Raw genomic sequence first — 57,671 nt, forward strand, 5'->3', positions numbered from 1 at the left:
TTCGTGCGGCGGGTGAACGAGGCCGGTGTGCCGTGCCCGGTGCGGGACACGCGTGGTAAGGAGATCGCTGCCGCCTGCGGGCAGCTCGCCGCTGAGGGATAGCCCGCGCCATTCCGGCTACTGGAGCCCTCGACGTACGACGTTGATCACGCGGTCCAGGTCGTCTCCTTCGTAGGCAAGGCATCCGGCCATGAGCGCCTTGAGGTCGGCGTAGGTGATCTCGGGTCGGATGGCTCCGGCTTGTTGGGCGTTGGTCAGCATGTCGCGCAACCGGCCTGACACGTCGCATCCGGCAGCCGCCGCTGCGGCCTCGATGTCGAATCCGGCTCCTGTCAGGGCCTCGGCCAGCCCACGGTGGGCGGCGCCCTCATGGACGAGCTTCGTGAACAGTCCGAGAAAGGCGTTGCCTGGTTCCTGCTCCGCGGTCAGCGCATCCGCGTAGTCGGCGAGGGTGCGCATCCGATCCAGTAGGACGGCGGCGAACAGGTCCTCTTTGGTGGGGAAATGCCGGCTCACCGTGCCGGTTCCGACCTCTGCCCGCCGGGCGATCTCGTGCACTGGCACCGAAAGGCCTTCGGTGGCAAAGACCTCCGCCGCGGTCCGCAGGACCCGTGCGCGATTCCGCCTGGCGTCGGCGCGCAGCGGCCGCTCCGCGTGGTCCGTCATGTCCCCGTCTCCTCCCATTGACAAGCGGGATGGGCATCCCGGATAGTGAAGCGGGACGACCATCCCGATTGTAGTCGAGGGGGGACGATGACCAAGCAGACCGCCACTGACGTGGGCGATCAACGTGGCCGGACCGTTGTCATCACGGGTGCCAACACCGGCATTGGGTTCGAGGTGGCGAAAGCCATGGCGTCTCGCGGTGCGACCGTGGTGCTTGCCTGCCGTGACGTCGAGAAGGCCGAACGGGTGGCGACTGCGATGGATGGGTCGATCCTTGTCTGCCGATTGGATCTCGCGTCCATGACGTCCGTCCGGCAGGCCGTGGAATGGATTCGGGGCACGCTCCCTCGCCTGGATCTGTTGGTCAACAACGCGGGGGTGATGATGACCCCGTTTGGCGCGACCGAGGACGGCTTCGAGCTTCAGTTCGGCATCAACCACCTGGGGCATTTCGCCTTCACCGGGCTGCTACTCGACCGTTTGTCCGAGAGTCCCGATTCGAGGATCGTCACGGTCACCAGCTCGGCGAACCGCAACGGCGCAGTCGATCTCGACGATCCCCATTTCCGGCGGCGCAGGTACCGCCCGATCGACGCCTACGCCCAATCGAAGCTGGCCAACGTGATGTTCAGCCAGGAGCTGCATCGTCGCCTTGCGGCAGCCGGCTCGCGAACGATCGCGGTGGCGGTGGAACCCGGCATGACCCCAACCGAGCTGACTCGGCATCTCACCGGGCCGATCCGGCTGGCAACAACCATGATCACAAGGCTGTTCGGTCAGCCGGACGCCATTGCGGGCGCTCGGATCGTGCTGCGTGCGGCCACCGACCCCGACGCCCGAGGTGGGGACTACTACGCGCCAAACGGACGGCCACCAATGCGCTTTTCCGGGCTGCCCACTCGTATCGAACCGCTCACGACCGATGCCCAGGCACGGCAACGACTGTGGGCGGAGTCCGAGCGGATGACCGGGGTCACCTACTCGGCTCTGAAGGGGAGTGCCCGATGAGGGGGCGGCTGATACTACAGCTGGTCGCGATGATCTTGGTGCCGGTGAACGCGCCGCCTGAGCGACCGGGTGGAGACAGTACTGTGCGGCCGTGCCGCCGTCGTGGGGGCGGGACGCGGCCGCACAGGGATGTTCAGCGGCGCCAGGACGTCCGGCGCTTGACCTGGTCGCGCAGCAGCGCGAGGACGATCACCGAGCCGATGAAGATCAGCCAGATGTCCTCGACGTGACCGTGGTGGTTGCCGATCAGCATCACGAAGCAGATCGCGGCGCTCAGCCAGCCGGCGATCCGGGTGCCGCGCGGGAAGGAGCCGTGCCAGCCCCAGTCCACCGACGGCTCCTCGTGCGGGTCGACCGTCTGGCCGGACCGCTTGTCCACGCTGGAAGAAGACCCCGAAGACACAGCCTCCACGACCCCTTCTGGTTGATCCTGATGTCGCGCTCATCGTCGCACACGGGACGCGGGTCGCCGACCCGAGGTGGTCCGGCGGCGCGTCCGGCGCCCTCGGCCGGCTCGACGGGCCGGCCGCCGCCGCGCCGGAGATCACCGCGGTTCGGTGGCGGTTCGGCTACCCAGCGTGGCGCGGCAGGCCGCTGACCAGCCGATGTAACCCGTTCGTGGGGGTGCGGACGGCCAGGCTTCACACGGAGGTCGGCGGGCGGACCGCTGCCGGACCTAGCGTTTGGTTTCGCGTGCCCAGGCGGTTGGACAACGTTGTCACCGCTTGCTCGGCGCGCGGCGGCGAACGTGAAAGGACATCGGGTGAGCACCGACGAATCGAGCGACCGGATCCTGCCGTACTGGGCGGACCCCGAGGTGCCCGAGCAGAGCCTGGACGCCCAGGGCGTGTCCCGGCGCGGCCTGCTGCGCGGGGCAGGGCTGTTCGGCGCGGGCTTCCTGGCCACCAGCGCCCTCGGCGCCGGCACGGCCTCGGCGGCGGAGGACGACTCGGACGGAGTGGACACGCTCTCCGCCGAGGAACGGCACCGGCCATCGCCCCCGGACAACGGCAGGTCCGGCCGGTACGCCTACCTCGTCGGCGACCACCACATCCACAGCATCTACAGCCACGACGCCAAGTACCGGCTGCTCCAGCAGACCAACCACGCCGCCCAGTACGGCCTCGACTGGATGGTGGCGACCGAGCACTCGAACTTCGGGCACGCCAACGCGGCGGGGGCGAGCAGGGAGAACCAGGAGATCAAGGCCGTGCGCGCGGCCAACCCGAGGCTGCTCGTGTTCCAGGGCCTCGAGTGGTACATCCCCTCGGCCGAGCACGCCACGGTGTTCACCGCGCCAGGACCGCACGAGGTCGACCTGCTCACCCGGTTCGAACTCGCGCACGACTCCAAACTCAACAAGCTCGACGACCCCACCGCGGCCAACGAGCAGCGGGCGATCGCGGCGATCAAGTGGCTCGCCGAGCAGCGCCGCAACGGCACCGCGCCCGACGTGCTCGCCCTGGCCAACCACCCGTCGCGGCTCGGCATCGACTCGCCGCACGAGATCCGCGCCTGGCGCGACGCCGCGCCCGAGATCTTCATCGGCATGGAGGGCGCGCCCGGCTCGCAGGGCGCCGCGATCCCCGGCTGGGGCGGCCCGAACGGCATCAGGGGCGAGTACCAGAACTCGCCGTCCGACCGGTCCTGGCCCGGCTTCCCGCTCGAGGCGTACCGGACCTACGGCGGCTTCGACTGGATGACCGCCACAGTCGGCGGCCTGTGGGACTCGATGCTCGCCGAGGGCAAGCCGTTCTGGGTCACCTCCAACTCCGACAACCACCGCACGGTGTTCGACACCTGGCACGACGGCGACTACCCGCCCGGCACCGACTTCGACTCGCTCGGCCGCAAGCCCGACCCGTACGACAGCGGCACGCCTCAGCCGGGCAGCGACTTCTGGCCCGGCCAGTTCAGCCGCACGCACGTCGGCGTCACCCGATTCGGTTACCGCGAGGTGATGGCCGGGCTGCGGGCCGGCCGCGTGTGGGTCGACCACGGCCAGCTCATCGACGGCATCGAGGTCCGGCTGCGCCGCGACGACTTCGACCCGTGCGGTGTCACGCTCGGCGAGCGGCTGCGGGTGCGCCGAGGCCACCGGGTCACCCTCGAGGTGCGGATCACGCCGTCCACCCGGCGCAACGCGCACGGGATGCTGCCCAAGCTCGCCACCCTGGACGTCATCAAGGGCGCGGTGACCGGGCCGGTGGCCGACCGCGACACCTGGCGCGCCCCGGACACCAAGGTCGTGCAGCACTTCGACGTCTCCGACCGGCGCGGCACGTTCACCCTGCGGATCCCGCTCGGCCGCGTGGACCGGTCCTTCTACGTGCGGCTGCGCGGCAGTGACGGCAACCACAACGGCCCCGGCCTGCTCGGTGCGGCCGTCGACCCGCACGGGCCGCAGACGCACACCCCCGGCAGCGGCGACCCGTGGATCGACCTGTGGGCCTACACGAACCCGATCTTCGTGGACGCCGTCTGAGGACCTCCCGGGGCCGCGCGGCGGCGCGGCCCCGGGACGCCCGGTCGACTTTCGTCGCGGTGGGTCACGACCAAGGGGCCACGACAGCCGGGGCGTCCGGTTCGTACAGTTCTCGAAGTGAACCAGTTGGTGTCCCGGATCAGCGCTGCCCTCGGCCGGGTGTGGCCCGCCGTGCTGGCCTTCCTGCGCGAGACGGTCGAGCAGGTCAGGGCGACGACCGGCCTCCGGGTCCTGCGTGAGCTGCTGGCCATCGTGATCGTCCTGGGCCTCGACGTGTTTCCCGGCTGGATGAGCGAGCACCCGCCGCGAGGCTGGGCCGCGATCGGCAGCTGCGCGGTGCTGGCGGTGCTCGTGCTGGCGCGGTTGCGGCTGCCGGCGCTCGCGCTGTTGGCCCTGATGCTGGTCGCCATCGGCGGCGCGGCCGTGCTGATCCTGCTGAGTTTCGGCGCCGGCTACCGGATCGCGTCCTGGCGGCGGTCGCTGATCACCGTGGTGCTCGCGCTGCCGCTGTTCCTGTGGGGAGCGCTGCGCCAGCCCGACATCGGCGTCGGCGGGCCGCTGATCTGGTACATGGTGCTCGCGATCTTCGGTCTCGCCGTCGTGCTGCCGTTCCTGATCGGCCGGTATGTCGCGCAGCGGGCCGCGCTGGTCGCCGCGCTGCGGGAGCGCGAGCAGCGGCTGCGCCGGGAGCACGTGATGATCTCCCGGCAGGTCCGGCTGCGGGAGCGCAACCGCATCGCCCAGGACATGCACGACAGCCTCGGGCACCGGCTCAGCCTCATCTCGGTGCACGCGGGCGCGCTGGAACTCGATCCTGGGCTGGGTCCGCAGCAGCGGGAGTCCGTGCGGGTGCTGCGCAGCGCCGCGCTCGGCGCGATGGAGGAGCTGCGCAGCGTCATCGGGGTGCTCCGCACCAGCGGCGACGAGGGCGAGGACCCCGGCGGCCGGACCGTGGACTCGGTCGAGGAGCTGATCGGGGGCTCGCGGCGGGCCGGCACCGCGGTCAGCCTCACCACCGGCGGCCAGCAGCACGAGCTGCCGGTGCCGGTCAGCCACGCCGCCTACCGGGTGATCCAGGAGGGCCTGACCAACGCGCACAAGCACGCGCCGGGCGCCGCGGTGGCCGTTGCGGTGCGCTACGAGCCGGACGCCCTGGTCGTGGAGGTCCGCAACGGCCCGAGCACGGACCAGAAGCAGCAGGACGGGCGCGGCGCTGGTGTCGGGCTGATCGGGCTGCGCGAGCGCATTCGGCTGGTCGGCGGGTTGACCCACGTCGGCCAGCTGCCCGACGGCGGCTTCCGCATCGCGGCCGTGCTGCCCTACGAGGAGCCGTCCGGTGCCGACCGGGACAGCGACGCGGACGAGGACCTGCGGCCGCTCGGCGAGCCGCACGGGGACGTCTCGGCGGACGAGCCCCGGCCGGGCAACCGGGTGCGCAGCTGGGCCGGCACCGGGTCGATCGTGACGGCCGGCGTGGTGCTGCTCGTGGTGCTGGTCGGGTTCGCCTGGGTGATCGCCGAGTACGGCGGCGCCGCGGTGTCGCGGGAGACCTACGACAACGTGCAGGTCGGTCAGCCGGAGGTGCAGGTCAGGACGCAGCTGCCGGCCAGGCACAGCCCGGACGAGCCGACGCTGCACCGGGGCGCGGAACCAGAGCCGTCCGGCGCGACGTGCGCCTACTACCAGGGCGCCGAGCAGGAGCCCGGCGCGAAGACCAACCGCGTGCTGCGGTTCTGTTTCGCCGACGGCAAGCTCGTCGAGAAGAACACCTACATCCAGGAGTGGTAGGCCGTAACTGTGGATCGCCTTTCCTCACCCGCGACGGGGGCCCGCGTCATCCGGGTCATCGTGGCCGACGACGAGCCGCTGATGCGGGCCGGCATCAAGGCCCTGCTGAGCAGCGTCGACGACATCGAGGTGGTTGCCGAGGCCGGTGACGGCCGCGAGGCGGTCGCTGCCGCCGTCGACCATCAGGTGGACGTCGCGCTGCTGGACATCAGGATGCCGAGGATGGACGGGCTCGCCGCGGCCAAGGAGCTGCGGCGACTGGCGCCCTCGGTGCGGATCGTCATGCTCACCACCTTCGGCGAGGACGACAACATCGTGCGCGCGCTCAGCGGCGGCGCCGCAGGCTTCCTGTTGAAGGACACCGCGCCGGAGGAGCTGACCCGCGCGGTGCGGGCGGTGTTCGCTGGCGAGGCGTACCTGTCGCCGACGGTGACCAGCCGGGTCGTCGGCATGGTCGCCGACGGCAGCCAGCCGCGCAAACAGGAGGCGCAGCGGAAGATCGCCGGCCTCACCGAGCGGGAGCTGGAGGTGCTTGGCCTGCTGGGTTTCGGCATGTCCAACGCCGACGTTGGCCAGCGGCTGCACATGAGCGAGGCGACGGTGAAGACCTACGTGAGCAGGTTGCTGGTCAAGCTCGACGTGACCAACCGCGTCCAGGCCGCGCTCCTGGCCAGGGACGCCGGCCTGGCCGACTAGGAGCGTGCTGCCATGCAGGATCCCGTCAAGACGCTGGACGTCTTGACGGGACCCTGCATGACAGCGACGGTGCTGGTCGGGAGGTCAGGAGGTGATCTTCTTGCCGGTGGCCAGTCGGTAGATCCCGAGCACGATGAGCGCGCCGAGGATGGCCAGCACCCAGGTTCGGATGTTGAAGAACCCGCCGAGTTCGGTCTTGAAGACGAGCTTGCCGACGAAACCGCCGACGACCGCGCCGACGATGCCGAGCAGCATGGTGATGATGAAGCCGCCGCCGTCCTTGCCGGGCATGATGGCCTTCGCCAGCGCGCCGACGATGAGGCCGAGCACGATCCAACCGATGAAGCCCATCCGCGCTCTCCTTCCCGATGGCCGCGCCACCCGGGTGCGACGCGATCCTGTCTTTCTAAGAGGTTCCCACCAAAGCGATCGGCACGCAGGCTTTACCGTTTCGTTATCGCGGTGGTCCATGCCCGGACCACACCCGCCTTCGGGAACAATGGACGGTGATGGAGCCCACCAGCACAGCAGCAGCCGCGACGTCAGCGCCTTCGCCGACGCCGCAGAGCGCTCAACGCACAGTCCTCGTCCTCGGCTCGACCGGGTCCGTCGGCACCCAGGCCCTTGACGTCATCGCCGCCAGCCCGGAGCGGTTCAGGGTCGTCGGCATCGCGGCTGGTGGCGCCGACCCTGCCCTGATCGCCGGCCAGGCCGTCGAGTTCGGCGTGCAGGCCGTCGCGGTGGCTAGGGCGACCGCCGTCGAGGACGTGCAGCTGGCCCTGTACGCCGAGGCCCAGCGGCGCGGCTACGCCAAGGGCGAGTTCCGGCTGCCGAGGATCCTGGCCGGCCCGACCGCCGTCCTCGACCTGATCGACTCCACCCCGGCCGACGTCGTGCTCAACGGCATCACCGGCTCACGCGGCCTCGAACCGACCCTGCGCGCCCTGGCCACCGGGTCCACCCTCGCGCTGGCCAACAAGGAGTCGCTGATCGCGGGCGGCCCGCTGGTGCTGCGCGCCGCGAAGCCCGGCCAGCTCGTGCCGGTCGACTCGGAGCACTCCGCGCTGGCCCAGTGCCTGCGTGGTGGGCGCGCCGACGAGGTCGCCAAGCTGGTGCTCACCGCGTCCGGCGGGCCGTTCCGGGGCCGACAGCGCGCCGACCTCGCCGGGGTCACCGCCGAGCAGGCCATGGCCCACCCGACCTGGTCGATGGGCCCGGTGATCACCATCAACTCGGCGACCCTGGTGAACAAGGGCCTCGAACTGATCGAGGCGCAGCTGCTGTTCGGGGTGCCCTACGACCGGATCGACGTCGTCGTGCACCCGCAGTCGATCGTGCACTCCATGGTCACCTTCACCGACGGTTCGACGCTCGCCCAGGCCAGCCCGCCGGACATGCGCCTGCCCATCGCGCTGGGCCTCGGCTGGCCCGACCGCGTACCGGGGGCGGCCGCCGCGTGTACCTTCGAGGTGCCAACAGCGTGGACGTTCGAACCGCTGGACAACGAGACGTTCCCCGCGGTCGAGCTCGCCAGGCGGGCCGGTGCCGGCGGCGGTTGTCTGCCCGCCGTGTACAACGCGGCCAACGAGGAGGCCGTCGCGGCCTTCATCGACGGGGGCACGTCGTTCACGTCCATCGTGGACACCGTGCGGCGTGTCCTGGACGAGGCGGACGGCTGGCGGGCCGAGCCCGCCGACGTCGCCGAGGTGCTCGCCGCCGAGGACTGGGCGCGGGCAAGGGCGCGGGAACTGGTCGGCACAACGGCTGGCTCGGAAAGGGACTGAACTTGCTCTGGTACATCGTTGGGGTCGTGCTCTTCGCGTTGGGCATCGCGGTGTCCATCGCCCTGCACGAGTTCGGTCACCTGCTGACGGCCAAGGCCTTCGGCATGAAGGTCACCAGGTACTTCATCGGCTTCGGGCCGAAACTGTTCTCCTTCCGCAAGGGCGAGACTGAGTACGGGCTCAAGCTGATCCCGGCGGGCGGCTTCTGCGAGATCGTCGGCATGACCGCGCTGGAGGAGGTGCCCAAGGCCGACGCGCCGAGGGCCTTCTACGCGCAGAAGACGTGGAAGCGCGTCATCGTGCTGGCCGCTGGCTCGATCACGCACTTCATCGTCGGGTTCCTGATCCTGCTCATCGCCGCCGTGTCGACGGGCCTGCCCACCGTCAAACCGGTGGTCGGCTCGCTGAGCTGCGCGAACGCCAGGCAGGACCCGAAGACGCTGGTGGACTACACGCCGTGCACGCCGGACGTGCCGGCGCCGGCCCAGGCCGCCGGACTCCGACCCAATGACCTGATCGTGGCTGTCGGTGGCAAGAACACCGCCACCTGGCAGGACGCGGTCGACGCGATCCAGCACTCGCGAGGCAAGACGCCCATCACGATCGAGCGGGCCGGGACGCAGCAGACGCTCACCGTCGACGTGGCCACCGTGCAGCGCGTCAGCCCCGATGCCAAGCAGGGCCAGGACAACCCGCTGCACGAGGCGGGCGCGATCGGCATGAAGCCGGCGAACAACCTGCGCTACACCGTCGGGCAGGCGTTCCCGCAGGCGGTCAGCTTCACCGGGATGATGTTCAGCAACACCTGGGAGGGCCTCAAGAAGCTGCCGGCGAAGCTGCCGGCCGTGGTGAAGGCCATCATGGGCGACAAGCAGGACCCGGACCGGCCGGTCAGTGTCGTCGGCGCGAGCCGGATCGGCGGCGAGGCCGCGCAGGCGGGCATCTGGTGGCTGTTCCTGTTGCTGCTGGCCAGCCTCAACTTCTTCGTCGGTGTGTTCAACCTCCTGCCGCTGCTGCCGCTTGACGGCGGTCACATCGCGGTCAACCTCTACGAACGGGTGCGAGACTGGTTGCGCAAGCTGCGCGGCCGGCCGGCCGGCGCACCCGTCGACTACACCAGGCTGCTGCCGCTGACCTACGTGGTGATCTTCCTCGGCGGCGCGATGGTGCTGCTCACGGTGACCGCCGACATCGTCAACCCGATCACGCTGAGCGGCCAGTGATGGTTCGCCAGTCAGGAAAGGTGCAGTTTTCATGAGCGTCGATGGCGTGATGCTGGGGATGCCGGCGCTGCCGCCCCCCGTGCTGTCCGAGCGCCGCAAGACCCGGCAGCTCCAGGTCGGCGCCGTCGGCGTCGGCAGCGAGTTCCCGGTTTCGGTCCAGTCGATGACCACCACGGTCACGGCGGACGTCAACGCGACGCTCCAGCAGATCGCCGAGCTGACCGCGTCGGGCTGCGACATCGTGCGAGTGGCCTGCCCGACCCAGGACGACGCGGACGCCCTGGCGACGATCGCCCGCAAGTCGCAGATCCCGGTGATCGCGGACATCCACTTCCAGCCCAAGTACGTGTTCGCCGCGATCGAGGCGGGCTGCGCCGCGGTTCGGGTGAACCCTGGCAACATCAAGAAGTTCGACGACAAGGTCAAGGAGATCGCCGCGGCGGCCCGCGACCACGGGACGCCGATCCGGATCGGCGTCAACGCGGGTTCGCTCGACCCGCGCCTGCTGGAGAAGTACGGCAAGGCGACGCCGGAGGCGCTGGTGGAGTCGGCGCTCTGGGAGGCGTCGCTGTTCGCCGAGCATGACTTCCACGACATCAAGATCTCGGTCAAGCACAACGACCCCGTCGTGATGGTGCGGGCCTACGAGCTGCTCGCGGAGTCCTGCGACTACCCGCTGCACCTCGGTGTCACCGAGGCTGGGCCCGCGTTCCAGGGCACGATCAAGTCGGCCGTCGCGTTCGGCGCGCTGCTGCGCCAGGGCATCGGCGACACGATCCGCGTCTCGCTGTCCGCGCCGCCGGTCGAGGAGGTCAAGGTCGGCACGCAGATCCTCCAGTCGCTGAACCTGCGGCCCCGCAAGCTCGAGATCGTGTCCTGCCCGTCCTGCGGGCGGGCGCAGGTGGACGTCTACACGCTCGCCGAGCAGGTCACCTCGGGCCTTGAGGGCATGGAGGTGCCGCTGCGCGTCGCCGTGATGGGCTGCGTCGTTAACGGGCCGGGCGAGGCGCGGGAGGCCGATCTCGGCGTCGCCTCCGGCAACGGCAAGGGGCAGATCTTCGTCAAGGGCAAGGTGATCAAGACCGTGCCGGAGCACCAGATCGTGGAAACCCTGATCGAGGAGGCCATGCGCATTGCCGAGGAGATGGGCGAGCAAGCCGAGTCGGCCGGCAGCCCGGTGGTCACGGTCTCCTGACGGTCCTGGGCCGAGCGGGCGTATCCCGCGCGCTCGGCCCCGTGTGTCTGGCACGCTGGACGCGTGTTGAGGCTCGCCGGCGCGCGGCTGCTCGACGAACGGGATCTCCCAGGAGTGCTGGGAGTGCTCGACGGTGACCCGGTCACTGCCTGCATGGTGGCGGCCAGGGTGGAGGTCGCGGGGCTGGACCCGTGGCGGCTCGGCGGCGAGGTGTGGGCGTGTGACCACCGATCCGTGCGCGGCGGCCGACTCGACGGGCTCTGTTACGCCGGCCCGAACCTGATCCCGCTGCGCGGCAACAGTTCCGCGCTGCGCTGTTTCGCGGACCGGGCGCGGCGGCGCGGGCGGATGTGCTCCTCGCTGGTCGGTCCCGCCGAGCAGGTGTTGGGGCTGTGGCAGGAGTTGGAGCCCGACTGGGGTCCGGCCCGCGAGGTGCGCGCGGACCAGCCGCTGATGGCGATGGCCCGCCCACCGGCCATCCCGCTCGACCCGCTGGTCCGGCCGGTGCGGCCCGACGAGCTGGACCGCTACCTGCCGGCGGCGATCGCGATGTTCACCGAGGAGGTCGGCGTCGACCCCCGCGCGGAGGACGGCGGCGCGAGCTACCGGGCCAGGGTCGCCGAGCTGATCGCCGGCGGCAGGGCGTTCGCGCGGTTCGAGGGCGGCGAGGTCGTGTTCAAGGCCGAGATCGGTGCATTGTCGACCAAGGTCGGCCAGATCCAGGGCGTGTGGGTGCATCCGGACCGGCGCGGCCAGGGGCTCGGCGCCGCCGGCACGGCGAGCGTCGCGGACCGGTTGGTCCGGAGCATGGGGCGCACCGCGAGCCTGTATGTCAACGGCTACAACGCGGTGGCCCGCGCGGCCTACGACCGGATCGGCTTCACCCAGGTCGGCCAGTACGCGACCGTCCTGTTCTGATCCTGTCCCGGATGTCGCGAAATGCGTCCTTCGTGACACGGCTGTCGGGGCGCACGGGCATACTGCGGTCGTGCGGCAACAAGTGGATCGACGGCGGCTCCTGCCCGGCGCGCTGCTCGCGCTCCTGCTGGTGCTCCCGGTCGCCGGATGCGGGCTGTTCCAGTCGAAGCCGAGCGCCGAGGACGTGACCAAGGACTTCCTCGGCAAACTCGCGAGCGGGGACACCCAGGCCACCGCAGGGCTCACCGACGACGCGAACTCGGCCAAGGCGCTGCTGGACTCCGTGCGCGGCGCGCTCAAGCCTGCCGGCATGACGACCACCGTCGACCAGGTCAGGGACGCCTCCGGCGACTCGAAGTCGGCGGAGGCCAGCGTCACGCTGAACTGGGATCTCGGGCACAAGCGGATCTGGACCTACCAGAGCAAGGTCGAGCTGCGGAAGGACTCCGACGACTGGAAGGTGCACTGGGCGCCCACCGTCGTGCACCCCAAGCTCGCCGCGCAGCAGACCATCGCGCTGCGCGAGACCCCGGCCGATCTCGCGCCCGTGCTCGACCGGGACGGCGCGCCGCTGCTGTCCCCGGAGAAGGTCATCTCCGTGACGGTCGACCCGAAGACGGCCGGCGACCTCACCGCGGCGAGCACCGCGCTGGCCGCCGCGCTGGTGCGCTTCGACAACACCATCACCCCGCAGTCGATCACCGACGCGATCGCGAAGGCCCCCACCGCGCCCTACACCGTGGTGTCGCTGCGCGACTCGGACTACCAGCAGGTCAAGGCCGCGATCTACGACCTGCCAGGGGTGAGCTTCCCCACCCAGACCCGGTTGTTGGCTCCGGACAAGAACTTCGGCTCGCAGATCCTGCCGGCCATCCGCAAGTCCGTCGACGACCAGATCGCCGGCCTGGCCGGGTGGCGGGTCGTCAGCGTCAACGCGACCGGCGGCGAGGTCAACACGCTGTTCACCAAGGCGCCGGAGCCCGCGCAGGCCGTGCACACGACGCTGGGCAAGGGCATCCAGATCGCGGCGCAGGAGGCCGTCGGGCCGGTGCCGCAGGCGGCCGTGCTGGTCGCCATGCAGCCGTCCACCGGCGAGGTCCTCGCGGTGGCGCAGAACGCGCCGGCCGACGCGCAGGGGCCGATTGCGCTGTCCGGCAACTTCCCGCCCGGCTCCACCTTCAAGATCGTGACGGCCGCCGCCGGCATGGCGTCGGGCACGGCGCCCGCCGATAGCCCGCAGCCCTGCCCAGGCAAGACCGTCATCGACGGCAAGCGCGTGGTGCCCAACGACCACGAGTTCGACAAGGGCACCATCCCGCTGCACTCGGCGTTCGCCTTCTCCTGCAACACGACCTTCGCGCAGGTGGCCGCCGCGCTGCCGGCCGACGCGCTGACCACGACGGCCCGCCAGCTCGGTCTCGGCGTCGACTTCGAGCTGCCGGCGATCACCACCGTGACCGGCTCGGTCCCGCCGGCCACCGACATCGTCGAGCGCGCCGAGGACGGCTTCGGCCAGGGCAAGGTGGTGGCCAGCCCGTTCGGCATGGCGCTGGTCGCGTCCAGCGTCGCCAAGGGCTCGATGCCGACGCCGACGCTGCTGCGCGGCGTGCAGACCAAGGTGAAGGACGCGCCGAGCCAGCCGCTGGCGCCCGAGGTGCTCACCCCGCTGCGGGACATGATGCGCGAGGTGGTGACCTCGGGCACCGCCGGCCAGCTCAAGGACATCGCCGACGTGCGCGGCAAGACCGGCACCGCGCAGTTCGGCGACGGCGTGAACTCGCACGGCTGGTTCGTCGGCTACCGGGGTGACCTCGCGTTCGCCGTGCTGATCCTCGGCGCGAACAGCTCGGTCCCGGCCGTCGACGTGACGGGAAAGTTCCTGCGGGCGCTCGGTTAAGTGCTGGTGCCGTACATACGTCCAGTCGGCGCGTCGTAATGTGGTGCCATGCCCGTGCGCGCCGCGTTGACCCCAGGTGAGCAGTCCCCGAGGCGGCCCGTGCCGTCCGCCGTCGCCCGTCCCGAGTACGTGGACAAGCCGGCGCCGCAGCGCAACACGGACCCGTGGGTGCAGCCGCCCGAGGTGATCGAGGCGATGCGCGTCGCGGGGCGGATCGCCGCGCAGGCGCTCCAGGAGGCCGGGAAGGTGATCACCCCCGGCGTGACCACCGACGAGATCGACGCCGTCGTGCACGAGTTCCTGTGCGACAACAACGCGTATCCGTCGACGCTGGGCTACCGGAACTTCCCGAAGTCCTGCTGCACCTCGCTGAACGAGGTCGTCTGCCACGGCATCCCGGACTCGACGGTGGTCGAGGACGGCGACATCGTGAACGTGGACGTGACGGCCTACATTGGCGGCGTGCACGGCGACAACAACGCGACCTTCCTGGCGGGCGAGGTCAGCGAGGAGGCCAGGCTGCTGGTCGAGCGCACGCACGAGGCGACCATGCGGGCCATCAAGGCGGTCAAGCCGGGCCGGCAGCTCAACGTGGTCGGCAGGGTGATCGAGGCGTACGCGAAGCGGTTCGGCTACGGCGTGGTGCGCGACTTCACCGGGCACGGCATCGGCCGCACCTTCCACAGCGGGCTGGTGGTGCTGCACTACGACGAGCCGAACGTGGCCGTCACCCTCGAACCGGGCATGACCTTCACCATCGAGCCGATGATCACGCTGGGCACTATCGACTACGACCTGTGGTCGGACGGCTGGACCGTCACCACCAAGGACAAGAAGTGGACCGCCCAGTTCGAGCACACCCTGGTGGTCACCGAGGACGGCGCTGAGATCCTCACGCTCGCGTGAGTGAGCTTGCGAGCTCAGCATTCAACACAGTAGCGGCGCGAACGCGCGCGACGAGCGTCAGCGAGGAGCGCTCGTGAGTGAGCTTGCGAGCTCAGCATTCAACACAGTAGCGGCGCGAACGCGCGCGACGAGCGTCAGCGAGGAGCGCTCGTGAGCGGGGCCTTACTGGTCGCCGGGACGACGTCGGACGCCGGCAAGAGCGTCCTGGTCGCCGGGCTGTGTCGGTGGCTTGCGCGGCGGGGCGTGCGGGTCGCGCCGTTCAAGGCGCAGAACATGTCCAACAACTCCGTGGTCACCATGGACGGCGGGGAGATCGGCCGCGCGCAGGCCGTGCAGGCGGCGGCGTGCGGGCTGCCGCCGAGCGTGCGGTTCAACCCGGTGCTGCTCAAGCCGGGCAGTGACCGCAGCTCCCAGGTGGTGGTGCTGGGCCGCGCGGTCGGCGAGGTCAGCGCGCAGTCCTACCGGGAGCGCAAGGCCGCGCTGCTGACCACCGTGCTGTCCACTCTGGACGGACTGCGGTCGGACTACGAGGCCGTGGTGTGCGAGGGCGCAGGCTCGCCAGCCGAGATCAACCTGCGGGCCAACGACATCGCCAACATGGGCCTGGCCAGGGCCGCCGGGCTGCCGGTGCTGGTGGTCGGCGACATCGACCGGGGCGGCGTGTTCGCGCACCTGTTCGGCACGCTCGCGCTGCTGGACGCGGCCGACCAGGCATTGGTCGCGGGGTTCGTGGTGAACAAGTTCCGGGGCGATCCCGCGTTGCTCGAACCCGGCCTCCGGCAGCTGCGCGCGCTGACCGGACGCCCGGTGCACGGGGTGCTGCCGTGGCGCGAGGAGCTGTGGCTGGACGCGGAGGACTCGCTGTCCTACGCGGCCGACGGCGTGATCGGCCGGCCCGCCCCGCCCGTCGGCGACCAGTGGCTGCGGGTCGCGGTGCTGCGGCTCCCGAGGATCTCCAACGCCACCGACGTCGAGGCGCTGGCCTGCGAGCCCGGCGTGTCGGTGCGGTTCGTCACCGAGCCGTCCCGGCTGGCCGACGCGGACCTGGTGGTGCTGCCCGGTTCCAAGGCGACCGTCGAGGACCTGGCCTGGCTGCGCCGCACCGGACTCGCCGACGCCGTGCTCGCGCACGCGCGGCAGGGGCTGCCCGTGTTGGGTGTCTGCGGCGGCTTCCAGATGTTGGCGCGGCGCATCGACGACGCCGTGGAGTCCCGCGCCGGCGGTGTCGACGGGCTGGGGCTGCTGGACCTCGACGTGGTGTTCGGGCAGGACAAGACGCTGGACCGGCCGGCCGGGTCCGCGTTCGGCGAGCCAGTGCACGGCTACGAGATCCACCACGGCAGGGTCGCGCGGCGCGGCGACGAGCTGGCCGGGCTGGTGCGGCTGCCCGACGGCGAGGTCGAGGGTGCGCTGGCCGGGAACGTCGCCGGCACGCACTGGCACGGCCTGCTGGAGAACGACGCGTTCCGGCGCGGGTTCCTGCGCTGGGCCGCAAAGCTGGCCGGCCGGGACGGTTTCGCAGCCGCGCCGGACGTGTCCTTCGCGCTGGCCCGCGCGGCGCAGCTCGACCTGCTCGGCGACCTGGTCGCGGATCACCTGGACACGGACGCCGTGCTGCGGCTGCTGGCGGACGGCGCGCCCGCCGGGCTGCCGGTGCTGCCGCCCGGCGCGCCGCCGCTGGTCTGACCCTTCCTGCGGCGCAGCACCGTCGCGCCGACCCCGGCGATGACCAGCGCGGCGGCCGCGCAGCGCAGCGGGGTGAGCGGCTCGCCGAGCAGCAGCGCCGCCGAGCTCATGCCGACGATCGGGACCAGCAGGGAGAACGGCGCGACGGTGCTCGCGTCGTACTCGCGGAGCAGGAACCCCCACACGCCGAAGCCGAACAGGGTGGAGGCCAGCGCGACGTAGAGGATCGCGCCGACGCCGGGGAGGTTCAGCCCGGCGAGCGCGGCGAGGTCCCGGTCGGGGCCCTCGGTGAGCAGCGACAGCGCGAACAGCGGCAGCGTGGCGACCGCGCTGACCCACACCATGAAGCGGAACATGTCCGGCGGGCTCGCGCGCCGCAGCACGATGTTGGCCAGCCCCCAGCACCCTGCGGCGCCGACCACCAGGGCGAACGCCGAGGCCGGCGCGGTCAGCCCGCCGTCGACGGCGATCAGCCCGATGCCGGCCGCGGCCACCAGCATGCCGGCGACCTGGGCGCGGCGCGGGCGCTCGCGCAGCAGTACGGCGGCGAAGCCCGTGGTGAACACGGCCTGGCTCTGGAGCACCAGCGAGGACAGCCCGGCCGGCATGCCGGCGTGCATGCCGATGAACAGCAGGCCGAACTTGGCCACGCCGAGGATCAGCCCGACGGCGATCACCCAGCGCCAGGCCACGCGGGGCGAGCCGACGAAGAACACGGCGGGCACGGCGGCGGCCAGGAACCGCAGCGCGGAGAACAGCAGCGGCGGGAAGTTGGCGAGGCCGATCTCGATGAAGACGAAGTTGACCCCCCAGACGGCGGCGACCAGGGCGGCGAGCGCGATGTGGCGAGGACTCACGGGGTCGAGTCTGCGCAGCGCCAACTGTTAAGCACCAGCAAATTGTTCTGCACGGTTCGATTTACAATCGCTTCATGTTGGATCTGGCGCGGCTGCGCGCGCTGCACGCGGTGGCCGCCTACGGCTCGGTCGGATCGGCCGCCTCGGCGCTGGGCTACACGCCGTCGGCGGTGTCCCAGCAGATCGCCAAACTGGAGCGGGAGACCCGCACCACGCTGCTGGAGCGCCGGGGCAGGGGCGTCACGCTGACCGACGCCGCCTACCGGCTCGCCGAGACGGCCGGGCAGGTGCTCGACCTGGTCGAGCAGGCGGAGGTGACGCTGGAGGAGCAGCGCGGCCAGGCGGTCGGGCGGATCATGCTGGCGTCCTTCGCCACGGCGGCGCGCGGCCTGCTGCCCGCGGTGGTGGCCGACCTCCTGCGCCACCATCCGACGCTGGATGTGCGGCTGCTGGAGATCGACCCGCCGCAGGCCGCCGAGGCGGTCGGGCGCGGCGAGATCGACCTGGCCGTGGTGCACGACTGGGAGAACACGCCGCTCGCCGTGCCGGACGGGCTGGAGCGGGCGGAGCTCGGTGCGGACGTGGCCGACGTGCTGTTGCCCTCGGCGCACCACTTGGCCGGCCGCGCCGAGCTGACCCCGGCGGACCTGGCCGGGGAGCGCTGGCTGTGCCAGCCGGAGGGCACGATCTGCCACGACTGGCTGGTGCGCACGTTCCGCGCCGCCAGGATCGAGCCGATCGTCGGCTACCGGGTGACCGAGTACCAGACGCAGCTCGCGCTGCTGGCCGCAGGCGTCGGGGTCGGCCTGCTGCCCAGGCTCGGCCGAGGCCCGCTCCCGGACGGCGTCGTGGCCGTGCCCCTGCGCCCGACGCCGACCAGGCGCCTGTTCGCGGTGTGGCGGGCGCAGGCCACCCGCAGGCCGGCGATCGCGGTGACGGTGGCCGCGTTGCGCCGGCACTGGGACACCCGCGACACGGCGTAGTGGTTCGTTTTTTTTGGGCCAGAAAGAATCAAGCTCAGCAGGAATCAAGCTCAGCAGGAACCAAGTACGGCCACTCGCGGTGGACAGTGCATCGCGTCGGCACTGTCCACGCGCGAGTGGCGGCTACTCGGCGTGCCGCGCGATCAACACTTCGAGGAACTCGCCCGCCTCGGCCGCAGCCTTGGCCGCGTCGCCGTCTCGCACGGCGTCCAGCAGGTCGCGGTGCGACACGTGGTCGTCGAGTTCGATGGTGGTGTCGACGGTGGCGGCGACGCTCGCCCTGATCGCCTCGGTCAGGCCCTGGTAGAGCTGGGCGAGCAGGGAGTTGTGCGAGCACTGCACGAGCAACAGGTGGAACGCGGTGTCCCGCTCGACCAGCCGCTCCCAGTGCTTGGTGGCGAGCGCGGCGTCCCGCTCGTCGAGCAGCCGCGTCAGCTTGCGCAACTCCTCCTCGGTGCGGACCTCGGCGGCCAGCCGCGCGCCCTCGACCTCCAGGGTCCGTCGAACCTGCAACACCTCCCGCAGTTCGCTGCCGCAGAGGCGGCGAACCGCTCCGGACAGCTCGCTGGTCGCCCGCACGAAGGTTCCGTCGCCCTGACGGACCTCCAACAACCCGGCGTGAGCCAACGCACGCACCGCCTCCCGCACGGTGTTGCGTCCGACGCCAAGCGCGGTAACCAGCTCCGGTTCGGGCGGAATGCGCTGGCCAACCGGCCATTCGCCGCCGGTGATCGCCTCCCGCATCTGCTCGATCACTTGGTCGACGAGGCCGGCCCGCCGCGTAGTGGCCAACGGCACAGCATCATCCTTTCATCCGAACATCCCATGTTTGTCATAGTAGACCCGTGACAACCCAGCAGGCTTCCGCCGAACTGACGCCGTCGACCGCCCAGACTGCCACTCCGCGTGGGGTCGATCCGGCGATTGCGGTCAAAGATTTGGCCACCGCCGAGGCGCTGCCGAACGAGGGCGCCGCCGAGGCCGTCTTCCCCAACCGGCACGTGGCCCTCGTCGGCACCGGCCTGCTGACCGTCGGCGTCGCCCTGGCCGCGACGAACCTGCGCCCCGCCGTCACGAGCCTGTCCTCCATGCTCGGCGACGTCCGGGGTTCGCTCGGTGCGTCCTCGACCTGGGCCAGCGTCATCACGGCCGTGCCTACCCTGTGCTTCGGGCTCGCCGCGTTCGCCGCGCCGTGGCTCGGCCGCAGGCTCGGCATGGCCCGCGCCGTCGCCCTGTCGCTCACCGTCCTCACCGTCGGCCTGCTGCTGCGGGTCATCGACGGCCCCGCCGTGCTGCTCGGCGGCACGTTCATCGCCTGCGCCGGCATCGCCGTCTGCAACGTGCTGATCCCCGTCGTGGTCAAGGACTCCTTCCCGAAGAAGCTCGGGCTGGTGACCGGCATCTACACCGCCGCCCTGTCCGCAGGCGGCGCGTTCGGCGCCGCGCTGACCCCGCCACTGGAGTCCTGGGTCGGCGGCTGGCGGCCCGCGCTCGGCGCGTGGGCGCTGCTGTCGATCGGCGCGCTCGTCGTATGGCTGGCCGGCGCGCGGCACGGCGCCGCCACCCGCGTCGCAGGCGGCACCCCGACCAGGAACGCGCGCCGCTCGCTGGCCCGCAGCCCGCTCGCCTGGGTGATCACCGCGTTCTTCGGGCTCCAGTCGCTGCTCGCCTACGCGGTCATGGGCTGGCTGCCGCAGGTGCTCCAGGACGCGGGCGTCGACAAGACCACCTCCGGCGTGCTGCTGGCCGTGACGATGGTGCTCGGTGTGCCGATCAGCCTCCTGGTGCCGCCCATCGCCGCCAGGTGGTCCAGCCAGACGCCGATGGTGCTGATGCTCGGCACCACCGCGTTCGCCGGGGTCGCCGGCCTCGCCTTCGCGCCGGCCGCCGCGCCCGGCCTCTGGGTCGTGCTGGTCGGCATCGGCATGGGCATGTTCCCGCTGGCCCTGACGATGATCTCGCTGCGCACGAAGTCCTCGGCCGACACCGCGCGGCTGTCCGCGATGGCGCAGAGCATCGGCTACCTGGTCTCCGCGTCAGGGCCGTTCCTGTTCGGCGTGCTGCACGGCCTGACCGGCGGCTGGACGGTGTCCCTTGTCGGGCTGCTCGTCGTCGTCACCCTGATCATCGGCCTCGGCTCGATCGCCGGCCGGCCCCGCACGATCTGATCCGCTGCTGGGCCTACAGCCCCAGCAGCGCGGACAGCGCCCGACTGGTCAGCTCCTCAGGGATCCCGTTCATGCCGAACCGGTCGTCCTGGCGCAGCAGGCTGAGCACCGCGAGGCCGTGCAGGGTGGCCCAGATGGCTCTGGCCGTCGGCTCCGCGGGCGAGGTCGCGATGATGGTCCCGCCCCGCTGGGCGTCGGTGACGGCTGACAGCAACAGGTCGAACGCGTCCTCGCCGACCGTGCCGGCGGTGACCGGGCCGGCGGCGGGGTATCTGCGGAACATCGTCATGAACAGGTCGGGGTGGTCGTGCGCGAAGCGCACGTACGCGCCGCCGAGGCGGAGCAGGCGCTCGCCGGCCGTCGCCGGTTCGTCGGCCGCCTGCGCGAGGCGCTCGTACAGGGTCACGTAGCCCTGCGCGGCCACGGCGGCCAGCAGGTCGTCGCGGCTGTCGAAGTGCCGGTAGGGCGCGGCCGTGCTCACGCCGGCCCGGCGGGCCACCTCGTTGAGGCTGAACTGGTCGTGCCCGCGTTCGGCGAGGATCTCCCTCGCCCCGGCGATCAGTGCCTCCCGGAGCGCTCCGTGGTGGTACCTGGGGCCGCGCCCGATGGAGCTGGGCGTGGGTCGCCTTCTCCTCGGTGGCCATCGCCGGCTACTTCGTCGGCCAGTACGCCCAGGGCACCCTCGACACGCTCGGCCGCGACCACGTCGGGCTCGCGCCCACGTACGCGGCCAGGGCGTTACCGGTCCAGGTGGCCTTCTACGTCCACATCGTCTTCGCCGGGCTCGCTCTGCTGCTGGGGCCGTGGCAGTTCGCCCGCGTGCTGACCTTCGCACAGGTGCCGTTCGTGCACGGCGGGGACGTGTTCGAGACGATCTCCACCCAGGCCTACGCGCCGCTGCCGTTCCTGTGCTGGCTGCCCAACCTCGTCGTCGCCGAGTTCATGATCCGGCGGCACGGCCTGCCCGCGCTGCGCATCGCGCTGGACCACAGCGGGCAGTCCGGCGCTCTGTCGCGATAATGCGTTGTATGCGAATCGTCCCGATGCGACTGGACCACCTGGCCGGCGTCCTCGATCTCGGGCACCGCGTCTTCGACGTGACGGCCATGCCCTACACGTCGTGGTCGCTGTCCTCGGTTGCCGTGCACCTGGACGCCCAGCCGGACGCCTGCTGGGTGGCCGAGGACGAGCAGGCCGGGGTCGTCGGCTTCGTGCTCAGCTCGCTGTCCTATGACGAGCGGGACGACTGGGGCTACCTGGAGTGGATCGCCGTCGACCCGACGCACCAGGGCAGGGGACTCGCCGGGCGGCTGCTGGACGCCTCCTGCCGCGCGCTGTTCGCGGCGGGGGCGACCAGGATCGTCACCGACGTCGAGCAGAGCAACACCGCGTCGGCCGGGCTGATGCAGCGCAACGGCTTCACCGACAGCGTCACCGTCACGCTGTTCTTCCGCCGCGCCGAACACGAACAGGGCCACCCCGCCGCCGAGCGACGCCCGAGCGCGCCGCCGCGCGACCCGGCACGGGCCAGGCTGCGCGCGGCGGCGCGGACGACGGAGTGACCGGTCGGGCGGGGGTCAGTCGAGCGGGAGGTTGAGCAGGGCGTTCTCGACCAGCTCCGGCATGGCCGGGTGGATCCAGTACTGCCCCCGCGCCATGCTGCGCGCGTCGAGCCCGAAGCTCATCGCCTGGATCAGCGGCTGGATCACCGTCGACGCCTGCGGGCCGATGATGTGCGCGCCGATCAGCTGCCCGGTCGCCGGGTCGGCCAGCAGCTTCGCGAAGCCCGTGGTGTCCTCCATCGCCCAGCCGTAGGCGATGCCCGCGTACTCCTGCGTCGCCGTCACGTACCGGACGCCCCGCGCCGTCGCCTCCTGCTCGGTCAGCCCGACGGCGGCGACCTGCGGCGAGGAGAACACGGCGTGCGGCACGAACCGGTGGTCGGCCGCGATCGGCTCGTCCGCGTGCAGCAGGTTGTGCTGGACGATCTTGGCCTCGTGGTTGGCCACGTGCTTGAGCTGGTCCTTGGAGCTGATGTCGCCGAGCGCGTAGATCCCGTCGACCACCGTCCGCTGGTACTCGTCCACCACGACCCGGCCGTCGGCGTGCGTGGTCACCCCGGTGGCCGCCAGGCCGAGCAGGTCGCTGTTGGGCACGCGGCCGACCGCGACCAGCAGCTCCTCGCCCTCGACCACCTCGGCGCCGTCCGGCCCCTCCAGGTGCAGCCTGGTCACGCCGTCGACCCGCTCGGCGCGCACGGCCTTGCGGTGCAGTCGCACGTCCCAGCGCTGCGCGGCCAGCTCGGTGAACCGCGCCGACACGTCGGCGTCCTCGCCCCGCAGCAGCGCCCCTGACCTGGCGACCAGCGTGACCCGGACGCCGAAGGCGGAGAACACGTGGGCGAACTCGGTGGCCACGTAACCGCTGCCGAGGATGATCATCCGGTCGGGCAGCTCGGCCAGCCGCATGATCGTGTCGTTGGTGTGGAAGCCGACCTCCGCAAGGTCCGCGACGTCCGGCACGATCGGTCGGCTGCCGGCGGCGAGCACGAACCGGTCGGCGGTGATCGTCTCCTCGCGGCCGTCGGGGTAGGCCACCGTCAGGGTCTTCGGCCCGGTGAACCGGCCCTGGCCCTCGTAGACGGTGATGTTCGGGTTGTCCTCGACGCGGTAGCGCCTGCCGCCCGACGCGATCGGGTCGATGCGGCCGAAGATCCGGTCCCGCACGTCCGGCCAGCGCACCCGGTCAAGGTGCGCGTCGACGCCGAGGCGCGCCCCGGCCGCTGGCGCGGCCGCCAGGTCGGCGGTGTGCACGAACATCTTGGTTGGGATGCAGCCCACGTTGAGGCAGGTGCCGCCGAACACGCCCTTCTCGACGATCGCCACATCCCAGTCGGCGAACCGGTCGTCGGGAATCGAGTTGCCGGAGCCGGTGCCGATGATCACCAGGTCGAAATGCCGCACGTCCCCATCCTGCCTGTCCGTGGTGGTGTGCCCACTCGTGGTGGGTGGTCCCGTCGGTTCAACCCCGCGGGACCCGCCCCGAATTCCCTGCTGTGAGTGGGCTGTCAGTGGGCGTACGTTGGCGCGATGACGGCCCTGGCCAGGGTGTGGAAGGCGAGGTTGAAGCTCACCACGGCCGGGGTCGCGTCCGCGTCCACGCCCAGCGTCTCCACGTCGACGGCGTGCACCACGAAGTAGTAGTTGTGCACCTGGTCACCCTGCGGCGGCGCGGCGCCGCCGTAGGCCCTGGTGCCGTAGTCGCTGCGCACGTGGAAGGCGTTGCCGGGCAGGGTGTCGTCGCTCGCGCCTGCCCCGGCCGGCAGCTCGGTCACCTCGGCGGGGATGTCCACGGCGACCCAGTGCCAGAACCCGGACGGCGTCGGCGCGTCCTTGTCGAAACACGTCACCGCGAAGCTCTTGGTGCCCTCGGGGAAGCCGTGCCAGCTCAGGTGCGGCGAGACGTTGTCGCCGGACATCCCGAAGTCGTTGAACGCGTGCCGGTCCGGCAGCGGAGCGCCGTGCTCGACGTCGTCCGAGGTCACGGTGAACGAGGCGACCGAGGGCAGCAGCGGGTACGGGTCGGGGGTGACGGGTCGGTCGAGGCTCATGGCAGATCCTCCGGTGCGAGTGTCGGTGGATGATCTTTCGCGACAGTCAAGACCCTAGCCGCGCGCCGTGGGCCCTCGGTGTCGTGCCCGTCCCACTTACTCGGACCGCAGGTTGGCGGGCCGGACGGGATGACAGACTGGGGCAACGGCGGCGCCACACAGGCGTCTGTCGGTGGGGGAGCCAAGCGGAGGACGAACAGGTTCGGGCGTGGTCCCGGCGTTCCGAAGGGAAGCACGTGCGGACAAGGGTGACAGCCATGCGACGCGGCTCGGTGCTGCTCGCACTCGCGCTGGCGGCGGGCCTGACCGCCTGCACGAACGAGCCGGTGGCCATGCCGCCCGCGGCGCGGGAACCGGTGCCGTCCTCGTCGACGAGTTCTGCCGCGCCGAGCACGAGCACCCCGGCGCCGACCACGGCGAAGGGGCCGGGCGGCACGACCGTGCCGGTGTTCCAGCAGCCGTATCCGTTCGGCACCGAGCAGGCCAAGGTCCCGCCGATCGTCGACGGCAAGGTCCCGGTGATCAAGCACATCGAGACAACCAAGCCGTACGTGTTCATCACCATCGACGACGGCGTGGTGCGCGACCCGACCGCGCTCGGCCTGATGACCTCGGCCGGGGTGCGGCCGACGCTATTCCTCAACGGCGTGTACGTGAAGGACCACACCGACTACTTCAAGCCGTTGCAGGACCAGGCCGGGGTGAGCGTGGAGAACCACACCACCAGCCACCCTGACCTGCGCGGCAAGCCCTACGAGTTCCAGAAGCACGAGATCTGCGGGAACGCCGACTTCCTCCAGCAGAACTACGGCAAGCGGGCCACCCTGTTCCGGCCGCCGTTCGGCAACTACGACGAGAACACCCGCAAGGCCGCTGCGGACTGCGGGATGAAGGCGCTGGTCATGTGGACCGCAGCGGTGAACGACGGGGTCGTGCAGTTCCAGGCCGGCAAGCAGCTCAAGCCGGGCGACATCGTGCTGATGCACTTCCGCAAGACCTTCGTCGAGGACTTCGAGGCGTTCCTGCACAAGGCGAGGGAGAACGGCCTCACCCCGGTGCCGCTGGTGGACTTCCTCTCCGTCTGACCTGGTGATTCCAGGCCGATCGGGCATCGAACAGGTGTTCGAAAATGTCGGTGCCTGGCCGTAGAATCTGGTGGTAGAAGCCAGGTCCTACGGGGAAGGAGGAGGCTCATGCCTCCTGCGTTCAAGATCGGCCTCGGCACCTTCATCGACTACGTGAACAGCGGTCCGGGACATCAGGCGAACATCGTCGCCAGGCAGCGGCAGATGTACCTCGACCCCGACCGCAAGCCATGGAACTACTACGGCCCGATGGTCCGCGCGATCCGGCGCGCGGCGGCCGATCCCGACCCGGAGTTCGTGCTGGACGCGGCGGCGCGGGCGGTGCAGGACACCTCGAAAGGTCGGCACTTCGCCGAGCTGCGCGACGGCTTCCTGTCCTGGTGGGCGTCCGCGCGGTGCACGGTGGTGAAGGTCGGCTCCACCACGCTGCGCCAACCAGGGGTGGAGATCTCGGTCGCCCCGCAGCTCGGCGTGCGCGAGCAGGACGGCGGCAGGCTCGCGGTCTTCCTGTACCTCAAGGAACCGCCGCTGACCGGGCAGACCGCGAAGATCCCGTTGCGCGTGCTGGAGAACGCGATGGAGGACATCCTGCCGGGGGCCGGCGCGCGGATCCTGGACGTGCGGCGCGGGAAGTTGTTGCGACTACCGGCGAACGCGCCGAGCAGACGGCTCGACGCGGCCATCGCCGGCGGCCTGGCCAGCTACGCCACCATCTGGCAGGCCATCGCCTAGGGAGCCAGGCGCTGCGGTAGTCGCGGACCCTTGCGCAGCGGTCTGCCGCGCCACTTCGGATGGCGCGGCAGGCTGCGCTTGGTCCTGATCGCCTCGACTCACCAGCAGCTCGGCCAGTTCGACGGCGTGCAGACCGATCGTCAGGTCGGGAAGATCAGCGACCTGTACCCGGGCGGTGCTGGCGAACCAGGGCAGCGCGGTCTGACGGATCTGCGCGAGGAAGGCCGCAAGCCGTGCCGACCGGTGTCGGTGGTCGGTGAGGTCGACGGTGCCTTCCTCGACGGTGCCTTTCTCGACGGAGCCTTCCTCGACGGAGCCGACCAGATTTCCCAACGGATGGCGGCAAAGCAGGTCCTGGTCGACGTCACGGTGGAGCGTGAGCCCTGGATTGGCCTGCCGCCAGGCTTTGAGCGCCGTGTCCCGGACGGTGAGTTGTGCGCTGAAACGGACCGAGTGTCCGGTCAGGTTTCCCTTCGCGCTCTGAAGGTGGATCTGCTCCTTGCGGGTGCCGATCCGGCGTTCCAGGGTTTGTCGCGACATGATCCAGCGGAACCCGTCCTCGGCCAGCCGTGCGGCCAACCAGTCACCGGCGGCGCCGATCACGGCCGCAGGCTGGTCACTCTGCCCGAGACGGAACTCCAGCTCCGCCGCGGTTCGCTCGCGCTTGATGGGCACGGCCGAATCATCACATCCAGGTGTGACACTGCCGTGGAAGTCCCCTTGGCGTCCCGCAACTTGGTGTCCCGCAACGCCGACAGGGCGGACGGTCGATGCGACCCTCCGCCCTGTCGGCACGGTTGACGTCCGTGTTCGTCGTGCTGCCTCAAGCGGCGGCTGCCTGGGCAGCTGCCTCAGGCGGCTGCCACCTGGGCGGTGGCGGCCGGTTCGAGGGCCAGCTCCAACACCTCGCGGACGTCGCCGACCAGGTGGATGGTCAGCGCGGTCCGCACCGACTCCGGCACATCGTCCAGGTCGGGCTCGTTGCGCTGCGGCAGCAGCACGGTGGTGAGCCCGGCGCGGTGCGCGGCGAGCAGCTTCTGCTTCACCCCGCCGATGGGCAGCACCCGACCGGTCAGCGACACCTCGCCGGTCATCGCCACCTCGGACCGCACCGGCCGCCCCGACAGCAGCGAGGCCAGCGCCGTGGTCATGGTGACACCGGCGCTCGGGCCGTCCTTGGGCACCGCGCCTGCCGGCACGTGCACGTGCACCCCGCGCTCGGCCAGTTCGCCGACCTCGAAGCCCAGCGCGTTGCCGTGCGACCGCAGGTAGGACAGCGCGATCTGCGCGGACTCCTTCATCACCTCGCCGAGCTGTCCGGTGAGCGTGACCCCGGTGCCGCCGGTGTCCTTCTCCGCCAGCGACGCCTCGACGAACAGCACGTCGCCGCCCGCCCCGGTGACGGCGAGCCCGGTGGACACGCCAGGCACCGCGGTGCGTTCCGCCGACTCCGGCGTGTGCTTGGGCCGCCCGAGGTAGCCGCGCAGCTGGTCGACGCCGACCTGGAGGGGCAGTTCTGCCTGCTCCAGCGCGACCTTTGCGGTGATCTTGCGCAGGATCCGCGCCACGCTGCGCTCCAGCTCGCGCACCCCGGCCTCGCGGGTGTACTCGGCGGCCAGGCTGCGCAGCACCGACTCCTCGATCGCGACGTCCTCGCCGGTCAGCCCCGCGCGCTCCAGCTGCCTCGGCAGCAGGTGGTCCCGCGCGATGGTGACCTTCTCGTCCTCGGTGTAGCCGTCCAGCCGGACCAGCTCCATCCGGTCGAGCAGCGGGGCCGGGATGGACTCCAGCACGTTGGCCGTTGCCAGGAACACCACGTCGGACAGGTCAAGCTCGACCTCGAGGTAGTGGTCCCGGAAGGTGTGGTTCTGTGCGGGGTCGAGGACTTCGAGCAGCGCGGCGGTCGGGTCGCCCCGGTAGTCCGCGCCGATCTTGTCGACCTCGTCGAGCAGCACGACCGGGTTCATCGAGCCCGCTTCGGAGATGGCCCGCACGATCCGGCCGGGCAGCGCGCCGACGTAGGTGCGCCGGTGGCCGCGGATCTCGGCCTCGTCGCGCACGCCGCCGAGCGCCACCCGGACGAACTTGCGCCCCATCGCCTTCGCGACGGACTCGCCGAGCGAGGTCTTGCCGACGCCGGGCGGGCCGACCAGGGCGAGCACCGCGCCGCTGCGCCGGCCGCCGACCACGCCGAGGCCCTGCTCGGCGCGCCTGCGCCGGACGGCCAGGTACTCGACGATGCGGTCCTTGACGTCGTCGAGCCCGGCGTGGTCGGCGTCCAGCACCGCCCGCGCGCTCGCGATGTCGTAGGTCTCCTCGGTGCGCTCGTTCCAGGGCAGTTCGAGCACGGTGTCGAGCCAGGTGCGGATCCAGCCGACCTCGGGCGACTGGTCCGAGGTGCGCTCCAGCTTGTCCACCTCGGCGAGCGCGGCCTTGCTCACGTGCTCGGGCAGGTCGGCGCCCTCGACGCGGGCCCGGTAGTCCTGCTCCTCGGAGGCGGGCTTGCCGTCCAGCTCGGCCAGCTCCTTGCGGATGGCGGTGAGCTGCTGGCGCAGCAGGAACTCCCGCTGCTGCTTCTCCATGCCCTCCTTGACGTCCTTGCGGATCGTCTCGGCGACGTCCAGCTCGGCGAGGTGCTCGCGGCCCCACTCCAGCAGCTTCTCCAGCCGCGCCGTCACGTCGGCGGTCTCCAGCAGCCAGATCTTCTGCTCGTCGGTCAGGTAGGAGGCGTAGCCGGCGAGGTCGGCCAGCGCGGACGGGTCGTCCACCTGCTGCACCGAGTCGACGACCTGCCACGCGCCGCGCTGCTGGAGGATCGTGGTGACCAGGCCGCGGTACTCCCTGGCCAGCTCCTCGGTGTGGTCGTCGACCGTCCCCTCGTCCTGGACGGTGGCCTCCACCCAGAGGGCGGCGCCGGGGCCGGTGGTGCCGGTGCCGATGCGCACCCTGGCGGTGCCGCGCACCACGGCGGCGCGCTCGCCGCCGGAGAGCCTGCCGACCTGCTCGATCACCGCGAGCGTGCCGACCTTCGAGTACTTGCCGTCCAGGCGGGGGACCAGCAGCACCTGCGGCTTGTCGCCACCCCCTGTCTCGGCGGAGGCCGCGGCGGAAGCTGCGTCCACGGCAGCGCGCGTCTCGGCGCTGTCGTCGCCGGACAACCGGATCGGTACCACCATGCCGGGCAGGACGACCGCGTCGTCCAGTGGCAGCACCGGAAGGGCCAACGTCGTGCCCATGTGATCCTCCTACAAGGTTGAGTCTGTCTCGCTCAACCAAGTGGAGCCTGGTGTTGTTTCCGAATCTTGTTCGCTGTGAGCGAGCAGGCCCGCCGGGACGGATTTGTGGCCAGATGTCCGAAGTCGCGAGCTTGTTACGGGCGAAATCGAGGCTGAGTCTTGACCCGGCGCGGCGCAGCGGCGACCTTATTCGTCAATGGACTGACCCTAACCCTTAAGAGTCGGTGGCTCCCCCCACCCCGACCGAAGGAGGCGCGGTGTCCGATCACCAGGCCAAGGACGCCCCACCGTCCGCGACCCCGGACCTGCCCGAGCTGTCCGCTGACGAACGTCGACTGCACCAGCTGGGCTACGCCCAGGAACTCAAGCGATCCATGTCCGCCTTCTCCAACTTCGCGGTGTCCTTCACCATCATCTCGGTGCTCTCGGGCTGCCTGACCCTCTACGGCTACGGCATGACCACCGGCGGGCCCGCGCTGATCACCTGGGGCTGGCCGGTCGTCGGCCTGATGACCCTGCTGGTCGGGCTGGCGATGGCCGAGGTCTGCTCCAGCTTCCCGACCGCGGGCGGCCTCTACTACTGGTCGGCCAAGCTGGCCAGGCGCAACGCGCCAGCGTGGTCCTGGTTCACCGGCTGGTTCAACTTCCTCGGCCAGGTCGCCGTCACGGCCGGCGTCGACTTCGGCGCGGCGTTCTTCCTCAACGCCCTGCTCGACCTCCAGTTCGGGTTCGACGCGAGGCCGTGGCACACCGTGCTGCTGCTCGGGATCATCCTGGTGGCGCACGGCCTGCTGAACACCTTCGGCGTCCGGCTGGTCGCCGTGCTCAGCAGCGTCAGCGTCTGGTGGCACCTGCTCGGCGTGCTGGTGATCGTCGGCGTGCTGGCGATCGTGCCGGCGCACCACCAGTCGGCCGGCTTCGTGTTCGGCCACTTCGTGAACACCACCGGCTGGGGGTCGAGCATCTACGTCGTGCTGCTCGGCCTGCTGCTCGCGCAGTACACCTTCACCGGGTACGACGCCTCCGCGCACATGACCGAGGAGACGCACGACGCGGCGGTCTCCGGCCCGCGCGGCATCGTGCTGTCCATCCTGGTGTCGCTGGTGGCGGGCTGGATCCTGCTGATCGGCATCACCTTCGCCATCCAGAGCTACGACGGCGCGGTCAACAGCGCGACCGGCGTGCCGCCGGCGCAGATCTTCATCGACGCGGTCGGCGCGACCGGCGGAAAGTTGTTGCTGCTCATCGCGATCGGCGCGCAGCTGTTCTGCGGGATGTCCTCGGTGACCGCGAACTCCCGGATGATCTACGCCTTCTCCAGGGACGGTGCGCTGCCCGGCTCGGCGATCTGGCACCGCGTCAACAGCAGGACGCGCACGCCGACCAACGCCGTGTGGCTGGCGGCGGGCGGCGCGTTCGTGCTCGGCCTGCCCTACCTGTGGAACAACACCGCGTACGCGGCGGTGACCTCGATCGCGGTGATCGGGCTCTACATCGCCTACGTCATCCCGACGTTCCTGCGGCTGCGGCAGGGCGCGGACTTCGAGCGCGGGCCGTGGCACCTTGGCAGGTACAGCGGGCTGGTCGGCACGGTGGCGGTGGTCTGGGTCGTGTTCATCACGATCCTGTTCATGCTGCCAACGACGAGCCCGGTGACGTGGGAGCACTTCAACTACACGCCGCTCGCGGTGCTGGTGGTGCTCGGCTTCGCCGGTGTCTGGTGGCTGACCTCGGCGCGTAACTGGTTCACCGGCCCCAAGGTGCAGGGCTCGCCCGAGGAGCTGGCCGCGATCGAGCACGAGTTGGAGTCCCTGGCGTGACCCGGCGTTCCCGGCCCGCGACGATCCGCGTTGTGGGCCGGGAACATCGCGCGCACTAGCATGAGCGGGCACAAGGCGGCAGTGGAGGAACCCAGTGTGAGTCTGGGGCGGTCCCGCCACTGTCACCGGGGAGTCGTTCCCCCTGCGCGCCACTGGGCCACCGCCTGGGAAGGCCGGGACCACGGCGTCGATCCGGGAGCCAGGACACTCCGGCCGCCGTGACACCTCGACCAGGGGCGGAGAACCCCGAGGAGGAACGGCCATGCCAGCACGCGTTCTGCTGCTCTCCACCGCCGACACCGACCTGCTCGCCGCGCGCGACTGCGGCGCGGACTACCGGGTGGCCAACCCCGCGCGGGTCGCCGTCGCGGACCTGCCCGCGCTGCTCAACGGCGTCGATCTCGTGGTGGTGCGGCTGCTCGGCGGCCGCCGAGCCTGGGAGGACGGCCTGACCGCGCTGCTCGCGGCCGGGCTGCCGACGGTGTGCCTCGGCGGCGAGGCGACCCCCGACGCCGAGCTGATGGCCGCGTCGACCGTGCCGGCCGGGGTGGTCGCGCAAGCGCTTGCCTACCTGGTCGACGGCGGCCGGGACAACCTCCGCGAGCTGGCCGGCTTCCTGTCCGACACCGTGCTGCTGACCGGCGAGGGCTTCGCGCCGCCCGCCCGCGCCCCGCTGTACGGCCCGCACGGCTCGCGCGCGTGGGTCGAGGGCAGGCCGACCGTCGGCGTGATCTTCTACCGCGCGCACGAACTGGCCGGCAACACCGCGTTCGTCGACAGCCTCGCCGACGCGATCGAGGCGGCGGGCGGCAACGCGCTGCCGGTGTTCTGCGGCTCGCTGCGGGGACTCGCCGGCGCCGAGGCCGACGGCCTGCGCGCGCTGCTCGGCCGGTGCGACGTGCTGGTCGCCACCGTGCTCGCGGCGGGCGGCGCCGTCGCGGCCGAGGCGAGCGCGGGTGGCGACGAGGACGCCTGGGACGCTGGCGCCCTTGCCGCGCTGGACATCCCGGTCGTGCAGGGCCTGTGCCTGACCACCTCGCGGCAGACCTGGGTGGAGTCCACCGCGGCGCTCTCGCCGATGGACGCGGCGATGCAGGTCGCCATCCCGGAGTTCGACGGCAGGCTGATCAGCGTGCCGTTCTCCTTCAAGGAGGCCGGCCCGGACGGCATCCCGGTGTACCTGGCCGACCCGGAGCGCGCGGCCAGGGTCGCCGGCATCGCGGTGTCCCTCGCGCGGCTGCGCCACCTCGCCAACGGCGACAAGAAGCTCGCGATCGTGCTGTCCTCCTATCCCACCAAGCACTCCCGCGTCGGCAACGCGGTCGGCCTCGACACGCCGGCCTCCGCCGTGGTGCTGCTGCGCGCGATGGCCGAGGCCGGCTATCGGCTCGGCGACCTCGACCTGTCCACTGTGGACGGTGACACGCTGATCCACCAGCTGATCGCGGCGGGCGGCCACGACGTGGAGTGGCTGACCGAGGAGCAGATGGGTCAGGCCGCGATCCGGGTGCCCACCGCCCGCTACCTGGAGTGGTTCGGCCGGCTGCCCGAGCCGCTGCGCGCCTCGATGACCGAGCACTGGGGGGCGCCGCCCGGCGAGCTGTACGTCGAGGATGGCCAGCTCTACGTCGCCGCGCTGCGCTTCGGCAACGTCGTGCTGATGATCCAGCCGCCGCGCGGGTTCGGCGAGAACCCGGTGGCCATCTACCACGACCCCGATCTGCCGCCCAGCCACCAGTACCTGGCGGGCTACCGGTGGCTGGCCGAGGAGTTCGGCGCGCACGCGGTCATCCACCTCGGCAAGCACGGCACGCTGGAGTGGTTGCCGGGCAAGGGACTCGGGCTCGCGGCGGACTGCGCGCCGGACGCGGTGCTCAGCGACCTGCCGTTCGTGTACCCGTTCATCGTCAACGACCCCGGCGAGGGCACCCAGGCCAAGCGGCGCGGGCACGCCGTCGTCGTCGACCACATGATCCCGCCGATGGCGCGCGCCGACACCTACGGCGAGATGGCCAAGCTGGAGCAGCTGCTCGACGAGTACGCCACCGTGCAGGCGCTTGACCCGGACAAGGTGCCCACCCTGCGCGCGCAGATCTGGACGCTGATCCAGGCCGCTCAGCTGCACCACGACCTGCACCAGGACGAGCAGCCCGACGCCGCCGACTTCGACGACTTCGTGCTGCACGTGGACGGCTACCTGTGCGAGGTCAAGGACGTGCAGATCCGCGACGGGCTGCACATCCTCGGCCGCGCGCCGGACGGCGAGGAGCTGGTCAACGACGTGCTCGCGGTGCTGCGGGCGCGGCAGGTCTTCGGCGGCACGGTCGGCGCGCTGCCCGGCCTGCGCGCGGCGATGGCGAGCCATTTCGGGCTGGACGAACAGGATCTGCTCGCCGACCCCGGCGCGTCGGTGGTCGCGCCAGAGTCGTTGACGGGGCTGGTTGACGGGCCCGCGCGCACCGCCTCGGACGTGGTCGACCTGCTGGAGTCGTTGGCGCGCAAGCTGGTGCTCGGCACGAACACGCTCGGCTGGGACGCCGAGAAGGCCGGCCTGGTCGCTGCCGAGGTGCTCGGCGAGGCCGTGCCGGACGTGGTCGCCGTGCTGCGCTTCGCCTGCGTCGAGCTGGTGCCGAGGCTGGCCCGCACCACCGACGAGGTGCGCAACGTGCTGCACGCGCTGGACGGCGGGTTCGTGCCGCCCGGCCCGTCCGGCTCGCCGACTCGCGGCCTGGTGTCGGTGCTGCCGACCGGCCGCAACTTCTACTCGGTCGACCCGAAGGCCATCCCGTCGCGCAACTCCTTCGACGTCGGCTCGGCGCTGGCCGACTCGCTGATCGTGCGGCACCGGGAGGACACCGGGCAGTGGCCAAGCAGCGTCGGGCTCACGGTCTGGGGCACCTCGGCCATGCGGACGCAGGGCGACGACATCGCGGAACTGTTGTGGCTGCTGGGTTGTCGGCCGGTGTGGGACGAGGCGTCCCGGCGGGTCACGGGCTTCGAGGCGGTGCCGGTCGCCGAGCTCGGCCGGCCGAGGATCGACGTGGTGGTCCGGATCTCCGGCTTCTTCCGGGACGCCTTCCCGCACGTGGTGACGCTGCTGGACGAGGCGATCGACACGGTGGCGCGGCTGGACGAGCCGGACGAGGACAACTTCGTCGCCGCGCACTACCGGGCCGACCTCGCCGCGCACGGCGACGAGCGCAGGGCGAGCACCCGCATCTTCGGCTCCAAGCCCGGTGCGTACGGCGCCGGGCTGCTGCCGCTGATCGACGCGCGGAACTGGCGCGACGACAAGGACCTCGCCGAGGTGTACGCGACCTGGGGCGGCTACGCGTACGGCAGGGGACTGGACGGCAGACAGGCCCGTGCCGACATGGAGACGGCGTTCCGGCGCATCCAGGTCGCGGCGAAGAACGTGGACACCCGCGAGCACGACATCGCCGACTCCGACGACTACTTCCAGTACCACGGCGGCATGGTCGCGATGGTGCGCTCGCTGACCGGTGCGAGCCCGGCCGCCTACGTCGGCGACTCTGCGGTGCCCCACGCGGTGAAGACGCGCACGCTCGGCGAGGAGACGCGCAGGGTGTTCCGGGCCAGGGTGGTCAACCCGCGCTGGATCGCGGCGATGCAGCGGCACGGCTACAAGGGCGCGTTCGAGCTGGCCGCGACTGTCGACTACCTGTTCGGCTTCGACGCGACGGCCGGGGTCGTCGACGACTGGATGTACGCCAAGCTGGCCGAGTCCTACGTGTTCGACGCGCAGGTGCAGGAGTTCATGCGCAAGTCCAACCCGTGGGCGCTGCGGGGCGTGACCGAGCGCCTGCTCGAGGCCGCCGACCGCGGGCTGTGGGCGGAGCCGGACGCCGAGGTGCTCGACCAGTTGCGCGCGGTCTACCTGGAGCTGGAGGGCCAGCTAGAGGACTAGAGCGACCTCGCGGCAAGTGGGTGACATCGAGGCGGGCACGGAGCGCAGTATTTGCGGCTCACGTGCCCGCTTTGGTGTCTTTGAACTCACCCATTCAGGTGGTCAAATTATCAATTGATAACGCAGCGTCGCGACGGGTCGACAGGGGAGGCAACCGGCGACCGCACGCCGGCTAGGCGAAAGCGAGGAGCCGTGATCCGACCACCGCAAGCACCGCCGTCGCCGCGTCCCACCCTGGTCTGGCCGCCGTCCACCGTCCGCGCGCAGCCGCCAGCGCCCGCGCGGGAGCCCGGCCACCGGCGGCCGAGGACGCTGTGGCCGTGGGCGATCCCGGCGGCCGCGCTCGTCGTCGTCACCGCGATGGCCGTCGGCCGCGCCGACGACCCCGCGACCCCCTCGGCCCCGCCGGGCGCCGGCCCGGCCGCGAACCTGGCACCAGGTCCCGGCCCCGGCGCCGCGCCGCCCTCGGTGTACCAAGGCAACGGCTACGGCGTGCTCACCCTCGACCGCCCGCCCGGCCAGCAGATCCTCCGGTTCGAATGCCAGACCTGCACCGGCAGCACCCAACTGCGCGCCGACAACTCCGACACCCCGTTGGTGGAAAGCGTCGGCCCGTACAGCGGGCGCCGATGGATCGAGGCGGGCGCGAGCAGGCTCACCGTGCGCGCGGCCGGCGAGTGGACGCTCACGGTCGGTGGGGTCGACCTGGCCACGCCGACCGACGGACCCGCCTCCGGCACCGGCGACGCCGTGCTGTTGCTGCGCGGGCGATCCACTCGGGCCGAGGTCACCAACCGGGGCAGGAACCGGTTCCTGGTGCACCAACTGCACCGGGGCGACACCACGCCGACCACGCTGGTCGACCGGATCGGCTCGTACGCCGGCACCGTGCCGCTGGCCGGCCCCGCGCTCGTGCAGATCACCTCGTCCGGCGACTGGACCCTCACCCCGCAGTGACCTGTTGGGTCAGGCGCTGCGGCGGGGGACCACGAGGCCGGTCTCGTAGGCGAGCACCACGGCCTGCGCCCTGCTGCACAGGCCGAGCTTGGTCATCGTCCTGTTCAGGTGCGTCTTCACGGTCGCCTCGCTGACCACCAGCTGCTCGGCGATCTCCGCGTTGGACATGCCCCTGCCGACCAGGCGAAGCACCTCGACCTCGCGGGCGGTCAGCGAGTCGAGCGGCATCGGCGGGACCACGCCGGGATCCGGCCGCCGCGCGTACGCCTCGACCAGCCTGCGGGTGACGCTCGGCGCGAACAGCATCTCCCCGGCCGCGATGGTGTGCACGGCGTCCAGCAGCCGTTCCGGCGGAGTGTCCTTGAGCAGGAACCCGGACGCGCCCGCGCGCAGCGCCGCGTACACGTACTCGTCCAGGTCGAAGGTCGTCAGGATGAGCACCCTCGGCCGATTCTCGTCCGCGCTGCCGAGGATCCGCTCGGTGGCGGTGACCCCGCTGATACCGGGCATCCGGATGTCCATCAGGATCACGTCCGGCCGGCTGCTGGCGGCCTTCGCGATCGCCTCCTCGCCGTTGGCCGCCTCGCCGACCACCTCCAGCCCGGGCGCCGCGCGGAGCAGTGCGGCGAAGCCAGCCCGCACCAGGACCTGGTCGTCAACAACAAGCACACCGGTCACCGGATCCCCCTTCCAGCGGCTACCGAACCTCCGTCGCCGGAGTCGTGGTCGGCAGCATGAGCACCACGTCGAACCCGCCATCGGGTCGCGGCCCGGCGATCAGGGTCCCACCGTAGAGCCTGGCGCGTTCCCGCATGCCGATCACGCCCTGCCCGGAGCCCTTTCCATCCGGTTTCGAGCCAGCGCCAGCGCCGTCGTCGCGGATCCGGACGACCAGCTCGTGCGCGTGGTAGTGCAGCGTCACGGTCACGCTCGCCGCGTCGGTGTGCTTCAGGACGTTGGTCAGCGACTCCTGGATCACGCGGTACGCGCACAGGTCGAGGCCCGGCGCGAGGCTTCGCTCGGCCCCAGCGGTCACCAGCTCGACCGGCATGCCTGCGCCCCGCATCCGGTCGAGCAGGTCCCCGAGCTGACTCAGCCCGGGGGTCGGGTCGTAGCTGGTCGCGCCCTGCTCGTCCGGCTCCCGCTCCAGCCGCAGCACGGCCAGCAGCCTGCGCATCTCGTCCAGCGCCTCGCGCCCGGTGTCCGCGATGGTGCCGAGCGCGGCGCTCGCGGTGGCCGGGTCGGATTCGAACACGTAGCGCGCCAGGCCGGCCTGCACCGAGATGACCGACATGTGGTGCGCGACAACGTCGTGCAGCTCGCGGGCGATCCGGACGCGCTCGTCGGTGACCGCCCGCCGCGCCTTGTCCTCCTGCTCGTGCCGGAGCTGCTCGGACAGCTCGGCAAGGCGTCTGCCGCGTTCGGTCAGCCGCCGCGCGCCGTCGCCGATCGCCACGATGACGGCGTACCACACCAGGTTCTGGGCGACGATGTCCCACGGCGAGTTGGAGTACGGCCAGGTGATCAGCGCGGCGTGCAGGATCACCGGCAGCACGAGCGCGAGGGAGACGGCCACCATCCGGTAGCTCCGCATCGACGCGACCGTGAAGACCGCGAGCTGCACCCCGAGCGCGTTCACCACGGGCCAGTAGCCGGCCAGCTGGTAGGTGGCCGCGGCGGTCACGGCGACCAACAGCACCGTCATCGGGGCGAGCCTGCGCAGCGCGAGCGGCAGGTTCGCCGCGCCGCTCAGCGCGACGCCGAGCAGGTCGAAATGGCGCCAGCCAACGGGGTTCGCGCCCATCGCCTGCTTCACCGTGAGCACGGTCATCACCAGCGCGAGCACCGTGTCCGCGAGCTGCGGATGCAGCCGAACAGCCCGTCTGACCAGCGGCACCATGACCTGCACCCGGCAACCGTAGTCCGGCGCGCCCGACCCGTCTTCGCTTCGGGGGTGGACCTCCGACTACCGCGAAAGTTGCAGGCCGCGCCGCTGGGTCTACCGCTCTGGTTGTGCGAAAACCTCAATCCGGCGCGGGACGATCCGTGCGCCGCGCGGCCGTACCGTCGTCAACGGCGGAAGTGCCCCGGTTGGAATCGCGCGATCCGTTTGGTCGTCACCGGTTCCAGCCCTCGTGAGTGGCCCCCCAGCCTCCCTCACGAGGGCACGGGGCTCTTCGTGCGTCCGGTCCTCGTGGCGCCGATCCCCGTGGTGCCGGCCGCGTGCCGGGGAGTCCGGCCGTGTACCGCGGAAGTTGTACGTCGCCGTCGTCCCGCTGCCGTACTGGGTTTCCCGAAATCTCCATCCACGGAAGGACGCCGAGGGCGGCGCCGATCCGTAGCGTGGTCACCGGCGGCGACGCCCGGGTGACGGAATCCGCGATATATGGGGAGTATGCGCGGCTTCCTGGCCCTCGCGAGCGGTTGTCCCCGACACAGCCGCTCGCGAGGGCCCCGGTCAACCCGGCCGTCAGCTCGCGGCGACCGCCTTGTCGTACAACGACTTCACGTCCTGCCCGAAGTACGGGCTGTAGGAGACGTCCGGGTCGACGCCGCCCTCCTCGTAACCGCCGATCACCCCGACGACCGTGCCGGACCCGGTGCGCGGATCCGCGTCGGCGACCCACGGCGCGCCGCTGGTCCCGTTGGTGTAGTCGGGGCACTGGAAGCTGAGCTGGCTGTCGTTCTGCCTGCTGCTCTCGCCGGCACAGGTGACCGGCTCGTCCGACTCGCTCGGATAGCCGGTGACCGTCACGCGGTGCTCGAAGCCCTGGTCGACGCCGAGCGTGTTGGCGCCCGTCACGTCCTCGATCCGATGGTCGCTGCCCGGCTGCCGCACCACCAGGAAGCCGACGTCGAGGTTGGGATCGCCGGACTGCTGCCAGCCAGGCGCGACGATCGTCCGCGTCGGCACCCACACGCCGTACGGGCTCGCGCCGTCGCGGTAGCCGGGCACGAACACCAGACCGGGCACGTAGTCGCCGCCGTAGCCGTCGTGGATGCAGTGCGCGGCGGTCAGCACCACGTCCGCATTGGGGCTGTGCAGCACGCTGGCCGTGCAGTGGTGGGTCAGCGCGCCGTCGGAGTCGGTGTAGAACAGCGCGCCGACGGCGGCAGGCTGACCGCCGGTCGCCGTCGGGGAGCCCGCCGACGACAGGGGTACGGTCCGTTGGCCCGTCCAGCGCTGCGCGGCGTCATCACCCTCGGTCGGCGCGACCGACCGCACCTGCGCCCTGCTGGCGGGCGGCACGGCCGCCGGGTCGCCGTGGCAGGCGGTCGCGGCGAGCACCGCGAACACGAGGACCATGGCGGGCACGGCGAGGCGCCGACGCGTGCTCCTCAATGTGTCGCCCTTTCGCCGTCCGATCAGGGCGATTTTACCCGCTGTGCCCGATCGCCGACGCGGCGCGCCGGCTCAGTGGCTCGGCAGGCGCTCGGCCAGCCAGGAGTCGACCTCAGCGAGCGCGCGCTCGCGGACCGGCTCGGCGGACAGGAACAGGTCGTGCATGCCGCCGTCCACCGCGACCACCGTCACATCGTGGCCAAGGCTCGGTGCCCAGCGGGCGATCTGCTCGACGTCGAGGACCGTGTCGGCGGTCATCGCCTCGGCGGTCCAGCGCTTGCCGTGCAACAGGCTCCGCGCCGAGTGCAGCACCAGCACCGGCACGCGGATGTCGAGGCCCCGCTGCACCTGCGCGTGCCCGCGCCGCACCGCGCGCAGCCAACCGGCCCGGACCGGGAAACCGTTGAGGGGCTTCCACTTCGGGTCGAACACCCACTCGCCCTGGTGGTCGCTGTGCAGGCTCTGCCCGTACACCTCGCCGAGCCCGGCGCGCACGACGAACCCCGGCGACACCCGCCCGAGACCCCGCACGACCGCCGTGCCGATCGTGCGCATCACCCACGGCTCGGCCAGGTCCAGCCAGGGGCTGTTGAGGACGAGGGCGTCGAGCACGTCGTCGGCGCGCCGCTCGTGCGCCCACAGCGCGGTGACCAGGCCGCCGGTGGAGTGGCCGAGCACGGTGAGCCGCTCGTGGCCGTGTTCCGCGCGGATCACCCGTGCGGCGGCGTCGAGCTCCTCGAAGTGGTCGCGCAGGTCGGTCACGAAGTTCGGCGCCTGGTCCGGGCGCAGCGAACGGCCGTACGCGCGCAGGTCCAGCGCGTAGAAGTCGAAGCCGAGCGCGGCGAAGTGCTCGGCGACGTGCCGCTGGAAGAAGTAGTCGGAGAACCCGTGCACGTAGAGGATCGCGCCGAGGCGCGGGTCCTTGGCGCGATGACGGACCAGGGTGGCGACCGCGTCGCCCCCGATGCCGCCACCGCCGAGCGGAAGCGTGCGGGTCTCGAATCCAGCGCCGAGAAGATCGTCGTCCACGGGCACAGTTTGCCCGGTCGCCGACCGCACTGCCGAACGTGTCCGATTTCGGCCCGATCACGTGTGTTCTGCCCGTAGGCTGGCCGAAACCGAGGGGAGACATGGTGGTTAACGGAGACGTCGAGCGGTCGACGGCCAGGGTCCGCTTTCCCGGCATCAGCCCGAGAACCTACGAGCACCCCGCCGACCGAGGCGCGTTGGCCGTGCTGCGCGCGGTCCCCGGCTTCGCCCCGATTCTCAAGGCGGTGGCCGGCGCGTTCTCCGAGCGCGGCGAGCGCCTGATGTACCTGGCGTCGGCGATCAGGGTCGGCCCCAAGCAGTACCCGACGCTCGACCGGCTGCGCAACGAGTGCGCGGCCACGCTCGACATCGACCCGGTGCCGGACATGTTCGTGCTGCGCGACCCGCAGCCCAACGCCTTCACCATCGGCATCGACCGGCCGTTCATCGTGCTCACCACCGGGCTGATCGAGCTGCTGGACAACGACGGCCTGCGGTTCGCCATCGGGCACGAGATGGGCCACGTGCTGTCCGAGCACGCGGTGTACCAGACGATCCTGTTCCGCCTGCTGCGGCTCCAGCAGGGCCTCGGCTGGCTGCCGGCGGGCTACTGGGGCATCAGGGCGATCATCGCGGCGCTGCGCGAGTGGTACCGCAAGACCGAGCTGACCTGTGACCGGGCCGGGCTGCTGTGCGGCCAGGATCCGGCCGCGGCGCTGCGCGTGCACGTCGCGCTCGCCGGCGGCATGGATCTGTCCGAAGTGGACACCGCGTCGTTCCTCGAGCAGGCCAGGGAGTACCAGGCCTCCGGCGATGTCAGGGACAGCGTGCTCAAGCTGCTCAACACCGAGCCGATGACGCACCCGATGGCCGTGGTGCGCGCGGCGGAGCTCCAGAAGTGGGCGGCGGGCGAGGAGTACCGGGAGATCCTGACCGGCAGCTACCTGCGGCGCGAGGACGACCAGCCGATCGGTTCGTTCACCGACGACGTCAAGTCGGCCGCGAAGTCCTACAAGGAGTCGATGGGCAACTCCGAGGACGCGCTGATGAAGGTCATCAACGAGGTCGGCGACGTGATCGCCGGCACCGCGAGCAAGGTGTGGAGCAAGTTCGGCAACCAGAACGCCGAGCCCGCCGCCGACGGGGCGTCGACCAACTGACCGTGCGCTGACCGCAATCGGGTAGCTGACCGCAATCGGGCTTCCGTCACGTTTGTCCTGATACCGACTTCACCCGTGCGAGCACGGGAAGACACTCGATCAAATGGAGTAACTCGTTCGGCCGTTGTGACCAGTCCGTTCGCTGTGTAGATCTGGGCCTCGACAGCAGTTTCGTGCTCGAGAGGGGAATCTCATGGGAATCGGATCGCGGCGCCTGCGGGCGCTGCTCGGCGTGCTGGCCGGGGTCCTGGCGATCACGGCGTTGGCGCTGCCCCCGACGGCCGGGGCGGTGCCAACGCCCAGGGTCGTCGGCGGGCAGCGCGCCAGCATCGACGGCCATCCGTGGGCGGTGTACCTGACCACGGCCGACGGCTTCCAGTACTGCGGCGGCACACTCGTCGCGCCGCACAAGGTGCTCACGGCGGCGCACTGCGCCAAGGCGCAGGACACCCCCAACGTCCGCGTGGTGGCCGGGCGGGAGGACAAGCAGAGCGCGGCCGGGATCGTCGCCGCGGTGACGGCCCAGTGGTGGCCGAAGGAGTTCCGGGCGGCGGAGACCGGCGACGACTACGCGGTGCTGACCCTCGACCGCGACCTGCCCTATCTCCCGCTGGCCCTGCCGGAGCCGGCGGACGCGGCGCTCTACGCCGATGGCAGCCCGGCGGTGGCGCTCGGCTGGGGTCGGACGTCGGAGAGCGGCAACACCTCCAGGTACCTGATGGCGGTGACGGTGCCGTTGGTCGCCGACGCGGACTGCTCGAACAGCTATCCCACGCAGTACGTGCCGGCCAAGATGGTCTGCGCCGGCTACGTCGTCAAGGGCGGCAAGGACACCTGCCAGGGCGACTCGGGCGGCCCGCTCACCGAGGGCGGCAGGCTGATCGGCCTCACCTCGTGGGGCGACGGCTGCGCCCGCGCCGGCAAACCGGGGGTGTACACGCGGCTGATCAACTACCGCGACCCGATTCTCCAGCAGATCAACTCCTGACCGCCGTCACACGCACGGGTTGCCTTCCCGGTCTCGAGTTGTGGGCCGACCGCGCTGTGGGTTCGGTTGGTGCCGTGGTCGTCTCGGCCACCGCTACCAGGAGGGACGTCGGGATGAGTGCAACCGCACGCAGGCTGTGCCGGGTCGCCGCGATCGTGCTGGCCGTCGCGTTGACCGGCCTGCCGGCCACGCTCTCGGCCAACGCGGCCGAGGACAACGGACCGAGGATCGTCGGCGGCACGCCGGCCGACATCGCCGACTACCCGTGGATGCTGGCGCTGGTCTCGCCGCAGGGACAGGTGTTCTGCGGCGCGGAGCTGATCGCGCCCGACGTCGTGTCCACCGCGGCGCACTGCGTGCAGGGGGTCAACCCGAACAACATCTACGTGGTCGGTGGGCGCAGCGACATCACCAAGCTCACGGCGGGCGACAGCGTGACCAGGGTGGAGCGCATCACGATCAACCCCGCCTACAGCACGCCGGCCGCTGGCGGGGACGAGGCGATGCTCACGCTGCGCCGCACCCTGCCGTACCGGACGGTTCCGCTCGCGCACGCGGCCACCGACGCGGGGCTGTACGCGGCCGGCACGGTCGGCACGGTGCTCGGCTGGGGACGCACCACCGAGGGCGGCTACAACAGCGCGCAGCTGCTCAAGGTCGACGTGCCGATCAGGTCGAACGCCGAGTGCACGACGGCCTACCCGGCCTTCAACGCCGCGCAGAGCTTCTGCGCGGGGGTGCCCGAGGGTGGCAAGGACTCCTGCCAGGCCGACTCCGGCGGGCCGTTCCTGGTGAACGGCAGGCTCATCGGCCTGGTGTCCTACGGTCGCGGCTGCGCGAGGCCGGGCTACCCGGGGGTGTACGCGCGGCTGGGCACCTGAGGTCGTTCGGGTCGTCGCGCCGACCGCGGTCCGCGCGACGGCCCATGGACCGTTCGGCGCAAGGGTCGTTCGAACGCAGTGACCGTTCGACGCAGTGACCGTTCGACGCAGGGGCCGTTCGGCGCCCTCAGACCACGAGCGCGACCGACATGGTGAGGAAGGCCGCCGCGCAGACGGTGTCCAGCGCGGTGGTGAACCCCGGCCGCCGCAGCCTGCCGGCCACCCGGCTCGCCGCGAGCACGATCGTCAGTTCCCACACCGCGGCCAGGCCAAGGAACACCACCGCGAGCAGGGCGAGCTGCGGGGCCGCGTCGCCGTCGCCGATGAACTGGGGCAGGAAGGCGATGGAGAACAGGATCATCTTCGGGTTGGTGATGTTGCACAGGAAGCCGCGCCGGAACGGCCGGTCCGCGACGGGGGCCGGCTCCTCGGCGTCCTGCTTCGCCTTCCGCGAGCGGATCAGCCCGCGCACGATCGTCGCCGCCAGGTAGCCGAGGTAGGCCGCGCCGAGCCAGCGCAGCGCCGTCAGCACCACGGGGTAGCTGGCCAGCACGACGCCGAGGCCGGAGATCACGAGCCCGACCTGCACCGCGCTGGCCGTGTGGATGCCGGCCAGGGTCAGCAGGCCGGCCCTCGTGCCCGAGCGCATCGAGGTGCGCAGCAGCAGGAACGCGTCGACACCCGGGGTGAGCACGACGATCGCGCAGGCGAGCAGGAAGGCGGGCAGCTGGCTGAAGTCCATGTGCATGGGAACGCTCCAGGAGAACGAGCGCTGTGCCGGACAACGGTCCGTGATCTGCGCCACTGACGGAAGTTTTTGCGGTCTAACGCGACTCTAACAGAAGAATATCCGGTTTTTATGCCTCCTTGAGGCCGCCGTGTGCGGAGCGCACCTGGTTCGCTACGGTTCGTGCGCGTACGCCCATCCGGACCCTCAGGAGTGCACCGTGCGGACCAACGGATCTCGTTCCGGCGCGCTGGCGGCGACGCTGGCCGTCCTCGCGCTCGCCGGCTGCCTCGGCCAGGGGCAGGCCCTCGCCGCCGGCCGGGCCCGCCCCGCCATCGTCGGCGGCACCTCGGCGACCACCACCGCCTATCCGTGGGCCGTGGCGCTCACCACCGACCAGGGCGAGTTCTTCTGCGGCGGCGCGCTGGCGGCCCCCACCAAGGTGATCACCGCAGCGCACTGCGTGACCGAGCGCACCGCCGTCGGCGTGCGCTCGCTGCCGGTCGAGTCGCTGCGCGTCGTCGTCGGCCGCACCGACCTGCGCGCGCGGGACGGCGCGTCCGTGCTGGTCGACCGCACCTGGGTGCACCCGGACTTCCGCGACGCCATGGCCGGCGCCGACGTCGCCGTGCTCACCCTGGCCCAGCCGGTGTCCGCCCGCCCGGTGCCGCTGGTCGGCGCGGGAGACGGCGCGAGCTACCAGCCCGGCACGGAGGCCACGGTCCTCGGCTGGGGCCGGACCGGCGAGTACCGCGACCCGTCGCCGACCCTGCGCGAGGTGCGGGTGCCGATCATGCCGGACACCGAGTGCGCGAGAGACGAGGACACCTACGCGCCGGACTCGATGACCTGCGCCGGCCTGCCCGACGGCGGCAAGGACGCCTGCGACGGCGACTCCGGCGGCCCGATGACGGTCGGCGGGCGGCTCGCCGGCGTCGTGTCCTGGGGCGACGGCTGTGCCCGGCGCGGGAAGCCGGGTGTGTACGTGAGGTTGGCGGCGTATCGGGAGTTGGTCGGCGCGCAGCTTGGGTCGTGAGAGCACCTGGGGTCGTCAGGGGCCGCCGCGTCCTGTCTGGCGGGGATGTCGGCCTGCCGGGATCCGGCGGACACAACAGCTTGTCTCATGACGTGCCGTTGTGTCTTCGGGCGAGCGCGGCTGTGATATCCACGGTCGGGTGCGCACCCATCCGTTCCCAGCCACCCTTCGGCGAGTCTGGGCCCAGGACCTGACGCCGACGCAGCTCTACGCCATGATCCGGCTCCGCGTCGACGTCTTCGTGGTCGAGCAGTCCTGCCCCTACCCGGAGCTGGACGGCCGCGATCTCGAACCGACCACCCGTCACTTCTGGCTGCACGGCGAGGACTCCGCCGAGCCGCTGGCCTACCTTCGGCTGCTCGAGGAGCGCGGCGGCCGGTTCCGGATCGGCCGGATCTGCACGGCGCGGGCGGCCAGGGGGCAGGGCTTCAGCCGCAGGCTGATGGAGGCGGCGCTCGCCGAGATCGGCCGGGCCGAGTCCGTGCTGGACGCCCAGACCTACGTGACCGCCTTCTACGCCTCCTTCGGCTTCGTCGCCGAGGGCTCGGAGTACCTCGAGGACGGCATCCCGCACGTGCGCATGCGGCGGGCCGCCAACTAGCCAGCCATCAGTCGGCCATCCAGTCAGACAGCCATCAGCCAGCCATCGGTCAGCGCGGCGCCGTCTCCGTGATGACCTGCACCGCGCGGTCGATCTCCGCCTCGGTGAGGTTGGCTCGCGCGGTCAGCCGAAGTCGGGAGATCTGGTCGGGCACCGACGGCGGCCGGAAGCAGCCGACCCGCACGCCTGCCGCGCGGCAGCCCTCCGCCCAGGCGACGGCCGCCTCGGCGGAGGGCGCGCGGACCGACACGACCGCGGCGCTCGGCTCGCTGACCGCGAGCCCTGCCTCGCGCAGCCGGGTGGACAGCTGCGTGGCCACCTCGCGGCAGCGCGTCGGCAGCTCCGGCTCCTCCCTGAGCACGCGCAGCGCGGTCAGCGCGGCGGCGGCGCTGCTCGGCGCGAGCCCGGTGTCGAAGATGAAGGTGCGCGCGGTATCCACCAGATGCCGAATGACCCGGCTCGGGCCGAGCACCGCGCCGCCCTGCGAGCCGAGCGACTTGGACAGCGTGACCGTGGTGAGCACGTTGGGGGCCTTGCTCAGCCCGGCCTCGGCGACCGCACCGCGACCGCCGTCGCCGCGCACCCCGAGGCCGTGCGCGTCGTCGATGATCAGCCCGGAGCCGTGCTTGCCGCAGGTCTCAGCCAACGCGGGCAACGGAGCGAGGTCGCCGTCGACCGAGAAGACCGACTCGGTGACGACCAGCGCCCGCCGCTTGCCCCTGGTGGCCAGCGCGTGCGTGACCTGCGCCGGGTCGTTGTGCCCCGCGACGGCGACGTCCGCCTTGGACAGCCGGCAGCCGTCGATCAGCGAGGCGTGCACCTGCTGGTCGGCGACGATGGCGGTGCCGGGGCCGCTCAGCGCGGTCAGCACGGCCAGGTTGGCCAGGTAGCCGGAGGAGAACACCAGCGCGGCCTGCGCGCCGCAGAACGAGGCCAGCTCGTACTCGAGCTCGGTGTGCAGCTCGGTGCTGCCGGTCACCAGGCGGGAGCCGGTCGACCCGGCGCCCCACCGCAGCGTCGCGGCGGCGGCCGCCCCGGCGACGCGCTTGTCCCGGCTAAGGCCGAGGTAGTCGTTGCTGGCCAGGTCGAGTTCGGCGGAGGTCGCCGGCCTCGGGTGCAGCCGGCGGGCGAGCCCTGCCTTGGCGCGGGCCTGCGAGCGCACGTCGATCCAGTCGAACACCTCGTCCGGGGTGGTCGCTTCCGGAGAGGCCCCTGGTGCGGAGGCCGCGCTGGCGGGCGGAGTGCTGACGGTCACCCGAGCAGTCTCGCATCGGCCGGTTACGGTCGAGCAGTGTGGACCACCGAGCAGCGCGCCGAGCTGGACTTGTTCGGCAGAGACTTCGTCGACGATCCTGACCCGACGCTGCGTCGGCTGCGGGAGCACGCGCCGGTCCACCACGACCCGCGCACCGACCTGTGGCTGGTCAGCCGGCACGCGGACGTGCGGGCGGTGCTGGCCGACCAGGACACCTTCCAGCCCGACAACGCGCTTACGGCCGTGACGCCACTGCCGATCCCGGTGCTGCGGGTGCTGGCGAGGGCAGGCTTTGCGCTGCCGCCGACGCTGGCCAACAACGGCACGCCCAGCCACCCCGGGCTGCGCAGGCTGGTGGCCGGCTACCTCACTCCCGGCAAGGTCGCCGACGCGGTCGGGCTGGTGGAGGGGCTGGCCGAGGAGCGGCTGGCCGAGGTCGAGGCGGCGCTGGAGATCGACGGCGTCGCGGACCTGTACTCGCTGCTCGCCACGGACCTGCCCTGCCTGGTGCTGCTGCACATGCTCGGCATCACCGGGGTGGACGTGCCAAGGCTCAAGGCGTGGAGCACCGCGTCGCTGGAGCTGTTCTGGGGAAACCCCGGGCAGCAGCGGCAGCTGGAGCTGGCGGCGGCGGCCGGCGAGTTCCACCGCTGGCTGGCCGACCGGGTACGGGCCGCCGACCCGGCCGGCGCGGACCTGTTCGGCGCGCTGGTGGCGCACCGCGCGCCCGGCGACCGGCCGCTCACCGTCGACGAGGCGGCCGGGCTGTGTTACTTCCTGCTGATCGCGGGCCAGGAGACGACGACGCAGCTGCTCAGCACCCTGCTGGACCGGGTGCTGCGGCGGCCGGAACTGTGGCGCAGGCTGGCCGAGGGGGAGCAGGGGCTCGCCGAGGCGTGCGTCGAGGAGGTGTTGCGCCGCGAGCCGCCGGTGGTCACGTGGCGGCGGATCACCGCGCGGGAGACCGTGTTGTCCGGGGTCGTCCTGCCGGCGGGCGCGAAGGTGTTGCTGATGCTCGCCGGGTCGGGTTCCGATCCCGAGGTGTTCGCCGAGCCCTCGGACTTCTGCCCGGGGCGGCCGGAGGTGCGCCGGCACCTGGCTTTCGGCTTCGGGCGGCACTTCTGCCTCGGTGCCGGCCTGGCGCGGATGGAGGCCGAGGCCGTGCTGCGGACCGTGGCGCGGCGGCTCCCGGACGCGCGGTTGGCCGACGACGGCCGGCCGCCCATGCTCGGGCTGCTGTCCTTCCGCGCCCCGCTGCGGGTGGCCATCCGCACTACCTGATCGCCCGAGCGGGCGGGTGTGATCGCGGTCGCGTCCGGCGCACGGACGGCGGACTTGGTTCAGGCGCAGCGAGGTGCGACGATGCCTTGGCCGTAGCCGCCCAGGCTGCGGCGACCGAAGTGAGGGTGTGCGAGGAAACCGGTGCGAATCCGGTGCGGTCCCGCCACTGTGACCGGGAAGTGGTCCTCCTGCTGCTGCCACCGGGGCATGTGCCCTGGGAAGGCTGGAGGGGCGCGTTTGACCCGGGAGCCAGGACACTCCGCCCTCACTCGGCTGCGGCTACCCGCAGCCGACCACCTTGACCCGGGCGTGGACACCCGAGGAAGGAACCGTGGGGCGCTATGACCGCGCGCTTTCCGTTCTCCGCAGTCGTCGGCCATGAGGATCTGCGGCTGGCCCTGCTGCTCAACGCCGTGCATCCCGCGATCGGCGGGGTCCTGGTGCGGGGCGAGAAGGGCACCGCGAAGTCGACCGTGGTCCGCGCGCTCGCCGCGCTGCTGCCGCCGCTGGAGGTGGTGGCCGGTTGCCGGTTCGGTTGCGACCCTGCCGCCGAGGACCCGGGCTGCCCGGACGGCCCGCACGCCGCCGCGTCGGCGGAGCGGCGGGCCGCGCGGCTGGTCGAGCTGCCCGTCGGCGCCACCGAGGACCGGCTGGTCGGCTCCCTCGACCTCGAGCGCGCGCTGACCGAGGGCGTGCGGGCGTACCAGCCCGGCCTGCTGGCCGCCGCGCACCGGGGCGTGCTGTACGTCGACGAGGTCAACCTGCTGCACGATCACCTGGTCGACCTGCTGCTCGACGCGGCGGCGATGGGCCGGGCGCACGTCGAGCGCGAGGGCGTCTCGGTCTCGCACGCCGCGTCGTTCCTGTTGGTCGGCACCATGAACCCCGAGGAGGGCGAGCTGCGGCCGCAGCTGCTCGACCGGTTCGGGCTGACCGTCGCCGTGCGGGCGGCCAGGGACGTGCCGACCCGCGCCGAGGTGATCCGCCGCAGGCTCGCCTACGAGGCCGACCCGGCCGGGTTCGCCTCGGGCTGGACCGAGGCCGACGAGGAGCTGGCCGCCAGGATCGCGACCGCGCGGGCCGCGCTGCCCTCGGTGCTCCTGCCGGACGCCGAACTCCGCCGCATCGCGGCGATCTGCGCGGCCTTCGAGGTCGACGGCATGCGCGCGGACCTCGTCGTGGCGCGCGCCGCCGTGGCGCACGCGGCGTGGCGCGGTGCGGACGCGGTGACCGAGGACGACGTCGAGGTGGCCGTGCGGCTCGCGCTGCCGCATCGCCGCCGCCGCGACCCGTTCGACGAGCCGGGGGTCGAGGAGGAGCAGCTCCAGGACGCGTTGCGGCAGGGGGCCGAACACGCCGAGGAGCCCGGCGGCGACACCGATCCCGACGACGATCCGGACGGACCGGACGACCCGGACGGCCCCGACGGCTCTGGCGGTCCGGACGACCGGAACGGCCAGGACGATGGTCAACCGGCGTCCGGGCAGGGCACCTCAGACCAGCCCGACGCGGACTCCTCGGGCTCGGGCTCGGCGGAGCGGCCGCCCGCCGCGCCAGCGCCCGCCTTCCGGGCCAGGCTGTTACAGGTTCCCGGCGTCGGCGACGGCGCCCCCGGCCGGCGATCCAGGTCGCGGGCCCGCACCGGCCGCGTCGTCCGACCGTCCACTGTGGACGGATCGGGACTGCACCTGGTCGGCACGATGGCCGCCGCCGCGCCGCACCAGTCCGCGCGCGGGCGATCCGGCCCCGGCCTGCTGCTGCGCGGGGACGACCTGCGGCTGGCCGTCCGCGAGGGCAAGGAGGGCAACCTCGTGCTCTTCGTGGTCGACACCTCGGGGTCGATGGCCGCGCGGCAGCGGATGTCCGCGGTCAGCGGCGCGGTGCTCTCCCTGCTGCGGGACGCCTACCAGCGCAGGGACAAGGTCGGCGTGGTGACCTTCCGCGGTTCGGCCGCCGAGGTCGCGCTGCCGCCGACCTCGTCGGTGGACACCGCGGCCGCCCGGTTGCGGCGGCTGCGCACCGGCGGCCGCACCCCGCTCGCGGACGGCCTGCTGCGCACCCGCAGGCTGCTGGCCACCGAACGGCTGCGGGACCCGCGCCGCCGCCCGCTGGTGGTCGTGCTGACCGACGGGCGGGCGACCGCGAGCGCGGCGGGCGGCGACCCCGTCGCCGAGGCGCTGCGCGCTGCCGACCTGCTCGCCGCCGACGGTGTCGCCACCGTGGTGGTGGACTGCGAGCACGGCCCGGTGCGGCTCGGCCTGGCCGGCCGGCTGGCCGGCGCGCTCGCCGCCGCCTGCCTCCGGCTGGAGGAACTGTCCGCAGACCAGGTCGCCGGCGTGGTCCGCGCGGCTCGGGCCGCTTAGCTCCGAGGAGGTCGTCCTTATGCCGCAAGGAAAACCGGCCGTCGTCCCGACCGACGGACTGACCACCAGGCAGCGCCGCAACCGGCCGCTCGTCGTGCTGCACACCGGCGACATGAAGGGCAAGTCCACGGCAGCGTTCGGGCTCGCCCTGCGCGGCTGGAACCAGGGCTGGTCGATCGGCGTGTTCCAGTTCGTCAAGTCCGCCAAGTGGAAGGTCGGCGAGGAGTCCGCCTTCCGCGCGCTCGGGCGGCTGCACGAGCAGACCGGCGAGGGCGGCCCGGTCGAGTGGCACAAGATGGGCGAGGGCTGGTCCTGGACCCGCAAGCAGGGCAGCGAGGAGGACCACGCCGCCGCCGCGCTGGAGGGCTGGCGGGAGATCTCCCGCAGGCTCGCCGACCAGCGGCACGGCCTGTACGTGCTGGACGAGTTCACCTACCCCATGCACTGGGGCTGGGTGGACGTCGACGAGGTCGTCTCGACGCTGCGCGCCCGCGCTGGCAACCAGCACGTGGTGATCACCGGCCGCTACGCGCCAGCCGCGCTGGTGGAGGCCGCCGACCTGGTGGTGGAGATGACGAAGGTCAAGCACCCCATGGACGACGGCCAGAAGGGCCAGCGGGGGATCGAGTGGTGAACCGACTGGTGGTCGCCGCGCCGGCCTCGGGCGCGGGCAAGACCACCGTCGCCACCGGCCTGATGGCCGCGCTGCGGCGGCTCGGCAGGCGGGTCGCGCCGTTCAAGGTCGGCCCCGACTACATCGACCCCGGTTACCACTCGCTGGCCACCGGGCGACCCGGCCGCAACCTCGATCCGGTGCTGGTGGGCGAACACCGGATCCCGGCGCTGTTCGCGCACGGCGCGCGCGACGCGGACATCGCGGTGGTCGAGGGCGTGATGGGCCTGTTCGACGGGCGCCTCGACACCGAGGGCATCGGGTCGACCGCGCACGTGGCCCGGCTGCTCGGCGCGCCCGTCGTGCTGGTGGTGGACGGCAGGGGTCAGGGGCGCAGCCTCGCCGCGCTGCTGCACGGCTTCCGCGGCTACGACCCGAGCGTCCGGCTGGCGGGCGTGGTGTTGAACAAGGTCGGTTCGGAGCGCCACGAACGCGTGCTGCGGGACGCCTGCGCCGAGGTCGGGCTGGAGGTTTTCGGCGCGCTGCCAAGGGATTCCGCCCTGGAGGTGCCCTCGCGGCACCTCGGCCTGGTCACCGCGGCCGAGCACGGCGACCGCGCGGTGCGGGCCGTGGAGGCGATCGCCGACGTGGTCGCGGAGCGGATCGACCTGGCCGCCGTGGCCAGGCTGGCCGCCGAGGCGCCCGCCCTCACCACACCGCCCTGGGACCCATGCCATGAAGGGTCGCTTCACGGCATCCAGCGTCCTGAAGGGACCCTTCGGGACAGGCCGGTGGTCGCGGTGGCGGGGGGCTCGGCGTTCACGTTCGGGTACGCCGAGCACGTCGAGCTGCTGCGAGCCGCAGGGGCCGAGGTCGCCGTGCTGGATCCGCTGCGGGACGAGGCGCTGCCGGAGCGGACGGCGGGGCTGGTGCTGCCGGGCGGGTTTCCCGAGCAGCACGCGGCCGAGCTGTCCGCCAACGAACGGCTGCGGGCCGCCGTGCGCGCCTTCGCACGGGCGGGCGGGCCCGTGCACGCCGAGTGCGGCGGGCTGCTCTACCTGTGCCGCGAACTCGACGGGCAGCCGATGTGCGGGGTGCTCGACGCGACGGCGGCGATGTCGGGCCGGCTCACCCTCGGCTATCGGGACGCGGTCGCGCCGGTCGGCTCCGTGCTGCACGCGGCCGGCAGCCGGATTACCGGGCACGAGTTCCACCGCACGGTGCTGGATCCCGCGCACGGCCCGCAGCCGGCCTGGCAGTGGCGCGGGCACGACCGCCGCGCCGTCGCCGACGGCTTCGTGACGGGCGCGGTGCACGCCTCCTACCTGCACACCCACCCGGCGGGCGAGCCCGGCGCGGTGGCCCGATTCGTGGCGAGGTGCGCGGCATGAACGAGCCGAGACTGGTCGGCGTCGGCGTCGGCCCCGGCGACCCCGAGCTGCTGACCCTGGCCGGGCTGCGCGAGCTGCGCGGGGCGTCCAGGGTGTTCGTGCCGGTGCTCGCCCCGGACGAGCAGGGCCGCGCCGAGGCGGTGGTCCGCGCGCACGTCGACGGCGACACCCCGGTGGAGCGCCTGGTCTTCGCGCTGAACGCGCCGGTGCGCGGGCCGCAGCAGCGGCGGCGGGAACACTGGGACGCGGCGGCCGAACGCGTCGCAGAGCACCTGCGGGCGCGCGGCGGCACGGCCGCGTTCGCCACCATCGGGGACCCTGCGGTGTACTCGACCTTCGGCTACCTCGCGGCGACCGTGCGCGAGCTGCTGCCGAAGGTGCGGGTCGCCACCGTCCCCGGCATCACCGCCATGCAGGCCGCGGCGAGCGCGGCGGGAGTGTCCCTCGTGGAGGGAGCCGAGCAACTTACCGTGGTGCCGGTGACGCGGGACGTGACCGGGCTTCGGGACGCGCTGACCGGGGGCGGTACGGTCGTCGCCTACAAGGGCGGCCGGCGGCTCGGTGAGCTGCGCGCGGCGATCGCCGCGGCCGGCGCGCTCGACCGCTCGGTGTACGCCGAGCACCTCGGCACCCCGGACGCGCGGGTCCTGCCACTGTCCGAAGTGGACAGTTCGGAACATTGTGCGCCCTACCTGTCAACCATCGTCGTACTCCCGCCACGCGGCGGGAGAGGGGAGCAGTTGTGATGACTGGCCGGGTCTCGTTCGTGGGCGCTGGTCCCGGTGCCGCCGACCTCATCACGCTGCGCGGGGCGCGCCGCATCGCCGAGGCCGACATCGTGGTGTGGGCGGCCAGCCTGGTCGACCCCGAGTGCATTCGCGAGCACGCCAGGCCGGACGCCGAGCTGGTCGACTCATCCAGGGTCACCCACGAGGACGTCCTGGAGATCTACCGCCGCGCCGCCGCGAGCAAGCTGAAGGTGGCCAGGGTGCACTCCGGCGACCCCGCGCTGTGGGGCGCGGTGCAGGAGCAGTACGACGGCTGCGAGCGGCTCGGCCTCGACGTCGAGATCGTGCCGGGGGTGTCGGCGTTCTCCGCCGCCGCCGCCGTGGTCGGCCGCGAGCTGACCATCCCCGAGGTCGCCCAGTCGGTGATCCTCACCCGGTTGGAGGGCGGCAAGACGCCCATGCCGGACGGCGAGCAGATCCGCGAGTTCGCCAGGCACGGCACCACGATGGCGATCTTCCTGTCCGCCGCGCGCACCGGCCAGCTCGCCGAGGAGCTGCGCGCTGGCGGGTACGCCGAGGACACCCCGATCGTGGTGGCCTACAAGGTGACCTGGCCGGACGAGCTGGTGCTGCACACCACGCTCGGCGAGCTGGAGGCGACCGTCAAGGAGCACAAGCTCTGGCGGCACACGCTGTTCCTCGTCGGCCAGGCGCTGCGGGCCGGCGGCACCAGGTCCCGGCTCTACCACGCTGGGCACTTCCACACCTTCCGCAAGGCCGACCCCGCCGCGCGGCGCGCGCTGCGCGCCGAGACCGCGGGCTCGCGGGCCGAGGCACCGAAGGCCGAGGAGCCCGAGCCGGAGCCGAGGCGCGCGAAGCCGACCAGGTGGTCGCTGCGGGCCGGCCGCGCCGGGCGGGTCGCCGCGCGCGTCGAGGCAGGGCGGGTCGAGGACGCCGTGGCCGCGCAGGCGGACGCCACCGCGGCCCAGGACGACGCGGCGGCGCAACCGGCGTCGGCTGCGGCGGCGTGGTCGGCCGTGCACGACTGGCAGGAGACCGCGCGCAACACGCCGAGGGGCGCCAAGGCGCGGGCGGCCAAGCCAGTGCCGGCCGAGGAGCAGCCCGCGCTGCACCTGGTCGAGAACCCCGCCGCCGAGCCGAAGCCGCTCAACCGGCCGAGGACGACCGTGGCCGCCGCGGCCACCGCCACCCGGCGCGCGTCGGTGAACGTCAGCGCGCCGGAGCCGGCCGAGCCGGCGCGGCAGGACCGGCCCGAGACGCTGGAGTCGCCGGAGTCCGCCGAGCAGCCGGCCGCTGCGACCAGGCCCGCCGCGCAGCGGCCGACGGCGCAGAAGTCCTCGGCGCAGAAGCAGACCGGCCAGAAGCAGACCGTGCAGAAGTCGGCAAAGTCGCGCGCCGGATCGCCGTCGGCGCGGGCGCGAAAGCGCAACGGCTGAGGGGCGGTCCGTGGGCGAGTCCGATGGGCGTGCCGCCGGTCGATCCGAGTACGGGACGACCGGCGATCAGCCAGTAGTACCAACGGATTCGCTCGGTGACCGGCCCGTCGCAGCAGGCGATCTCGGGCCGTCCGACGGGCCGTCCGACGGGCCGTCCGACGGGCCGTCCGACGGGCCGGTCGACCCGCCTGCCGCGCTGCGCGAACCGGACCTGCCGCGCACGGCCAAGGTCCGGCCGCAGGCGCTGCGCACCGGCTTCACCACGGGCGCGTGCTCGGCGGCGGCGGCCAAGGCCGCGGTGCTCGCGCTGCGCGACCGGGCCGCGCCGAGCAGCGTGGAGATCGAGTTCCCCTCGGGCAACCGGCACGTGTTCGCCGTGCACTCCTGCACCCTGGACGCGGACAGCGCCACGGCCGTCGTGGTCAAGGACGCCGGGGACGACCCGGACGTCACGCACGGCGCGCACCTCACCGCGACGGCCAGGTGGCGCGCCGACCACACCGTCGTGCTGGGCGGCGGCGAGGGCGTCGGCGTGGTGACGAAACCGGGGCTCGGCCTCGACGTCGGCGGTCCCGCGATCAACCCGGTGCCACGGCAGATGATCACGGCCGCGGTCCGCGAGGCCGCGCCGGACCGCGGTGTCGACGTCACGATCAGCGTGCCCGGCGGCGAGAAGATGGCCTACAAGACGACAAATCGACGCCTCGGCATCATGGGCGGCATCTCGATCCTGGGCACCACGGGGATCGTGCGGCCGTTCTCCACGGCGTCCTGGCGCGCCAGCGTCGAACAGGCGGTGTCGGTGATGGCCGCGCAGTCCTGCCCGACCCTCGTGTTGGCCACCGGCGGACGGACCGAGCGCGCCGCGATGACGCTGCTGCCGCACCTGCCCGAGGTGGCCTTCGTCGAGGTCGGCGACTTCACCGGGGCCGCGCTGCGGCGCGCCGTCGAGCACGGCATCCCCGAGGTGGTCTTCGTCGGCATGATCGGCAAGCTCACCAAGCTCGCCTCCGGCGTGCTGATGACGCACTACACGAAGTCCAAGGTGGACACGGACCTGCTGGCGCGGATCACCTCGGCGCACGGCGGCGACCCCGCCGACGCGGCCGAGATCGGCGGCGCGGTGACCGCGCGGCGCGCGTACGAGGTGTGGGACGGCGCGGGCCTGTTGCGCGAGTGCGGCGACGACCTGTGCGCCAGGGTCGCCGAGGTGCTGGCGCGGTTCAGCGCGGAATGCGGCCGCCGCCTGCCGGCGAAGGTCGCGATGGTCGACTTCCCGGCGACGGCCGTGGTCGCCGCGACGGAGCCGGAGTGGGTCACCGGACCCGACGGGTTCGCTGGGCCCGGCGGGGCCACGCCGTGACGGTCGCGGTGATCGGGGTGGACGGGACGAACCTGCCGCCCGGCGCGGCCGACCTGCTGCGCGCCGCGCGGCTCGTCGTCGGCGGCCGTCGACACCTGGACGCGCACGCCCCGACCGGCACGCGGCGGATCGAACTCGGCGCGCTGGAACCCGCGTTGGCCGAGTTGGCCGCGTTCGACGGCCCCGCCGTCGTGCTGGCGTCGGGCGATCCCGGTTACTTCGGCATCGTGCGGTCGCTGCGCGAGCGCGGCCTGCCCGTCGCCGTGCTGCCGGCCGTGTCCAGCGTGCAGCGGCTCGCCGCCGCCGTCGGCCGGTCCTGGGACGACGTCACGGTGGTCAGCGCGCACGGCAGGGACCTGCGGCCCGCGCTGAACGTCTGCCGGGCCCGGCCCGCCGTCGCGGTGCTCACCGCGCCGGGCTCAGGGCCGGCCGAGCTGGCCGCCGGGCTGGCCGGCTGGCGGCGCACCCTGGTGGTGGCCGAGGACTTCGGCGGACCGCACGAACAACTGTCCACAGTGGACCTTGCGGCAGCCGAAGAACGGTCCTGGCGCGAGCCGAACGTGGTGCTGTGCCTGGCGGATCCGGAGCTCGTGCCGGCGCGGGGCTGGTTCGGCGGCGGCGAACCCGTGCCGCCCGACGGCGGCTGGGCGCTGCCAGAGGACCAGTTCGCGCACCGCGACGGCATGGTCACCAAGGCCGAGGTGCGGGCGCTCGCGCTGGCGCGGCTCGCGCCCCGGCCTGGCACGCTGGTGTGGGACGTCGGGGCGGGCTCCGGCTCGGTGGCCGTGGAGTGCGCCAGGTTCGGCGCGGCCGTCGTCGCGGTCGAGCGGGATCCCGCGCAGTGCGAGCGGATCGGCGCCAACGCGGCTGCGCACGGGGTCGACGTTCGGGTGGTGCGCGCGCCAGCCCCGGCCGGACTCGCCGGCCTGCCCGGCCCGGACGCGGTGTTCGTCGGCGGCGGCGGTCCCGACGTCGTGTCCGCCTGCGCGCGGGTCGGCGCGGCGCGCGTCGTGGTGGCGCTCGCCGCCGTCGACCGGGTGCCGCACGCCAGGGACGCGCTGCGCGAGGCGGGCTACCGGGTCGACGGCTGCCAGCTGTCCTCGGCGCGGTTCGCCGAGCTGCCCGGCGGGGCCACCCGGCTGGCCGCCATCAACCCGGTCACCCTGCTGTGGGGCGTCCGTAAGCCGTGATCCGTTTCCAGGCAAGGAGTTCTCAGTGATCGGTCTGTTCGCCGTCACCTCGGCGGGCCGGCGCGCCGCCAGCGAGCTGGCCGCCGCGCTCGGCCCGGACACCGTCGTGGCCGACGGGCCGATCCGGCCGGCGCTCGAGCGGCTGTGGCCCAAGCTCGGCGCCGCGGTGTTCTTCCTCGCCACCGGCGCGACCGTGCGGCTGATCGCGCCCCTGTTGCGGGACAAGCACAGCGACCCCGGCGTGGTGTGCGTCGACGAGGCCCGCCGGTTCGCCGTCGCGCTGGCCGGCGGGCACTCCGGCGGCGCGAACGCGCTGGCCGAGCGGATCGCCGATGCGCTCGGCGCGATCCCGGTGGTCACCACGGCCTCCGACGCCACCGGCAGCACCCCGCTTGATGAGCTGGCCGAGCTGTTCGACGCGACCCCGGACGGCGACCTAGCAGGCTGCGGTGTCGCCGTGCTCAACGGCGACCCGGTGCGGCTGGTCAACCCGCTCGGCTTCCCGCTGCCCGCGCTGCCGGAGAACGTCTCGGAGCACGCGCACGGCGCCGAGTGGACCGTGCTGATCGACGACCGGCTGCCCCCGACGACGTTGCCGGGCAAGGTCCTTCGGCTCGTGCCGCGCACCCTCGTCGTC

The 57,671-nt window shown here is 72.2% G+C and carries 50 protein-coding genes and 2 riboswitches (1 of these 52 running past the window's edge); of the genes, 34 read left to right on the plus strand and 16 right to left on the minus strand.

The genetic code is table 11. The annotated features are described in order from the left end of the window. Positions 1–117 precede the first annotated feature (117 nt). Positions 118–666 (minus strand): TetR/AcrR family transcriptional regulator, encoded by a 549-nt coding sequence (locus tag F0L68_RS21910; protein WP_149851517.1) that lies wholly within the window; start codon positions 664–666, stop codon positions 118–120. 87 nt (positions 667–753) lie between these two features. On the opposite strand from F0L68_RS21910, the gene F0L68_RS21915 reads away from it, so the two are divergent. Continuing rightward, entirely contained in the window at positions 754–1,674 is a 921-nt protein-coding gene (locus F0L68_RS21915; protein WP_149851518.1) for an oxidoreductase, read from the plus strand. A gap of 133 nt (positions 1,675–1,807) precedes the next feature. Here F0L68_RS21915 and F0L68_RS21920 read toward each other — a convergent pair whose 3' ends face one another. Continuing rightward, entirely contained in the window at positions 1,808–2,053 is a 246-nt protein-coding gene (locus F0L68_RS21920) for a DUF2631 domain-containing protein (protein WP_149851519.1), read from the minus strand. 384 nt (positions 2,054–2,437) lie between these two features. Between F0L68_RS21920 and F0L68_RS21925 the strand changes: the two genes are divergently transcribed. The 3 genes from F0L68_RS21925 to F0L68_RS21935 all read left to right on the plus strand — a co-directional run bounded on the left by F0L68_RS21925 (position 2,438) and on the right by F0L68_RS21935 (position 6,643). Then, entirely contained in the window at positions 2,438–4,159 is a 1,722-nt protein-coding gene (locus F0L68_RS21925) for a CehA/McbA family metallohydrolase domain-containing protein (RefSeq protein WP_149851520.1), read from the plus strand. Between the two features lie 117 nt (positions 4,160–4,276). After that, entirely contained in the window at positions 4,277–5,947 is a 1,671-nt protein-coding gene (locus F0L68_RS21930) for a sensor histidine kinase (RefSeq protein ID WP_149851521.1), read from the plus strand. A 60-nt stretch (positions 5,948–6,007) separates the two neighbouring features. Further along, positions 6,008–6,643, plus strand: coding sequence for a response regulator (locus F0L68_RS21935; RefSeq protein ID WP_223199021.1), 636 nt, complete (start codon positions 6,008–6,010; stop codon positions 6,641–6,643). Positions 6,644–6,727: 84 nt separating this feature from the next. On the opposite strand, the gene F0L68_RS21940 is transcribed toward F0L68_RS21935, so the two are convergent. Continuing rightward, positions 6,728–6,994: a GlsB/YeaQ/YmgE family stress response membrane protein gene (locus F0L68_RS21940; RefSeq protein ID WP_149851522.1), complete on the minus strand. Its 267-nt coding sequence runs from the start codon at positions 6,992–6,994 to the stop codon at positions 6,728–6,730. 158 nt (positions 6,995–7,152) lie between these two features. On the opposite strand from F0L68_RS21940, the gene dxr reads away from it, so the two are divergent. From dxr to F0L68_RS21975, 7 genes are all read left to right on the plus strand, one after another. Beyond that, positions 7,153–8,427 (plus strand): 1-deoxy-D-xylulose-5-phosphate reductoisomerase, encoded by a 1,275-nt coding sequence (dxr, locus tag F0L68_RS21945; protein WP_149851523.1) that lies wholly within the window; start codon positions 7,153–7,155, stop codon positions 8,425–8,427. A 2-nt stretch (positions 8,428–8,429) separates the two neighbouring features. Beyond that, a complete protein-coding gene (locus F0L68_RS21950) occupies positions 8,430–9,650 on the plus strand; it encodes a M50 family metallopeptidase (protein WP_149851524.1) in 1,221 nt (406 codons plus the stop codon). A 31-nt stretch (positions 9,651–9,681) separates the two neighbouring features. Then, positions 9,682–10,845, plus strand: coding sequence for a flavodoxin-dependent (E)-4-hydroxy-3-methylbut-2-enyl-diphosphate synthase (gene ispG, locus F0L68_RS21955; protein WP_149851525.1), 1,164 nt, complete (start codon positions 9,682–9,684; stop codon positions 10,843–10,845). Positions 10,846–10,908: 63 nt separating this feature from the next. Then, entirely contained in the window at positions 10,909–11,763 is an 855-nt protein-coding gene (locus F0L68_RS21960; protein WP_188316735.1) for a GNAT family N-acetyltransferase, read from the plus strand. A 70-nt stretch (positions 11,764–11,833) separates the two neighbouring features. Next, on the plus strand, positions 11,834–13,660 hold the full coding sequence (locus F0L68_RS21965) for a penicillin-binding transpeptidase domain-containing protein (RefSeq protein WP_223199022.1): 1,827 nt from the start codon (positions 11,834–11,836) through the stop codon (positions 13,658–13,660). Between the two features lie 48 nt (positions 13,661–13,708). After that, positions 13,709–14,566: a type I methionyl aminopeptidase gene (gene map, locus F0L68_RS21970; protein ID WP_149851527.1), complete on the plus strand. Its 858-nt coding sequence runs from the start codon at positions 13,709–13,711 to the stop codon at positions 14,564–14,566. A 150-nt stretch (positions 14,567–14,716) separates the two neighbouring features. Next, positions 14,717–16,252, plus strand: coding sequence for a cobyric acid synthase (locus F0L68_RS21975; protein ID WP_149851528.1), 1,536 nt, complete (start codon positions 14,717–14,719; stop codon positions 16,250–16,252). Here the strand turns inward: F0L68_RS21975 and F0L68_RS21980 are convergent. Further along, positions 16,159–17,109 (minus strand): EamA family transporter, encoded by a 951-nt coding sequence (locus F0L68_RS21980; protein ID WP_149851529.1) that lies wholly within the window; start codon positions 17,107–17,109, stop codon positions 16,159–16,161. The two genes, F0L68_RS21975 and F0L68_RS21980, sit on opposite strands and share 94 nt — an antisense overlap. Before the next feature lie 74 nt (positions 17,110–17,183). On the opposite strand from F0L68_RS21980, the gene F0L68_RS21985 reads away from it, so the two are divergent. Then, positions 17,184–18,092, plus strand: a complete 909-nt coding sequence (locus F0L68_RS21985; RefSeq protein WP_149851530.1) for a LysR family transcriptional regulator — start codon at positions 17,184–17,186, stop codon at positions 18,090–18,092. A 123-nt stretch (positions 18,093–18,215) separates the two neighbouring features. Here the strand turns inward: F0L68_RS21985 and F0L68_RS21990 are convergent, their stop codons facing one another. Further along, positions 18,216–18,890: a FadR/GntR family transcriptional regulator gene (locus F0L68_RS21990; RefSeq protein ID WP_149851531.1), complete on the minus strand. Its 675-nt coding sequence runs from the start codon at positions 18,888–18,890 to the stop codon at positions 18,216–18,218. A 140-nt stretch (positions 18,891–19,030) separates the two neighbouring features. Between F0L68_RS21990 and F0L68_RS21995 the strand changes: the two genes are divergently transcribed. Further along, positions 19,031–20,260 (plus strand): CynX/NimT family MFS transporter, encoded by a 1,230-nt coding sequence (locus F0L68_RS21995; RefSeq protein ID WP_223199023.1) that lies wholly within the window; start codon positions 19,031–19,033, stop codon positions 20,258–20,260. Positions 20,261–20,273: 13 nt separating this feature from the next. On the opposite strand, the gene F0L68_RS42545 is transcribed toward F0L68_RS21995, so the two are convergent. After that, positions 20,274–20,867 (minus strand): TetR/AcrR family transcriptional regulator, encoded by a 594-nt coding sequence (locus F0L68_RS42545; protein WP_223199068.1) that lies wholly within the window; start codon positions 20,865–20,867, stop codon positions 20,274–20,276. Positions 20,868–20,896: 29 nt separating this feature from the next. Here F0L68_RS42545 and F0L68_RS42550 point away from each other — a divergent pair, with 29 nt between their 5' ends. Both F0L68_RS42550 and F0L68_RS22010 read left to right on the plus strand, forming a co-directional pair. Next, positions 20,897–21,280, plus strand: a complete 384-nt coding sequence (locus tag F0L68_RS42550; protein ID WP_188316737.1) for a hypothetical protein — start codon at positions 20,897–20,899, stop codon at positions 21,278–21,280. A gap of 8 nt (positions 21,281–21,288) precedes the next feature. Next, entirely contained in the window at positions 21,289–21,822 is a 534-nt protein-coding gene (locus F0L68_RS22010) for a GNAT family N-acetyltransferase (RefSeq protein WP_223199024.1), read from the plus strand. A gap of 15 nt (positions 21,823–21,837) precedes the next feature. Here F0L68_RS22010 and F0L68_RS22015 read toward each other — a convergent pair whose 3' ends face one another. Together F0L68_RS22015 and F0L68_RS22020 are read right to left on the minus strand one after the other, a co-directional pair. After that, positions 21,838–23,223: a mycothione reductase gene (locus F0L68_RS22015; RefSeq protein ID WP_149851535.1), complete on the minus strand. Its 1,386-nt coding sequence runs from the start codon at positions 23,221–23,223 to the stop codon at positions 21,838–21,840. A gap of 104 nt (positions 23,224–23,327) precedes the next feature. After that, positions 23,328–23,870 (minus strand): YbhB/YbcL family Raf kinase inhibitor-like protein, encoded by a 543-nt coding sequence (locus F0L68_RS22020; RefSeq protein WP_149851536.1) that lies wholly within the window; start codon positions 23,868–23,870, stop codon positions 23,328–23,330. 257 nt (positions 23,871–24,127) lie between these two features. Between F0L68_RS22020 and F0L68_RS22025 the strand changes: the two genes are divergently transcribed. Both F0L68_RS22025 and F0L68_RS22030 read left to right on the plus strand, forming a co-directional pair. Then, the gene (locus F0L68_RS22025) at positions 24,128–24,955 is read left to right on the plus strand and encodes a polysaccharide deacetylase family protein (protein WP_149851537.1); all 828 of its coding nucleotides are present in this window, start codon (positions 24,128–24,130) and stop codon (positions 24,953–24,955) included. A gap of 108 nt (positions 24,956–25,063) precedes the next feature. Further along, entirely contained in the window at positions 25,064–25,687 is a 624-nt protein-coding gene (locus tag F0L68_RS22030; RefSeq protein ID WP_149851538.1) for a hypothetical protein, read from the plus strand. Here F0L68_RS22030 and F0L68_RS22035 read toward each other — a convergent pair. Both F0L68_RS22035 and lon read right to left on the minus strand, forming a co-directional pair. Further along, positions 25,598–26,362 carry a hypothetical protein gene (locus F0L68_RS22035; RefSeq protein ID WP_149851539.1) on the minus strand — a complete coding sequence of 255 codons (765 nt, stop codon included), beginning with the start codon at positions 26,360–26,362 and terminating at the stop codon, positions 25,598–25,600. The two genes, F0L68_RS22030 and F0L68_RS22035, sit on opposite strands and share 90 nt — an antisense overlap. 176 nt (positions 26,363–26,538) lie before the next feature. After that, on the minus strand, positions 26,539–28,923 hold the full coding sequence (gene lon, locus F0L68_RS22040) for an endopeptidase La (RefSeq protein ID WP_149851540.1): 2,385 nt from the start codon (positions 28,921–28,923) through the stop codon (positions 26,539–26,541). Between the two features lie 374 nt (positions 28,924–29,297). On the opposite strand from lon, the gene F0L68_RS22045 reads away from it, so the two are divergent. The 3 genes from F0L68_RS22045 (at position 29,298) to F0L68_RS22055 (ending at position 35,628) form a co-directional block, all read left to right on the plus strand. Continuing rightward, entirely contained in the window at positions 29,298–30,743 is a 1,446-nt protein-coding gene (locus F0L68_RS22045) for an amino acid permease (protein ID WP_149851900.1), read from the plus strand. 84 nt (positions 30,744–30,827) lie between these two features. Then, positions 30,828–30,953, plus strand: a riboswitch (cobalamin riboswitch). Positions 30,954–31,005: 52 nt separating this feature from the next. Beyond that, positions 31,006–34,671 (plus strand): cobaltochelatase subunit CobN, encoded by a 3,666-nt coding sequence (gene cobN / locus F0L68_RS22050; protein WP_149851541.1) that lies wholly within the window; start codon positions 31,006–31,008, stop codon positions 34,669–34,671. Between the two features lie 192 nt (positions 34,672–34,863). Then, positions 34,864–35,628 (plus strand): hypothetical protein, encoded by a 765-nt coding sequence (locus tag F0L68_RS22055; protein ID WP_149851542.1) that lies wholly within the window; start codon positions 34,864–34,866, stop codon positions 35,626–35,628. Positions 35,629–35,637: 9 nt separating this feature from the next. Here the strand turns inward: F0L68_RS22055 and F0L68_RS22060 are convergent, their stop codons facing one another. The 4 genes from F0L68_RS22060 to F0L68_RS22075 form a co-directional block, all read right to left on the minus strand. Next, the gene (locus F0L68_RS22060) at positions 35,638–36,306 is read right to left on the minus strand and encodes a response regulator (RefSeq protein WP_223199025.1); all 669 of its coding nucleotides are present in this window, start codon (positions 36,304–36,306) and stop codon (positions 35,638–35,640) included. Positions 36,307–36,325: 19 nt separating this feature from the next. Next, complete coding sequence (locus F0L68_RS22065; protein ID WP_223199069.1) at positions 36,326–37,528, minus strand: sensor histidine kinase; 1,203 nt, start codon at positions 37,526–37,528, stop codon at positions 36,326–36,328. 570 nt (positions 37,529–38,098) lie between these two features. Continuing rightward, on the minus strand, positions 38,099–38,971 hold the full coding sequence (locus F0L68_RS22070) for a trypsin-like serine peptidase (protein ID WP_149851545.1): 873 nt from the start codon (positions 38,969–38,971) through the stop codon (positions 38,099–38,101). Between the two features lie 72 nt (positions 38,972–39,043). Next, complete coding sequence (locus F0L68_RS22075; RefSeq protein ID WP_149851546.1) at positions 39,044–40,000, minus strand: alpha/beta hydrolase; 957 nt, start codon at positions 39,998–40,000, stop codon at positions 39,044–39,046. 101 nt (positions 40,001–40,101) lie between these two features. Here F0L68_RS22075 and F0L68_RS22080 point away from each other — a divergent pair, with 101 nt between their 5' ends. From F0L68_RS22080 to F0L68_RS22090, 3 genes are all read left to right on the plus strand, one after another. Next, a complete protein-coding gene (locus tag F0L68_RS22080) occupies positions 40,102–41,160 on the plus strand; it encodes a M48 family metallopeptidase (RefSeq protein ID WP_149851547.1) in 1,059 nt (352 codons plus the stop codon). 193 nt (positions 41,161–41,353) lie between these two features. Continuing rightward, on the plus strand, positions 41,354–42,148 hold the full coding sequence (locus tag F0L68_RS22085) for a S1 family peptidase (protein ID WP_149851548.1): 795 nt from the start codon (positions 41,354–41,356) through the stop codon (positions 42,146–42,148). Positions 42,149–42,261: 113 nt separating this feature from the next. Continuing rightward, entirely contained in the window at positions 42,262–43,029 is a 768-nt protein-coding gene (locus tag F0L68_RS22090) for a serine protease (RefSeq protein ID WP_149851549.1), read from the plus strand. 127 nt (positions 43,030–43,156) lie between these two features. Here the strand turns inward: F0L68_RS22090 and F0L68_RS22095 are convergent, their stop codons facing one another. Further along, a complete protein-coding gene (locus F0L68_RS22095; RefSeq protein ID WP_149851550.1) occupies positions 43,157–43,777 on the minus strand; it encodes a LysE family translocator in 621 nt (206 codons plus the stop codon). A gap of 199 nt (positions 43,778–43,976) precedes the next feature. On the opposite strand from F0L68_RS22095, the gene F0L68_RS22100 reads away from it, so the two are divergent. Next, a complete protein-coding gene (locus tag F0L68_RS22100) occupies positions 43,977–44,792 on the plus strand; it encodes a S1 family peptidase (protein ID WP_149851551.1) in 816 nt (271 codons plus the stop codon). A gap of 139 nt (positions 44,793–44,931) precedes the next feature. Continuing rightward, on the plus strand, positions 44,932–45,393 hold the full coding sequence (locus F0L68_RS22105; protein ID WP_438672306.1) for a GNAT family N-acetyltransferase: 462 nt from the start codon (positions 44,932–44,934) through the stop codon (positions 45,391–45,393). Between the two features lie 49 nt (positions 45,394–45,442). On the opposite strand, the gene F0L68_RS22110 is transcribed toward F0L68_RS22105, so the two are convergent. Continuing rightward, the gene (locus F0L68_RS22110; RefSeq protein ID WP_149851903.1) at positions 45,443–46,573 is read right to left on the minus strand and encodes an 8-amino-7-oxononanoate synthase; all 1,131 of its coding nucleotides are present in this window, start codon (positions 46,571–46,573) and stop codon (positions 45,443–45,445) included. 111 nt (positions 46,574–46,684) lie between these two features. Between F0L68_RS22110 and F0L68_RS22115 the strand changes: the two genes are divergently transcribed. The 9 genes from F0L68_RS22115 to cobJ form a co-directional block, all read left to right on the plus strand. Further along, positions 46,685–47,929 (plus strand): cytochrome P450, encoded by a 1,245-nt coding sequence (locus F0L68_RS22115; protein ID WP_149851552.1) that lies wholly within the window; start codon positions 46,685–46,687, stop codon positions 47,927–47,929. A gap of 131 nt (positions 47,930–48,060) precedes the next feature. Further along, positions 48,061–48,189: riboswitch (cobalamin riboswitch) on the plus strand. 81 nt (positions 48,190–48,270) lie between these two features. After that, positions 48,271–50,292 carry a putative cobaltochelatase gene (locus F0L68_RS22120; RefSeq protein WP_149851553.1) on the plus strand — a complete coding sequence of 674 codons (2,022 nt, stop codon included), beginning with the start codon at positions 48,271–48,273 and terminating at the stop codon, positions 50,290–50,292. 19 nt (positions 50,293–50,311) lie between these two features. Beyond that, positions 50,312–50,926 (plus strand): cob(I)yrinic acid a,c-diamide adenosyltransferase, encoded by a 615-nt coding sequence (gene cobO / locus F0L68_RS22125; RefSeq protein ID WP_149851554.1) that lies wholly within the window; start codon positions 50,312–50,314, stop codon positions 50,924–50,926. Beyond that, the gene (locus tag F0L68_RS22130) at positions 50,923–52,296 is read left to right on the plus strand and encodes a cobyrinic acid a,c-diamide synthase CobB (protein ID WP_149851555.1); all 1,374 of its coding nucleotides are present in this window, start codon (positions 50,923–50,925) and stop codon (positions 52,294–52,296) included. Before cobO ends, F0L68_RS22130 begins: the two co-directional genes overlap by 4 nt. After that, a complete protein-coding gene (cobI, locus tag F0L68_RS22135; protein ID WP_149851556.1) occupies positions 52,293–53,042 on the plus strand; it encodes a precorrin-2 C(20)-methyltransferase in 750 nt (249 codons plus the stop codon). The genes F0L68_RS22130 and cobI overlap by 4 nt, the downstream gene beginning before the upstream one ends. Next, positions 53,042–54,481, plus strand: a complete 1,440-nt coding sequence (cobM, locus tag F0L68_RS22140; RefSeq protein WP_149851557.1) for a precorrin-4 C(11)-methyltransferase — start codon at positions 53,042–53,044, stop codon at positions 54,479–54,481. Before cobI ends, cobM begins: the two co-directional genes overlap by 1 nt. Positions 54,482–54,491: 10 nt before the next feature. Then, positions 54,492–55,844: a cobalt-precorrin-5B (C(1))-methyltransferase gene (locus tag F0L68_RS22145; RefSeq protein ID WP_223199026.1), complete on the plus strand. Its 1,353-nt coding sequence runs from the start codon at positions 54,492–54,494 to the stop codon at positions 55,842–55,844. Continuing rightward, positions 55,841–57,034 (plus strand): precorrin-6y C5,15-methyltransferase (decarboxylating) subunit CbiE, encoded by a 1,194-nt coding sequence (gene cbiE / locus F0L68_RS22150; RefSeq protein ID WP_149851558.1) that lies wholly within the window; start codon positions 55,841–55,843, stop codon positions 57,032–57,034. Before F0L68_RS22145 ends, cbiE begins: the two co-directional genes overlap by 4 nt. Positions 57,035–57,059: 25 nt before the next feature. Beyond that, a protein-coding gene (gene cobJ, locus F0L68_RS22155; protein WP_149851559.1) for a precorrin-3B C(17)-methyltransferase crosses the window boundary here: on the plus strand, positions 57,060–57,671 show its start. It continues 1,146 nt past the right edge of the window; the window shows 612 of its 1,758 coding nt (coding positions 1–612); the start codon lies at positions 57,060–57,062; its stop codon lies off the right edge, out of view.

Source organism: Solihabitans fulvus, assembly GCF_008386585.1.
GTDB classification, from domain to species: domain Bacteria; phylum Actinomycetota; class Actinomycetes; order Mycobacteriales; family Pseudonocardiaceae; genus Solihabitans; species Solihabitans fulvus.

Excerpts from the sequence above, each read along its gene's own strand:
- F0L68_RS21910 (WP_149851517.1), bottom strand. The coding sequence starts at position 666 with ATGACGGACCACGCGGAGCGGCCGCTGCGCGCCGACGCCAGGCGGAAT.
- F0L68_RS21915 (WP_149851518.1), top strand. The coding sequence starts at position 754 with ATGACCAAGCAGACCGCCACTGACGTGGGCGATCAACGTGGCCGGACC.
- F0L68_RS21940 (WP_149851522.1), bottom strand. The coding sequence starts at position 6,994 with ATGGGCTTCATCGGTTGGATCGTGCTCGGCCTCATCGTCGGCGCGCTG.
- dxr (WP_149851523.1), top strand. The coding sequence starts at position 7,153 with ATGGAGCCCACCAGCACAGCAGCAGCCGCGACGTCAGCGCCTTCGCCG.
- ispG (WP_149851525.1), top strand. The coding sequence starts at position 9,682 with ATGAGCGTCGATGGCGTGATGCTGGGGATGCCGGCGCTGCCGCCCCCC.
- map (WP_149851527.1), top strand. The coding sequence starts at position 13,709 with ATGCCCGTGCGCGCCGCGTTGACCCCAGGTGAGCAGTCCCCGAGGCGG.
- F0L68_RS21985 (WP_149851530.1), top strand. The coding sequence starts at position 17,184 with ATGTTGGATCTGGCGCGGCTGCGCGCGCTGCACGCGGTGGCCGCCTAC.
- F0L68_RS22010 (WP_223199024.1), top strand. The coding sequence starts at position 21,289 with ATGCGAATCGTCCCGATGCGACTGGACCACCTGGCCGGCGTCCTCGAT.
- F0L68_RS22020 (WP_149851536.1), bottom strand. The coding sequence starts at position 23,870 with ATGAGCCTCGACCGACCCGTCACCCCCGACCCGTACCCGCTGCTGCCC.
- F0L68_RS22025 (WP_149851537.1), top strand. The coding sequence starts at position 24,128 with ATGCGACGCGGCTCGGTGCTGCTCGCACTCGCGCTGGCGGCGGGCCTG.
- F0L68_RS22030 (WP_149851538.1), top strand. The coding sequence starts at position 25,064 with ATGCCTCCTGCGTTCAAGATCGGCCTCGGCACCTTCATCGACTACGTG.
- lon (WP_149851540.1), bottom strand. The coding sequence starts at position 28,923 with ATGGGCACGACGTTGGCCCTTCCGGTGCTGCCACTGGACGACGCGGTC.
- F0L68_RS22045 (WP_149851900.1), top strand. The coding sequence starts at position 29,298 with ATGTCCGCCTTCTCCAACTTCGCGGTGTCCTTCACCATCATCTCGGTG.
- cobN (WP_149851541.1), top strand. The coding sequence starts at position 31,006 with ATGCCAGCACGCGTTCTGCTGCTCTCCACCGCCGACACCGACCTGCTC.
- F0L68_RS22065 (WP_223199069.1), bottom strand. The coding sequence starts at position 37,528 with ATGGTGCCGCTGGTCAGACGGGCTGTTCGGCTGCATCCGCAGCTCGCG.
- F0L68_RS22080 (WP_149851547.1), top strand. The coding sequence starts at position 40,102 with ATGGTGGTTAACGGAGACGTCGAGCGGTCGACGGCCAGGGTCCGCTTT.
- F0L68_RS22085 (WP_149851548.1), top strand. The coding sequence starts at position 41,354 with ATGGGAATCGGATCGCGGCGCCTGCGGGCGCTGCTCGGCGTGCTGGCC.
- F0L68_RS22090 (WP_149851549.1), top strand. The coding sequence starts at position 42,262 with ATGAGTGCAACCGCACGCAGGCTGTGCCGGGTCGCCGCGATCGTGCTG.
- F0L68_RS22095 (WP_149851550.1), bottom strand. The coding sequence starts at position 43,777 with ATGCACATGGACTTCAGCCAGCTGCCCGCCTTCCTGCTCGCCTGCGCG.
- F0L68_RS22120 (WP_149851553.1), top strand. The coding sequence starts at position 48,271 with ATGACCGCGCGCTTTCCGTTCTCCGCAGTCGTCGGCCATGAGGATCTG.
- cobO (WP_149851554.1), top strand. The coding sequence starts at position 50,312 with ATGCCGCAAGGAAAACCGGCCGTCGTCCCGACCGACGGACTGACCACC.
- cobI (WP_149851556.1), top strand. The coding sequence starts at position 52,293 with ATGAACGAGCCGAGACTGGTCGGCGTCGGCGTCGGCCCCGGCGACCCC.
- cobM (WP_149851557.1), top strand. The coding sequence starts at position 53,042 with ATGACTGGCCGGGTCTCGTTCGTGGGCGCTGGTCCCGGTGCCGCCGAC.